Here is a 47,704-nt window from a genome sequence, read left to right as displayed (position 1 = left end):
GTCTCTTCTCTAGAAAGGAGGTGTTCCAGCCGCACCTTCCGGTACGGCTACCTTGTTACGACTTAGCCCTAGTTACCGATTTTGCCCTAGGCCGCTCCTTGCGGTGACGGACTTCAGGCACTCCCGGCTTCCATGGCTTGACGGGCGGTGTGTACAAGGCCCGGGAACGTATTCACCGGATCATGGCTGATATCCGATTACTAGCGATTCCAGCTTCACGGGGTCGAGTTGCAGACCCCGATCCGAACTGTGACCGGCTTTGTAGATCCGCGCCCCCTTGCGGGGTGGCTTCCCTCTGTACCGGCCATTGTAGCACGTGTGTGGCCCAGGACGTAAGGGCCGTGATGATTTGACGTCGTCCCCACCTTCCTCGCGGTTTGCACCGGCAGTCCCGTTAGAGTCCCCATCTTTACATGCTGGCAACTAACGGTAGGGGTTGCGCTCGTTATAGGACTTAACCTGACACCTCACGGCACGAGCTGACGACAACCATGCAGCACCTTGTAATATGTCCGAAGAAAAGGGTGTCTCCACCCCTGTCATACTACATTTAAGCCCTGGTAAGGTTCCTCGCGTATCATCGAATTAAACCACATGCTCCACCGCTTGTGCGGGCCCCCGTCAATTCCTTTGAGTTTCATTCTTGCGAACGTACTCCCCAGGTGGGATACTTATCACTTTCGCTTGGCCGCCGAGCCCAAGGGCCCGACAGCTAGTATCCATCGTTTACGGCGTGGACTACCGGGGTATCTAATCCCGTTCGCTACCCACGCTTTCGTCCATCAGCGTCAGTATATGGTTAGTCACCTGCCTTCGCAATCGGCGTTCTATGTGATATCTATGCATTTCACCGCTACACCACATGTTCCGGCAACTTCACCATAACTCAAGACCGCCAGTATCAAAGGCAATTCTACGGTTGAGCCGCAGACTTTCACCCCTGACTTAACGGCCCGCCTACGGACCCTTTAAACCCAATGATTCCGGATAACGCTCGGACCCTCCGTATTACCGCGGCTGCTGGCACGGAGTTAGCCGGTCCTTATTCTTACGGTACCGTCAGCCATCTTCACGAAGATGGGTTTCTTCCCGTACAAAAGCAGTTTACGACCCATAGGGCGGTCATCCTGCACGCGGCATGGCTGGATCAGAGTCCCCTCCATTGTCCAATATTCCTCACTGCTGCCTCCCGTAGGAGTCTGGTCCGTGTCTCAGTACCAGTGTGGGGGATCCCCCTCTCAGGGCCCCTAACCATCGCTGCCTTGGTGGGCCGTTACCCCACCAACAAACTAATGGTACGCATGGCCATCCCTGTCCGATAAATCTTTAATCACGTGGACATGTGTCCATATGATGCCATGGGGCATTAATCCAAATTTCTCTGGGCTATTCCCCTGACAGGGGCAGGTTCCATACGCGTTCCGCACCCGTGCGCCGGTCGTCGGCGGGTGCAAGCACCCCCGTTACCCCTCGACTTGCATGTGTTAGGCCTGCCGCTAGCGTTCATCCTGAGCCAGGATCAAACTCTTCATTGTCTATCGTTAAATATCTATCCAACTACCTTGGACAATGACCGAGTCCCCCGCATCAAAATGGTTCCTTGTGTTCTCTTTTACGCTGTCTATACAATATGTCAAATGAACTTCTTGAATCCGAAAAAGAAAAAAACAGCCCCGAAACGGGACCTATCTACCCTCTTACAGCGCCCAACCTTATCAGCTAAGCGGGTGCAAATATAAACAGGTTTAAATGATACCACAACACAAATTCAAAAAAAAAATCAAAAAAAATGCAATTATCTAAAAATCAATTTATTATAATTAAAAATGAAAGTTTAAATGTAAAAATTCAGTTATACATATGGGCAATTAATTGATTATAAAGGCTTATGCTATTTGAAAGCGTCAGCTATTGTAGGCATCAACTCAAGATAGTATCTTTGCTCCCCTATCCAAAATAAGGAGAACAAATGATTGAAATTACATTGCCAGATGGCGCAATAAAAAAAATTTCTGAAAATACTACCCCAATGGAAATTGCAAAAAGTATTAGTGAGGGGTTGGCCAGAAATGTTATTTCAGCAAAATTCAATGATACCATTGTTGAAACAAGCACACCTCTTAATGAAGATGGAACACTTATATTATATACATGGCAAAACGAAGAAGGGAAAAAAGCTTTTTGGCATTCCACTTCCCACGTTGTTGCCCAAGCACTAGAAGAGTTATACCCTAATATTAAACTCACCATAGGGCCAGCAATTGAAAATGGTTTTTATTATGATGTTGATTTTGGAGAGCATTCCATTTCTGAAAAAGATTTTCCAGAAATAGAAAAGAAAGCTTTGGAAATTGCTAGGGGCAAGCATGATTATAAAATGAGAAGCGTTTCTAAAAAAAACGCTCTCAATTTTTATAAAAATCAAAATAATGAATACAAGATTGAGCTCATTGAAAACTTGGAGGATGGCACTATCACTTTTTGTGACCATGACACATTTACCGATCTATGTAGGGGTGGTCATATTCCGAACACGGGAATCATTAAGGCAATAAAAATACTGAGTGTTGCAGGTGCATATTGGAGGGGTGATGAAAACAACAAACAACTAACAAGAGTTTACGGGATTTCTTTTCCCAAACAAAAAGATTTAACTGAATATCTAGAATTATTAGAAGAGGCGAAAAAAAGAGACCATAGAAAACTGGGAAAGGAATTGGAATTGTTCACTTTTTCCAAAAAGGTTGGACAAGGTCTTCCATTATGGTTACCAAATGGTGCTGCACTTAGAGAACGTTTAGAACAATTTTTAAAGAAAGCCCAGAAAAAAGCAGGTTACGAAATGGTCGTTACTCCACATATTGGACAAAAAGAGCTTTATGTAACTTCAGGACATTATGCAAAATATGGTGAAGATAGTTTTCAGCCCATACGTACACCAAAAGATGAGGAGGAGTTTCTTTTGAAGCCAATGAACTGCCCGCACCATTGTGAAATTTACAATAGTAGCCCTTTTAGTTATAAGGATTTGCCCAAACGGTATGCGGAATTTGGTACTGTCTATAGATATGAACAAAGTGGTGAATTGCATGGTCTTACAAGAGTTAGGGGTTTTACACAAGATGATGCGCATATTTTTTGTACACCAGACCAGATAAATGAAGAGTTTAAAAATGTTATAGACCTAACTCTTTATGTATTGGGCTCTTTAGGGTTTGAAAATTTCACCGCTCAAGTTTCGGTAAGAGATTTAAATAAGCCAGAAAAATATATAGGTTCTGTTGAAAATTGGGACAATGCTGAAAAAGCAATCATAGAAGCGGCCGAAGAAAAGGGGATGGATTATGTAATTGAAAGCGGCGAAGCAGCATTTTATGGTCCAAAGTTGGACTTTATGATCAAAGATGCCTTGGGAAGACAATGGCAATTGGGTACAATTCAAGTTGATTATACACTCCCTGAGCGTTTTGACCTCACTTATAAAGGTAGTGACAACGAACTGCACAGGCCCGTTATGATACACAGGGCACCTTTTGGAAGTATGGAACGTTTTGTGGCGTTGTTGCTTGAGCATACTGGAGGTAACTTCCCATTATGGCTTATTCCAATGCAAGCTATATTGTTGCCCGTCAGCGAGAAACATGAAAAATATGCAGAAAAAGTTTTAAGTTCTTTAGAAAATCACGAAATTCGCGCGCTCATTGATAATAGGAACGAGACTGTTGGTAAGAAAATCCGTGAAGCGGAACTAAAAAAAATTCCGTTCATGCTCATTGTCGGTGAGCAAGAAGAAGCATCTAAAACAGTGTCCGTAAGAAGACATGGAGGCGAAGATGTGGGAAGTTTAAGTATTGATAATTTTTCCGACTTGGTATCCACTGAAATAAATAGTACCTTAAAGTCGTTTTAACAAAATTTAGTTTAATTAAAAAGTATAAGTCATAGCAATACGAAGAAGATTTAGGCCCCAACCAAGACGAGAAAACAAAAATCCCCATAACATCAATGAAAAAATTCTTGCACCTGAGGTAAGATTGGTGGGAGATAATGTAGAGATAGGTGTTTATCCTATCAGAAAAGCTTTGGAAAAGGCACAGGAACTGGAATTGGATTTGGTTGAGATTTCACCAAAAGCAAATCCACCGGTCTGTAAAGTTATCGATTACAAAAAGTTTCTTTATGAGCAAAAGAAACGTGACAAGGCAATGAAGGCCAAAGCCACAAAAGTAATTGTAAAAGAAATACGGTTTGGTCCGCAAACTGATGACCATGATTATGAATTTAAGAAGCGGCATGCCGAAAAATTCCTAAAAGATGGCGCCAAGCTCAAGGCATATGTATTTTTTAAGGGACGGTCAATTGTTTATAAAGACCAGGGAGAAATACTTTTATTAAAATTGGCCCAAGAACTTGAAGAACTTGGAAAAGTTGAGCAGATGCCAAAATTGGAGGGTAAACGAATGACGATGTTCATTGCCCCTAAAACGAAGAAGTAATAAATCAATGAGTGGGATACCGAAATTTTTCGGTTTAATATATTAAAGAGGAGAAAATGCCTAAAATGAAAACAAAATCCAGTGCCAAAAAGCGTTTTAAGCTTACGGGAACTGGTAAAATAAAAAGAAAGCACGCTTTTAAAAGTCATATTCTGACTAAAAAATCAAAAAAGCGTAAGCTTAAGTTGACTCATTCTACTTTGGTACATGAAGCAGACGTCAACAATATTAAAGAACAATTACGTTTGAAATAATTGTTCATTACGGTAAATTATTATTAACCATGGAGTCGGGCTTTTAAAAGTGTCAAAAACGACCGCCTACTACAAAAAAAATTAAACATTATGCCAAGATCAGTAAATTCAGTTGCTTCTAGAGCTAGAAGAAAAAAAGTGATGAAGCAAGCAAAAGGTTATTTTGGAAGACGTAAAAATGTCTGGACAGTAGCCAAAAATGCGGTAGAAAAAGCAATGCTTTATGCCTACCGTGACAGAAGAAACAAAAAACGCAATTTCCGCGCACTTTGGATAACCCGTATCAATGCAGGGGCAAGAATGCACGGAATGTCTTATTCACAATTCATGGGGAAGATAAAATCCAATGGTATAGAACTGAACAGAAAAGTTCTTGCCGATTTGGCCATGAATCATCCTGATGCTTTCAAAGCAATAGTGAATAGCATAAAATAAGAATCAAAATTCTATCCCACTTGAAAAAACCGCCTAAATGAGCGGTTTTTTTCTTTTAGTGCATTAATATTAAGCTCCAAAGCTTGTTAATACAAGTTTTCTTCCATTGGCATTGTCTCGATGCTCACAAAGATAGATACCCTGCCAAGTACCAAGATTCAATTTGCCTCTTGTTATTGGAATTTGCACCGAACTACCCAACAATGACGCTTTTATATGTGCCGGCATGTCATCAGGACCCTCATACACATGAAAATAATATGGCGCATTTTCAGGTATCATTATATTCATATGGCTTTCAAAATCTGTACGTACGGTTGGGTCAGCATTCTCGTTAATCGTAATGCTTGCCGAAGTATGTTTTATGAATATATGCAATATTCCGGATTGAATATTCTTTATTTCATTTAAACTAGCTATAATAGTATCTGTTATTAAATGGAAACCCCTGGGATATGGCTTTAAATGTATTTCGGATTGGTAGCTCTTCATAGTTGTGAAATTAATATAAAGTTTACATCGTTAATAAATCAACCCATACCTTTGCAGCTTTAATTTAGAGAATGGATTTATCAAAGATAAGAATGGTCGTCACAGATATGGACGGTACGCTATTAAATTCAAAGCATGAAGTAAGTGACCGTTTCTTTGAGATTTTTAATGAACTCAAACAAAAAAACATACAGTTTGTTGCGGCAAGTGGAAGGCAATATCATAGTATGTTGGACAAGCTTTCAAGTATTAAAGACGATATTTATTTTATAGCGGAGAATGGAGCATATATCAGGAAAAACAATTCTGTGCTATTAACAACTCCTCTAGAAAAAAAAAGCGTACATAATATTCTACAAATACTTTCCAACGTTCCTGGCGCCTATCCCGTATTATGCAGTAAGGATACGGCATATGTTACTGGAAGTTCAAGTAAGTTTCTTAAAATGCTCCAAGAATATTATACTGCGTTCAAAGTAGTGGACAATCAAGCAATTGTAAAAGATGAGATTTTAAAAATTGCGATTTATCACTTTGAAAATTCAGAAGAATATATTTATCCAAAAGTGAAACATCTTGAAAAATCCTTAAAAGTAAAAGTGTCCGGTGCTAATTGGGTCGATGTGTCCCACATAAATGCGCATAAAGGTTTTGCTTTAGAAAAATTAATGGGGACTTACGGAATCACTTCTGATGAAATTATGGTATTTGGAGACTACAATAACGATTTGGAAATGCTAGAGCTCTCCAATTATAGTTTTGCGATGGCCAACGCACACCCCAATGTGAAAAGAGCTGCAAAATTTGAAACCTTGAGTAATGAAGAATTTGGTGTTGAAAAAATCATGGAAAAATTAATTGTTTGATACAAATGAAATTTCAATAGTTTACACAATTAATTTACTCTGGATTTTTCTAAAAAATAATCAAAAGACCTCCATGTGTAAACCAGCTTTTTGATTTTACTCTCCTATTCTGGACAACAATTATTTATTCTTTCTTTTGAGATTATATTTTTATTTAATCGACCTAACATAAATTCTTACATACAAAAAAGAATATTTCACAACATAATTTATTGTACAATGTTGCAAAAAGCTAATATTGATGTACCAAAACATTAAACTAAAGTATTATGTACAGCGAAATTTATTTAGTGGATGATGAAGATTTAGTGAACACCATTAATACTATTCATTTTAGGAAATTGGGACTTGAGCACAAAATAAAGAGTTTTACCAATCCTGAATTGGCCTTGGATGATCTTAGATTCAAAAAAGATAAAAGTCAAAGAATCTTGATATTATTGGATATCAATATGCCAGAAATGACAGGGTTTGAGTTTTTGGAGTTTATGGACCTTGAAAATTTCCCAACTACTTACGAAGTCTTAATGGTAACCTCATCTATAAATTCTGCGGACAAGAAAAAATCCGAAGAATATTCAAGATATGTGAAAAATTTCATTTCCAAACCTTTACGTATAGAACATTTGGAATCGTTTTTACAGAGATCCATTTCAGTTAAAGCGGGATAATTAGCTGGACTCTCCATGTTTTTTTTAAGATTGCTTTACCGCATCTGAGAAATGTAAGAATCTTATATCAAGTTTTCTGTTTCTTTTTCCGAGCAGCTGGAAAAAGAACGTTATTCAATATTAAACGGTAACCGGGTGAGTTTGGATGTAATTCCAATTCAGTTTTGGGGTCACCTACCCTATGTTGATAATCTTCTGGGTCGTGACCACCATAAAAGGTGAAAAAGCCTTTTCCCTTAATTCCATGAATATAACGGGCTTCACCATTAATTTTATTCTCACCCAAAACCATTACGGTAGGTTTAACTTCATTTCGCGTAAATGATGTTGTCTGTCCCATAAAACCTTTTACCAAGGTCGTATGATTCTGGGTCAACATTGTTGGGACAGGGTCCCATTTTGCAGAAAATTCCATCAACGAGAAATAATCTGACTCCTTTGGTACGTTTCTTCTCTTATTGGTCATGTCAATGGAAGAAAATTCATAGCGCAATGGGTTTCGTTCCAATATGAAATTGGTAAAAGCAAAGGTTTTGCTGTAATCCAATTTACCTTGATAGTTGGCGTCTGACGGGTCGCCATCAAACATAGGCTCACATATATCCACATTTTCTGCTGCCAATGCAATATCAAAACTGTCCGTTGCAGAACACATGGCAAACATAAACCCTCCCCCAATTACGTAATTTCTGATATTTAGGGCTACTGCCCTTTTTTCTTCAGAAACTTTAGAGAATCCAAGTTTTTGAGCCAAATTTTCAGCTTGGGCCTTACTTTCAATGTACCAGGGTGCTGCACGATAAGCGCTATAGAATTTTCCGTATTGTCCCGTAAAATCTTCGTGATGCAAATGCAACCAATCATAAAGGACCAATTTGTTATCCAGGACCTCTTCATCATAAATGGTTACATATGGAATTTCAGCATAAGTCAACACCATTGTGACCGCATCATCCCAAGGTTGGTTTCCTTTGGGTGAATACACAGCTATTTTTGGTGCTTTTTCCAAAATAACTGCATCTTGGTTTTGGGATGGGCTACTGATCTCATCCAAAATACTTTCTGCTTGCCCATCAGAGAGTATCTCAAAAGATACTCCGCGGATTTGACATTCCTTTCTTATGGATTCGCCATCCGGTAGCAAGAAAGAGCCTCCACGATAGTTCAGCAACCATTGTACTTTCTGTTGTTTGGTAAGAACCCAATAGGTAATCCCGTAAGCTTTTAGGTGATTTTCTTGGCCCTCTGCGTCCATTGGAATAAGTATGACAGAGGCTGATGCTTTAAATAGAAAGAGAAATAAAAATATTATGGTGAAATTTTTCGCTCTTGCTCGAAGTAGCATCCATTGTAAGGTTTTAAAAAGGTACGTCATTATCATCTGGGTCTTCATCACTGTTCATTGCGCTACCAAATGCCTCATCCGTACTTGGGAGATTTGGTGTAGCAAAAGGATTTTCCTCATCTGCATTCATCTTTGATTGAAACTCAAATGGGGAATCAAAATCCTCCAAGTTATCAAATTTACCCAGTGCACCAATAAACTTTAACCTAATATTATCCAATCCCCCGTTACGGTGTTTCGCTACGATGAATTCCGCCTGACCCTGTGTGGGTGTGCGCTCTTCATCATCCCACTCATCAATTTTATAGTATTCAGGCCTATAGATAAAAGATACAATATCGGCATCTTGTTCTATTGCTCCAGATTCCCTTAAGTCAGAGAGAATAGGTCGTTTACTCCCCCCTCTTGTCTCTACGGCCCTTGATAATTGGGAAAGTGCAATCACGGGAACACTGAGCTCTTTGGCCAATGCCTTTAGGTTTCTGGAAATTGTAGATATCTCTTGTTCACGATTGCCCCCTTTTTGACTTCCACCTGCGGTCATTAATTGCAAATAATCAATGACAATCAATTTTATTTTGTGCTGTGATGCCAATCGCCTAGCCTTTGCCCTTAAATCAAAAATTGAGAGCGAAGGTGTGTCGTCAATAAACAGTGGAGCTTTCTCTAGTGCTTTCACTTTAACGTTCAGCTGTTCCCACTCGTGTTTTTCCAATCTTCCGGTACGTAATTTTTCTGATGAAAGGCCAGTTTCTGAAGAAATTAAACGGGTTATCAACTGTACCGAAGACATTTCCAGAGAAAAGAATGCGACAGGAATCTCTGAGTTAACGGCTATATTACGGGCCATGGACAGTGTAAGCGCAGTTTTTCCCATACCCGGTCTGGCAGCGACTATGACCAAATCACTGGGCTGCCAGCCAGATGTCAACTTATCCAATTTGTCAAAGCCTGATGGTATACCGCTCAAACCTTCCTTGTTGGAAATCTCCTCGATTTTCTTTTTAGCTTGTATTACCAAATTTTGTGCTGTCTCCGCAGAACGTTTTAAATTCCCCTGGGTAACCTCATAAAGTTTTGCTTCAGCGGTATCCAATAAATCGAAAACATCCGTAGAATCGCTATAAGAATCCTCTATAATTTCATTGGATATTTTAATAAGGCTTCGCTGGATATATTTTTGAAGAATGATTCTTGCATGAAACTCGATATGGGCCGAAGAAGCTACTTTTTGAGTAAGTTTTATCAAGTAAAAATCACCTCCAACAACTTCTAATTTTCCTTCCTTCTTTAACTGCGATGAAACGGTTAATAAATCCACCGGTTCGGAAGATTCGAACAATTTGAAGATTGCTTCGTAGATAAAGCGGTGTGCATCTTTATAAAAAACATCTGGATGTAAGATATCTATTACCTCGTCTACACCCTTTTTATCTATCATCATCGCACCAAGTACAACCTCTTCTAAATCAACTGCTTGCGGTGGTATTTTACCTCTTTCCAAATTAATGAGGGTAGACTTGTCAACTTTATGACCGATGATTGGGCTTGGTTTGTCCATAGGTGCGAAAGTAGGTAATTAACCTTTACTTAACTTTAAATTTATATGCTACGATGTCAACAGATACTCAACAAAATTAGTGTTGATAACTAAAAATATCTGTTAATAACATAAGAATATTTGAGGAAAAAAGCTAATAAAAAAAAGCTCGCTGCAAAAAATGGTGGTTAGTCGTTGAAGACGCCCATCTCAGCATATTTTTCCATCCTAGTTTTTACCAGTTCTTTTGGTGATAACTTTTGCAGTTCTTCAAAATGGGTGGAAATTTTATTCTTGACGGTTTCGAAAGTTTTATCCCTATTGGTATGTGCTCCGCCCAATGGCTCACGGACAATTTCGTCCACAAGCTTTTGTTTTTTCATATCTGTTGCGGTAAGTTTTAAGGCTTCTGCTGCTTGTTCCTTATACTCCCAACTTCTCCATAAAATAGAAGAGCAGGACTCTGGAGAAATTACGGAATACCAAGTATTTTCCAACATTAACACCTTATCTCCCACTCCAATCCCCAATGCACCTCCAGATGCACCTTCTCCAATAATCACAACAATAATAGGGACTTTAAGACGGGTCATTTCCAAAATATTTCGGGCAATTGCTTCTCCTTGCCCCCTTTCCTCAGCTTCAATACCAGGATAAGCTCCTGGGGTATCTATAAAGCAAACCACTGGAATCCCAAACTTTTCAGCGGATTTCATCAACCGCAATGCTTTTCTGTATCCCTCTGGGTTTGCCATGCCAAAATTTCGATATTGACGGGTCTTTGTATTATATCCTTTCTGCTGGCCTACAAACATGTAGCTCTGGTCGCCTATCTTGCCCAAACCACCAATCATTGCTTTATCGTCCTTTACATTTCTATCACCGTGAAGTTCTAAAAATGTGTCGCCGCAAATAGCGTTAATATAGTCCATGGTATACGGTCTGTTGGGGTGCCTTGATAGTTGCACCCGCTGCCATGCCGTTAAATTTTTGTAGATATCCTTGCGGGTTTCTCCTAGTTTCTTTTCGATTTGTTGACATGTTTCGGTAACATCAACATCACTTTCTTCTCCAATGACCATACATTTTTGTAATTGGTCTTCAAGTTCTTTAATGGGAAGTTCAAAATCTAGATACTCCATGAAAAGTCTGTTTGAGGTAATTATAATGTGGACAAATATAAAACTTTAAAGGACACTCCTAAAAACTTGATTTATTAATTTGGCAGTAAAAACTATCGCTTGGCCTTAAGCAACATATAGATGGCAAATGCACCAAAAATAAGATTTGGTACCAACACGGCCAATAGCGGAGAAAAACCTGATTGTTCTGCTAAAGTCCCAAAAACTTTATCAAAAAATATGTATATAAATGCCACACCTATTCCAAATGCCAAATTTAGGCCCATACCCCCTCTCCTTTTAACCGAAGATACGGCCACTGCAATTATTGTAAGTACAAAAGCTGCAATGGGCAAAGCCCATCTTTTATACTTGACCAAAATGTAGGCATTGATATTGGAAGCTCCTTTTCGTTTTTGGTCTTCTATAAATTCGTTCAATTCAAATAAATTCTTGGTCTCTGCCACATAAGATACAGGGGTAAGGTCTTCAATTTTAAAGGTGAAGAGTGTATCCAACCTTCTTTTGGTCTGTATGATTTCAGTACCGTTCCTCAACTTTCTTTTGGCATAATTGGTCAATCTATATATACTGTCCTTATCAATCCATCTAATATTTGATGCCGATATTTTATAATCGAGTTGTTTTATGGAATCGAAGTGCTCGTAGGTAAAATTATATCCTATTTTTCTATTGGGGTCAAAACTACTTACATAGATATAATCATCTTCGTTCAATTGATTAAAAATATTACTGGTGACCCTATCTTGGCGTCCCTTTTTAAAATATTTATATTCAAACTCGTTATATCCTATGCTCGCATGTGGCACTATGAACATACCCATCATAAAAATTAAGATTGCCACCAGTGTTGCTCCTATAAAATAAGGTCGTAAAAAACGAGTATAGGATACACCGGAACTTAGTATTGCTACAATCTCTGTATTACTGGCCAGTTTGGACGTAAAAAAAATAATGGATAAAAACAAAAATATAGGAAGGAGCAAATTACCAATGACCAACGTAAAGTTGCTATAAAAAACAATTACTTCGCTCAAAGGAGCTTCATTATCAATAATTTTTCCAATTTTCTCGGCCAGATTCGCCATGATTCCTATCGGAACGAAAAGCATCAACATTCCTAAAAAGGTTACTAGGTAACGTTTTAAAATATATCTGTCGAGTATGGTAAGCATTACAATCTTTTGTCCATTTGTTTTACCATTTTGATTTTCCATTCCTGAAAATCCCCTGCTAAAATACGTTCTCTGGCACTACGCACCAACCAAAGGTAAAACCCAAGGTTATGTATTGTTGCAATTTGTTTGCCCAAGTATTCATTCGCGGCAAACAGGTGTCTCAGGTATGCTTTGGAATATTCAGTGTCCACAAAGGTGATTCCCATTTCATCAATAGGCGAAAAATCGTCTTCCCATTTTTTATTTTTAATGTTGATGGTGCCATGGGCGGTAAACAACATTCCATTACGGGCATTGCGGGTAGGCATCACACAATCGAACATATCAACCCCCAAAGCGATGTTTTCCAAAATATTTATGGGTGTTCCTACGCCCATGAGATACCTTGGCTTATCCTCTGGAAGAATACCACATACTATTTCTGCCATCTCGTACATTTCCTCTGCAGGTTCCCCTACAGACAACCCTCCAATTGCGTTGCCTTCTGCACCAACAGAAGCAATATACTCTGCCGATTGCGCTCTTAGGTCTTTATAAGTAGATCCTTGGACAATAGGAAAAAAGCTTTGTGAATAACCATATTTATAGGGAAGTTTTTCCAAATGTGTTATACACCTATCCAACCATCTATGGGTCATGTGCATTGACCTTTTTGCATAATTATACTCGCATGGATAAGGTGTACATTCATCAAAAGCCATTATAATATCAGCTCCAATAGTGCGTTGTATTTCCATCACATTTTCAGGAGTAAAAAAATGACTGGACCCATCAATATGGGATTTGAAATTTACACCTTCTTCATTAATTTTTCTATTGGCAGACAATGAGTATACTTGATACCCTCCACTATCTGTCAAGATATTTCTATCCCAACCCATAAATTTATGAAGTCCTCCTGCCTTTTCCAGGATTTTAGCACCTGGACGTAGATATAGATGATAAGTGTTGCCCAATATAATATCTGGGTCGATATCATCTTTCAATTCACGCTGATGGACTCCCTTTACGGAAGCTACCGTACCCACCGGCATAAAAATAGGAGTCTTAATAGTACCGTGGTCCGTAGACAGTTCTCCGGCTCTCGCCTTGCTTTTTGTATCCGTTTGTTTTAGGGTAAACTTCAATGGTTATTATTAAAACCGCAAATATAGCCAACTCATTTCCACAAAGCCTTAACAAAAAAATAAAGTTTGTTTACAAAAAGTGTTTCATAAATTAATCCGTTCATACTTGTTTAGCCCAACCAATGCGGTTATTTTTGAAACAACAAAATCATTAAAATGCCAGATACGCAAGAATTACAGAATTTAGTGACCCAAGTCCGAAGAGACATTTTAAGAATGGTGCATAATGTAAATTCAGGACACCCCGGAGGATCTTTAGGATGTACAGAATTTTTTGTCGCACTATACAATGAAATCATGGAATTGAAAGATGGTTTTGATATGGATGGAAATGGAGAAGACCTTTTCTTTCTCTCCAACGGCCATATCTCACCTGTATTTTATAGTGTTTTGGCAAGAAAAGGATATTTTCCTGTTGAGGAATTGAATACCTTCAGATTGATTAACTCGCGCTTACAGGGACATCCTACAACCCACGAAGGTTTGCCCGGCGTTCGGATTGCTTCTGGATCTTTGGGTCAAGGCATGTCTGTTGCAATAGGTGCCGCTTTGGCCAAAAAGTTAAATGGAGATGACCACCTCGTGTTCAGCCTGCATGGTGATGGAGAATTACAGGAAGGGCAAAATTGGGAAGCCATTATGTACGCAGGTGGCAACAAGGTAGATAATTTGATTGCAACCGTGGATAGAAACGGCCAGCAAATCGATGGTGCTACCGAAGAAGTACTTCCTTTAGGAGATGTCTCTGAAAAGTTCAGGGTCTTTGGATGGGATGTTCTGGAAATAAAAGATGGAAATGATCTAGAACAGGTCATTGCTGGATTAAAAGAAGCCAAGAGCAGAACAGGAAAGGGAAAACCTATTTGTATAGTCATGACAACCGTAATGGGGAATGGGGTTGATTTTATGATGCATACCCATGCTTGGCACGGTAAGGCCCCCAATGACGAACAATTGGAAAACGCATTGGGTCAAAACCCGGAGACGTTAGGTGACTACTAGCTAAATCTCTGTAAAGAAGAGGAAATCTTTGAATTAGATTCCCGCCTTTGCGGGGATGACAAAATAAAATGGAATGACAAAATATACAGATCAAGGAAAACAAGATACAAGAAGCGGTTTTGGAGCTGGAATGACAGAATTGGGCAGAACAAATCCCAATGTGGTTTCACTTTGTGCAGATTTAGTGGGATCGTTAAAAATTCAAACTTTTATTGATGAGAATCCAGAACGTTTCTTTCAGATAGGAATTGCCGAAGCTAATATGATGGGTATAGCTGCGGGTCTTACCATTGGAGGTAAAATTCCGTTTACAGGTACGTTTGCCAATTTCTCTACAGGAAGGGTATACGACCAAATTCGTCAATCCATAGCTTATTCCGATAAAAATGTAAAAATCTGTGCATCGCACGCAGGGATTACATTGGGAGAGGACGGCGCTACACATCAAATACTGGAAGATATCGGTTTAATGAAAATGCTACCTGGTATGACCGTTATCAATCCTTGCGATTTTAACCAGACCAAAGCAGCTACCTTGGCCATAGCAGAACACCATGGGCCAGTTTATCTTCGTTTTGGAAGACCCAAAGTCGCGAATTTCACACCAGTTGACCAAAAATTTGAAATAGGGAAGGCGTTATTGCTCAATGAAGGTACCGATGTAACAATAATTGCAACAGGGCATCTAGTTTGGCAATCCCTTATTGCTGCTGAAAATTTAGAAGAAAAAGGCATATCTGCGGAGGTAATCAATATTCACACCATTAAACCGTTGGATGATGAGGCAATTCTAGCTTCCGTCAAAAAGACAGGATGTGTCGTCACTGCCGAAGAACATAATTTTCTTGGCGGCCTTGGCGAAAGTGTTTCAAGAGTATTGGCAAGCCATCATCCTACACCTCAGGAGTTTGTGGCAACGCAAGATACTTTTGGGGAAAGTGGGACCCCGGACCAGCTCATGGATAAATACGGCCTCAACAATAAAGCCATTGAGTCTGCCGTTTTAAAAGTATTGAAAAGAAAGTGATCTTTCAGTATCAATTTTGATACATTTTCACTCAATTAAAACGAAACACTTATGAGAAAAACACTTCTAATTGCAGCGGTGTGCCTAATGGGCACAGCTGTATTTGCACAGAGCGGCACGGGGTTCGGTATTAAAGCCGGACTCAGTTACAACAAAAATGGAGACCTAATAGGGGATATTGGAGACGCTGGTCAAAATATCACTGAGGGTGCCGAAGGAAAAGCGGGCTATCATTTTGGCTTTTGGGGAAAATTGGATTTTCCAAAGATTTATCTTAGGCCAGAGCTGGTCTATACAAGGACTAAAAGTACCTATGATGTTGAAGGACAATCCAGTGATTATGACGTATCTAAATTAGATCTTCCCGTACTTTTAGGGTATAAAGTTATAGGGCCCCTACATATTTTCGCAGGTCCTGCTTTTCAATATACACTGAGCAATGATTTGGAAGGTGTAGAAATTGAGGACGTTGAAAATGATTTTACCGTGGGCCTCAATATAGGAGCAGGGGTCAATCTTGGAAAATTAGGATTGGATGTGCGCTACGAACGAGGTTTTTCGGAAAACGAGGCCGAATTCATTTCCAATAATTTCGCGGATATAGAAGATGGTCGTGTGGATTCTAGACCGTCACAAATAATCTTTGCGGTATCCTTAAAATTGTAGCATAAAAAATTGAACAAAAAGTCCGCTTTTAGTGGGCTTTTTTGTTATAATCAATTTGTATCTGGGTCCAGATAATCTGGCGTTCCATCGTTATCAGCATCAGGAAAAGTAACATTCCCTTCATCATCAATAACTATTTCATCCCTGGTAAGCGTTCCATCACCATCATCATCAGTATCTCTAAAATTGGGCAGGAAAAAACCTGCTGCCAATTCAGCTTCGCTATCAGCATTGTCATTATTGAAATTTCCATCTCCGTCTACATCCTCCAAAATAGTAGGTATCCCATCGTTATCATTATCCGTATCCTCAACAAACAAACCTACTTCAATTTTGAAAAGGAGTGGGGCATATTGCGGTATGCTACCTGATGGTCCAGTATTATTATAGTATGCAAGACCGGAGGGTATCACAATAAGACCTATTCCGCTGTCAGAAATATTTATGGTTCCATCCTCATTTTGAATTATTTGTTCGGGTGTGCCGGAAGTTATATTAGAAATTCCATTGGCATATCCCCTTATTGTAAATGGAAGTTCTTGCCATGTAAAGCTTGGGTTCTCGTCAAATAATGTACCGTCAAGCAAAGAACCTTGATACCTTAGCAAAGTTGAGTCACCGATTGTAGGGCTATTTCCACTTTCTCCGCTTCTTGCAATTAAATAATAGTATTTGTGTTCAACATTTTCCTCTTCATCTTCTAAACCTAGGTCAGATGAAGATAAGTTTATAGTTTTCATCTCAATATCCTCCCATAAAGATTTTTTATCCGCATTATCTCCAGCAATCGTATCGATCTGTATTTTAAAATCAAAATCTACTGGTGGTGTTGCAAATTCTTCATAATTATAAAAATGGGTTTTAAGGAACTCTTGTATCTCCTCATCATTTTCTGGAGCTACTTCTGTCAACAATCTTGGCGGTACTGACTCAATAGCTGGCCCATTATCATCATTGTTACATGATGCCAATATCAATATGAAGAAAAACAAACAAACGAAAACTCCGTACTTCATCAAGTTTATAATTTAGCTGCGCAAGATACAATTTTCCGCTATTTTTGCTTATTCCATTAACAAAGATTTGCAGAGTTTATGCGCATTGATAAATACCTTTGGTGTATTAGATACTATAAAACGAGAAACGTTGCCAGTACAGCTGTTAAAAAAGGGCAGGTAAAAATCAATGGTAGTATTGTAAAACCTTCCAGAGAGGTGTATCCCATGGATAAAATCAACCTAAGAAAAAATCAAATCGAGTACCAATTGACCGTATTGGATATTCCCGAAAGCCGAGTTGGAGCCAAATTAGTTGATATTTATAGGAAAGATACCACTCCTAAAGATGCTTTTGTACATAACGAACTTTTAAAATCTGCAAAAGACCATTACCGAAAAAAGGGGTTGGGCCGACCTACAAAAAAGGACAGAAGAGATATTGATGGTTATCTGGACGAGTCCGAATAATTGGTTTCTTATCTTTGTCCGTAATACTTAAATCATGGCGAACCAAATATTGACCCACAAACAAATACAACATACCATAAAGCGCATCGCGTATCAGATTTATGAAGCCAATGTAAACGAGAAAGAAATTATTATTGCGGGAATAGATGGTGGAGGTCTAAAATTGGCAAAAAAGATATCCAAAATACTTGAAGAAATTACCGAAGCCAGCATAGTACTCTGTAAAATGATGATGGATAAAAAAAATCCTCTAGAAAGTGGCGTCAATACTTCAATACAAGAAGCTGAATATAGAAATAAGTCCATAGTCTTGGTAGACGATGTACTCAATTCTGGAACTACCTTAATTTATGGTGTTCATCATTTTCTCAAGACTCCCTTAAAACAACTACGAACAGCTGTTCTGGTCAATAGAAACCATAAAAAATATCCTATTAAGGCAGATTATAAGGGTGTATCGCTATCAACGTCCCTAAATGAGCATATAAGGGTCGAGTTCAAGTCCAAGCAGGATGGTGTGTATTTAGAATAGTAATTCCTTTATTTCCTCTATCAGCTGATCAATGTCCTTGTGGCCGCAATCAATGGTGTGTAATGCCTGAAAATAAAACTGTCTTCTCTCGAATAAATGCTTTCCTATAAATTCGGGCAAATCCTCATTCTTTATATTTTTTACCAAAGGTCTTTGTTGCTTTTCCTTTTCGATTCGCTTTATCAATGCTGAAACAGGAAGCTGTAGATAAATTGAATGTGTGGATTTTTCTAGAATCGTTTTCATGTTATTTCCGTAACAAGGAGTTCCACCGCCAGTAGAAAGTATAAAGGATTTTTTTTTGGATAAAATCTTTGTAAGTATTTCGGACTCTTTTTTTCTGAAATAAATTTCTCCCTTTTCTGAAAAAATAGCTGTTATTGACATATTGAGTTCGGCTTCGATATAATCATCCAAATCAATGAATTCCACATGTAGGTCCTTGGCCAACATCTTGCCAATTGACGACTTTCCACTTGCCATATAGCCTATCAAAACTACTTTCATTTACGGTAATTAATTATGATTTCAAAAAAACACAAATTTATCATTAAATCATCTTGCAAAATAAATTATTGATATTATATTTGCAGCCGCTTAGAGCAAGTCTCATTAGCCCAATTTAGACCTGATAGCTCAGTTGGTAGAGCATCTCCCTTTTAAGGAGAGGGTCCTGGGTTCGAGCCCCAGTCAGGTCACTTTTAAAGCCTCATTGAATTAAAAAAATCCCATAGATTTTTAATCTATGGGATTTTTTATTTTTCCTTAATATCAAATTAAACATTCGTCCTGTTATAATATTTGGTGACCTATCAATAAATCCGTGACTACTAATTATGTACAGATTAATCAGCTTAAGATAAAAACTTACAAAAGCACTAAATAAGAGAAAATGGCAAAATGCTAGCTATAATATAGCGCAATAGTTTTAAGCTTTTTTATAAATGAATTGGACATCAACCCATATGGATATACTTCAAAAATTTTAAAGAGTGGTCTGTCCATGTCCAACGAACATATTGGAAACAAACTTATGGAAAATCTGGATAGGGGGTCTTTTATCGCGTTCTCGTTTAGCATAATCACTTAAAATAATCTGGAAAATTCCAGTTTCATTAAATATATATAATTGTAAAGAATTGTCTGGGTATAAATCGGATTTTAAGATATGAGCAAATAAAAAAACTGTTCGGAACATCCTCTTAAGTATGATGGAAGTATTTTCATAAATTTAATGCAAACAGAAACAAAATCCACGATGAAGACATTAACCATAATTCTATTGTTAATTACCAATCCGATTTTTGGAGTAACCAATAAATCACCCATACCAGAGGAGACGCTTCTTTTTGAAATTATCTATAAAGGCGATAGGATAGGTACTCTTAAAGCTGAAAGGTTCCAGATAAAGAACAAGATGGTCTATACATCCAGCACTCGAATCAATACCACTATTCTTTTGATAAAGAAAATCAATGTACGCTATAAATACAGGGTAACTTATAATGCTGGAAGGCTAAGATCTTCCAAGGTTAATATCAAGATCAACAAAAGGAAGCCAAAACAGGTATTGGTAAACCAAAAAGGTGATGATTACGTTGTGAAGTTTAGTGACGGAAAAAGAAACAAGGTTACGGATTTGATAGATATCTCCTCGATCAAGCTCTATTTTGATGAACCTGACAATGTTGACAAGATTTTTTCCGAGCAATTGGGGAACTTTAACGAAATCGTTAAAATCCGAGAGGGGCTTTATAAGATGGTCAATGAAAAGGGAAATGAAAATTTTTACCATTATACCAACGGCAAACTAGATAAAATAGAGGTAGATGGAGGAATGGTGAGCTTTGAGATGAGAGCTAAAGAATGATTGTAAAGATGTGAATAATTCTTTGCTAAATACTCATAAGAATAGCAGTCTTTCAAAATTGATAAGGCCGATTATCTTAGAACTAAATTGGCAATAGGCGCTAGTAATCGAATAATAATAATTATAATAATATTTAGTTTCTTAAAGAATATTTATAGATAGTTTAGAAGTTTGCCTTACTCCATATTCCCAAAACATAGATATTTGATTTCCAAGTAATCTTCTACACCGTATTTAGAGCCTTCGCGGCCCATTCCAGAATGTTTGATTCCTCCAAATGGTGCAACTTCCGTAGAAATGAGCCCTTCGTTTATACCAACCATACCATACTCCAGCGCTTCTGCAACCTTCCAACATCTAGATATATTCTGGGAATAAAAATAAGACGCCAATCCATATTTGGTATCATTGGCCATGCGTAATGCCTCCTCATCTGTTGAAAACTTGAAAATTGCTGCAACTGGCCCAAAAATTTCTTCGTGAGTCAAATCCATTTTGGTATTAGCTTCCCCAATTACTGTAGGCTCATAAAAAAATTGGTCGATTTTGTTTCCGCCACAAAGTATTTCACCACCTTTATTTTTTGCGTCCACAATAAAATCCTCAGTTTTTTCCAATGCTTTTTTATGGATAAGCGGCCCTATTTCAACCTTCTCTACCCAACCGTTCCCTATTTTCAATTTTAATACCTCTGCCACAAATTTTTCAACGAACTCGTCATACACGTTTTCGTGCACCAGGAATCTATTGACACAAACACAGGTTTGTCCTGCATTTCTGTATTTTGATACCATGGCTCCTTGAACGGCAGCGTCCAGATCTGCATCTTCAAAAACAATAAAAGGAGCGTTTCCACCAAGTTCCAAACTCATTTTTTTAAGTGTTTTGGCACTTTGTGACATAAGTAGCTGTCCCACCTTTGTAGATCCCGTAAAAGATATTTTCTTTACAAGATTGCTCTCACAAAGTATCTTTCCCATGGTGGGCGCATCTTTACCTACCACCACATTGAAAACGCCATTAGGGAAACCTGCATCTTTAGACAGTTTAGCTATGGCCAAAGCCGTCAATGGGGTTTCTTCACTTGGTCTCACAACTACCGTGCATCCTGTTGCCAAGGCTGGAGCTACTTTTCTTGTGATCATGGCCAACGGAAAATTCCAAGGAGTCATTGCTCCCACCACCCCTATTGGCTGTTTGATGGTTACAATTCGCTTTGAATTGGAAGTAGACGGAATAACATCGCCATAAGTACGTTTTCCCTCTTCTGCAAACCATTTGATGAAGGAAGCGCCATAAGAAACTTCACCCCTGCTCTCCGTTAACGGTTTTCCACATTCATAGGTCATTATCTTAGCCAAATCCTCTTGGTTTTCGCATATCAGATCATACCATTTTTCCAATATCTTTGAACGTTCCGATGCCGTTTTACCGCTCCATTGTTTAAAGGCCTTATCAGCAGCTGTAATGGCTTGTTCCACAATTGAAGCATCGTCGTCACGTATTTCGGCAATTACTTCTCCGTTAGCTGGATTATACACCTTAAAAGTTTCTGATGTATTGGTCGACCATTTGCCATCCACGTATGAAGTATTAAAAAGTAATTCTTTGTTCATCATTTGCTGCTCCATTAATTTATTTTGAGAATCCTTATATCATATGACCTAAAATTAGATAGATAACACATGTGATTGCCCCCGCTATTAAAGTATATGGCAATTGTGTCATTACGTGCGCCATATTATTACAACCGGTAGCCGATGCGGACAATACAGTGGCATCACCATAAAAACAAGCATGTGAACCAAAAGCTCCAGCACTGATGACGGCCCCTATGGCCAACCAAATATCTACACCCATGCCTTGTGCCAATGGAACTATAATCGGCAGTGAAATAGCATACACGCCCCAAAATGAACCGGTCGCAAAAGTCACCAATGCTAAAGATACGAATGCTATCAATGGTAAAAATTCTTTATTGATAAGTGGTGAGACCGATTCTATTATAAATTTTGTAAGACCCAGTTGGTCATTTACATCTTTTAACACAAAAGACATAACCACGATAGCAAGTGCATAAAACATTGTCTTAAATCCAGTAAAAATGCCTTGCATTGCCTGTGTAAATGACATAATCTTTTGAAATGCATAGAAAATAACAGTAAAAACTATAGCTGAGATAACACCCTTTAGAGCATCTATATCAAAAAAAACCGTTGCCGAAATCAATACAATAATGGGAAAGACGAAGAAGGATAGTTTTGGGGCTTTATCAGAAATACCTTCGGGCATTTTTAAATTGATGGAATCCGAATTTGGCGGAATCAAGATACCTTGTTCCGCCCTTTTTTCTGCTCGCTTCATGGCTCCCAAGGCAGGAATTAGGTTCAATGCCACCAAAGGCACCAAAATAGCTGCCACCCAACCGTAGGTTATATAAGGAATGGCCTGAAAATAGCCTGCAAGTCCTTGTCCCTTCTCCACTACTCCTTCACTTTCCAAAAGACCGGAAATATAAATTGCCCAAGTTGATAAAGGTATCAATACACAAATTGGTGCTGCAGTAGAATCTACTACATAGGCCAGCATCTCCCTGGGAACTTTAAAACGATCGGTAACTTTCTTCATGGATGCTCCAACAGTAAGTGCATTTAGATAGTCGTCTATAAAAATACAAAGCCCCAATAGCCATGTAGCCAAAAGAGCTCCTTTTCTATTTTTTACATATTTCAGTAAATAACTTGAGAACGCAGTTGTTCCCCCTGACTGTGCCAAAAGGTGAATCAGTGAACCGAACAGACCGCAAACCAATATAACCCAGCCTATGGTAGCATCCTGCATTACCTGAAGCAAGGAGTTTGTAAAATCCGTAAAAAAACTAGAGATGGAAATAATGAGAAATCCAACTAAAGAACCGCCGACCAAAGCCTCGAACGTCTTTCTGGTCAGCAAGGCCAGAACAATTACCGTAAGTGTTGGAAGTAAACTCAGAAGACCCAAATGCTCCATGTTTATTCCTCTTTTAATTGTCTTTTATCTTCAATTTCCTTTAAAAAAGGATGAATCACTTTAAAAACATCTTCTTCTACTTGATAGAAAGAGGTATGCTGTCCATATTCAAAGCTTTTTTTAGACCCATTGGTTATAAAGACAATACCACTTCTACGTTCTTTATCAAAATACATATCGCTCAATAGACCATAAGCAATGCCCGGATGGCCCACCATTTTCCAATTTGGAAAAATAATATCGGAGCCTTCGGTATTGCTCAAAATGTGTATGCCTAGTCCATAGGATAAAAAGAAGTTTTCCCACGTGTTGCCATTGTCGGCATTGTACATCCAGTGACTTTCCAACATTAGGGACACTGTCTCTTTTTTCAATATTTGAGTTTTGTTGTAGTAACCATCATTCATTAGCATGAGGGAGAATGTTGCCAAATCATTTGCAGAGCTTCTTAAACTTCCTTGAGGACCAAAAAGCAATCCGTTTTGCCCGAGTTCATATCCTTCATACGCACGCGATTCGGGAACAATGCCTTTGTAATTGTCTGCCTGTGCAACCCATGCATCGTCGTTGTAGCGATATAAAACAGCAAGGGAATCTATCTTATCAATCTTGGAAGCATTAAAATCAGCTTTCATTCCCAATGGTTTGAAAATATGTTCTCGGCAGTAGTCATCAAAACGCTGTTCGCTGATTTTTTCGATTACGGAAACAATAATGCCCCAGGTGCAATTGGTATAGGAAAAATATTCCCCAGGCTCATGCGCTGCAAAAATGTCATCGGTAAAATATTCACCGCTTATTGAAAATAGTTCTTTAATATTCAGTTCTTTGACTATCATGTTTTTAGAAAACCTTCCATAGCCTTCCCCATCCCTAATACTACTTTGATGGCTCAAAAGCTGCATTAAGGTTATCGGTATGTCCGGATATTTGGGATTTACCAATTTCCAACCTAAATATTCGCTAACATCGACATCCAAGTCTATCTTTCCAGCTTCCCATAATTGCAGCAATGCTGATGTCGTTATCGATTTAGATATTGATGCTACTCTATATATAGTGTTTTCCGTTATTGGGATATTTCGCCCTTCATCTGCTAGACCATGGGTGTACTGCCATGATATTTTTCCTTCATCGATAAGTGCAACGGACATTCCCATTAATTCGTTTCTTACAAAAACTGAGTCCAGTTCTTTTTGTAGCCCTTGCGTATTGAGCGCAATGAATTCTGGAACAGGTTTTTTCCCATCATTCCCACATGACGAAAAAAGCAAAACAAAAAATAAAGCGAATAGTAAATGTCTTGTGAGCATATAATGGGTTTATTTCCGGTTATCAATCGTAGGTTCGTTCATGGTAATACAATGAATTCCACCACCACCAAAATTAACGGCCAATGCATTGATCATAACGATTGTACGATTTGGGAATACTTGTTGTAAAATGTTTTTTGCTTCTTTATCTCTTTCTTCAATCTCTTTGTCCATTCCATCGGAATAGTATTTTTGTCCGATGACCACCTCATCTGTAATTAAAAAATTAAGATAGCTCGCTGCTGCAATAACAGTAACCTCATCTCCTACAGGAAAAACTGACCCATCTTCATATTCAAGTTCACTGATAAAATCATAGACCAAATCCCCTGGTCCCATTTTACCCAAAACAAGTTTGGGCAGTGGCATACGGATAATATTAAAGGGATTGCCATTTTGGTCGGTCGCTTTAGTAAGGATATTGTAATTTTCTTCCATCCGTTTGTGATTTTCTGCTGCTACAGGATCTTCCAAATCTTTGGCTTTTACACTTGCCAAAAGAATGGTAGAGTCATTTACAAACCTGGCGAACTCATCAATATGGCCATTGGTAGTTACCGCTGTATAGGCAAATTCGCCATTTTCCAACGCTACGACTCCTCTAAACGTATGATCATCTTCCTTGAGTCCTTCCTTTAACCAGATTACCTTTTCAATACCGAGAACACGCTGAAATTCGGCTTCCATTTCTTTTAAGTCCATATTTGGGTTTCTGCCCCTTTCTACCGCTTCCGTAACCATGAGCACACCTTCACCATTTACTTCCCTATTACCACCCTCACTAATTAAATTTGTTTGAATCAGAGGGAGATTTTTTATATGTGCCACAGCTTCATCAAACTTTTCCATACGGATGGTATAATCGTCCATATTATCACTGTCCGTGTAGCCCCATGCATTGAATCCAAAATCAACGATGGCCTTTTTGCCATTTGTCAGCACTACAAAGTTTGGTCCCATATCCCTTACCCATAGTTCTTCAGAGGGTATTTTAAGAAGTTCAACCCATCCCTTGTCCAAATATTCTTTAGGAATGCTTTTTTGAGCCATTTTAAGCAAGGAATCTGTAGCGGCAGAAACAATTATTCTCTCTTTTTGAACCAAAGCATCAATAATCTTCAAGGTCACATTTACATTGGATTGGCCTTTTAAATGGTCCACAGGAGACCAGAGCAACCATACGGCCTCCTGTTCATCGTATTCTGCCGGTTGACGCAGTACCTCGATGACTTCATCTTTTTGATTCAGTGCAGTTTTGCTTTTTTCTTTACAACCAACAATAATTAATAGTAGTAATACAGTGGAGCACCGAAGAAAGCCATTACTTCCAACGCTTTTTATTTTTAAACCATTACGCTTGCCATATATAGTCACTTTTTTCATAAGTGGCCTTCTTTACTCAGGTCGTTCATGGTTTCCAGGATGCTTTTTTTCATAATATCAACTGTTTCATCAATAGCGTCCTTATCATAGGTGAGCGGTGGTGAAAGCACATTGATAGGACCTATGGGCCTTATAATCAATCCTCTTTTTTTAGCTGAATGGTAAATTCTCTTTCCTATATTGATTTCTGCGGGAAATGATTCCTTGGTTCTTTTATCCTTTACATATTCCAAGGCCAGCATAAAATGGCTACCGCGCACCTCTCCAACTACAGGAAGGTCTTCCAATGTCTTTAGTTGCTTTTTAAAATAAGGTCCAACAGTTCTCACGTGTCCGCAAAAGTCCTCTCTTTCCATAATTTCAATATTCTTTAATCCGGTAGCGCATGCCAAAGCGTGCCCAGAATAAGTAAATCCATGCGAGAAATAAGGATTTTCTGGTTTTGGTCTGCTGATTACTTTATGTATAGTTTCAGAAATTACCGTAGCTCCCAAGGGAATGTAACCTGATGACAATCCTTTTGCCAAAACGATAATATCTGGTTGCACATCAAATTTTTCTTTCGAAGCTACCAAATGGCCCAATCTGCCGAATGCGGTAACAACTTCGTCGGCAATAACCAATATATTGTACTTTTTACAAAGTTCATAAGCTTTTATTAGGTATCCATCAGGTGGAACTATGACGCCACCGGCACCCATAATGGGCTCTGCAATAAAACAGGCGATAGTTTCTGGACCAAGTTCTAAAATTTTATGCTCCATTTCTTCTATAAGAGAATCACAAAACTCTTGGATGGTCATTTCATCAGGTCTCCGATATGGGTACGGTGCAGAAAGGTAAGTTATCATATCCTTTGGCAAATCAAACCCTATGTGAGTAGATGATATACCCGTAAGGGCATGTGCCAAATAAGTACTGCCATGATAGCCCAGATTCCTGGAAAGAATCTTTTTCTTCTTTGGCATCCCCAACATATTAAAATAATAATGGACAATTTTTATGGCAGAATCATTTGCCATGGAGCCACCAGTTCCAAAGAAGACATGATTAAGGCTCCCTGGACATAATGATGCCAATTTTGCCGCTAGATTTGCAGCTGAAGGAGACGTTGCATCTTCAAAAGTATTGAAATATGCCAAATTTTTAGCTTGCTCCCCTATATGCGCGGCCATCTCTACATTACCATGCCCAATGTTAACACACCACAACCCTGCTATACCGTCAAGGTATTTCCTGTCCTTGTCATCATATATAAAATGTCTGTCTCCTTTCGTATATACTACCGAACCGTCTTCATGAAATCTTTCATAATTGGCATAGGGATGTATAACATGGTCTTTATCATTTTGCCAAGCTCTTTCTAAATCTGAGGATATATTGTTTTTAGTGAAAATCATTATCAAGAATACCGTTTATTAATTTATCACATTTAATAATTACACACTGCAATAAAGCAAATAAAATGCAATAATTATGGTTAAATGTGTAAAAAATGATATTTAATTACTATTATTTGCAAAATATGCATATTATTGAACTTTTATTATAATTTTTACATTAATCAACGTTTTAGAAATGAGCGAGAACCTTTTTCAACTTGATGCTTTTGACCAAAGCCTTATACAACTTCTGAAAAAAGATGGCAGAATGTCTTTTACTGATGTTGCCTCAGCACTTAACGTTTCTGTTTCTACGGTTAGGAACAGATACAATAAATTGGTCGATGAGGGCATGTTACATATTCTGGGCTGGGTAGATCCTACAAAAACAGGTTTTAACTCATATAATAGGGTTACAATTGAAGTCAGCCCCTCCAGTATGATAGAGTATGTGGCACAAGAACTCATGAAAGTTAAAGAAATATCTTTTTTGGCACTTACCTCTGGACCTTCGGATATTGAAATCAATCTAATTTGTAGGGACAATCGGCATTTACTGGAAGTTATGAAAAAGAAGATTTTCAATATTAAAGGAGTCCGCAATACCAATTCAACCATTTATTATAATGTCTACAAATGGGCCGAACATGATTTGGAACTACCTACAAAAAATATACTCCTACAAGAAGATATGGACTAAAAAAAACAAGATGATTAAAGTTAACGGCGATAGATTATGGAAAAGATTGATGGAGATGTCCAAAATTGGAGGCACTGCCAAGGGTGGGGTATGTCGCGTGGCCTTGACCGATGAAGATAAGCAAGGAAGGGATTTATTTATAAAATGGGCCAAGGAAACAGGCTGTAATATTGACATTGATAAAATTGGAAATATATATGCAACTCGACCTGGCAAGGATAATAGCAAACCCTCCATAATGATAGGTAGCCATTTAGATTCCCAACCAACAGGAGGGAAATTTGATGGGGTACTTGGCGTACTTGCAGGATTGGAAATCATGGATACCCTTAATGACCTGAACATTGTTACAGAGATCCCAGTAGAAATTGTTTCATGGACAAATGAGGAGGGTGCCAGATTCTCACCTGCCATGATTGCTTCGGGTGTTTTTTCAGGGGATTTTAGCTTGGACTATGCTTATGAAAGAACGGATAAAGAAGGGAAAACACTTGGAGAAGAATTGGAACGCATCGGGTATAAAGGGAGCATGGAAGTAGGGAACAGACCCTACAAAGCCACTTTTGAGCTGCACATTGAACAAGGTCCTATTTTAGAAGCTAAAAATAAATCTGTAGGAATCGTTACTGGTGTACAAGGCATACGTTGGTACGATTTAGTCCTCAATGGCAAAGAGACCCATGCTGGACCATCTCCCATGGAATACCGGAAGGACCCCGTAAAAGCATTGACAGAGATACTTCCGCAAATTTATAGACTCGCCGAAATATATAGCCCCGATGCAAAAGTGACCGTAGGTTATATTGATGCTATTCCCGGCGTACGCAATACCGTACCCGGTTCCTTAACAATGGCTATCGATTTGAGGCATCCAGATGAAACGGTACTTTCTATGTTGGACAAGGATTTAGAGCATATCATCACAAGTCACGATGGAAAACTTGGAGTTACTTCTACCCTAAAGGAAATATGGTATTCTCCCCCGGTAAAATTCTCCAAAGAATGCATAGATGCGGTTAAGAATGCAGCTCATGATTTAAAGATACCGACTATGGAAATAGTAAGTGGTGCAGGACATGACGCTGTTTATGTTTCTAAAGTAGCTCCCACAAGCATGATTTTCATCCCCTGTAAAGAAGGACTTAGTCATAATGAAATGGAAAGTGCAAAAAAAGTAGATGTGATTAATGGAACAAATGTTTTGTTGAATGCAGTTTTACAAATGGCCGGTATCGAAGTTTTGAACAACGAAGAAATTTTGAACAAGTCGAAATGAAGGTAAAAACAAGTCATATCGCTTTAACTGAAAAAACCACTACGTTTTTGACTTCAACAAAAAAAATGTTGGTCAATAACCAGTGGATTGAAAGTGAGGCAAAAAAAACTTTTGACACATTGAATCCCGCAAATGGAAACGTGTTGACCAAAATTCCCATAGCGGACGAAAACGATGTGGACAATGCCGTTGTAATTGCCAGAAATGCTTTTGATCTTATTTGGAAGGATGGGATAAAACCAGCAGAGCGTTCAGATTTACTCTGGAAACTAGCCACCCTTATAGAAAGGGATATAAAAATTTTCATGGAATTGGAGACATTGGACAATGGCAAACCTCTGGAAAAAGCTAAATATGATGTTCTAGGTGCCATCAACCATTTGAAATATTATGCTGGATGGGCCACCAAAATAGAAGGGACAACAATTCCTACACACTCCAATAAATTAGTTTACACCAAAAAAGAACCTTTAGGGGTAGTCGGCCTTATAGTTCCTTGGAATTTCCCGTTAATGATTGCGATATGGAAACTTGCTCCAGCCTTGGCCTGTGGAAATTGCTGTATTCTTAAACCCGCGGAACAAACACCACTTACCGCACTTTATTTGGGAAAATTGATTTTAGAGGCTGGTTTTCCACCAGGAGTGGTCAACATTATCACGGGTCCTGGAATCCCCACAGGGCAAGCAATGTCACAGCACATGGATATAGATAAAATCAGCTTTACAGGGTCTACTCTAGTTGGTAAGAAAATCATGGAAGCATCAGCCAAAAGCAATTTAAAAAAGGTGAGCTTAGAACTTGGTGGTAAATCTCCAAATGTAATTTTCGAGGATGCTGATTTAGATATGGTTTTGGACAGTTTACAATGGAGCAGTTTTTATAATACTGGACAAGAATGTACGCTCGGTTCAAGGATTTATGTACAAGAATCCATTTTTGAAAAAGTCCTAAAATCCTTTAAAGAAAAAGCTGGCAAAATGACCATAAGCAATGGATTCAACAATCCAGACTTAGGACCTATGATAAGTGAAAAGCAATTGAATACCGTATTGGACTATATAGAATTAGGTGAGACAGAAGGGGCCAAATTGGTGTATGGTGGAAATCGCCTTGATGGGGATTTGGCAAAAGGGTATTTTTTAGAACCTACCATTTTCATTACCAAAAACGAAGATTTAACCATTGCGAGAGAAGAAATTTTTGGTCCCGTTGTGGTGGTTTCCAAATTCAAGGATTTTGACGAAGTCATTAAAAAGGCCAATACCTCTAAATATGGTTTGGCTGCAGCGGTATGGACCAAAGATCTATCAAAGGCCCATCGTTTTGCAAATGCTATCGATGCAGGTACAGTTTGGATAAACGGCTACGACCTTTTTGACGCTGCAGTACCTTTTGGAGGCTTTAAACAAAGTGGAAACGGAAAAGAAATGGGTAAAAGTGCCATAGATCTTTATACTAAGGAAAAAGCAGTATGGACTGTATTATAAATAAAAAAAACTGATTTAGAAAAAAATGAGTGCCGAGATGCTTTCAACAGAATTGCTGTCCCCTGTTTGGACACACCTATCCACTTTTCAAGCAGTTAGGGGCGAGGGTGTATATCTATATGATGAAGAAGGCAAAGAGTGCATGGACTTTACATCTGGTATAGGTGTGGTAAACACGGGCCATTGTCATCCAAATGTGGTAAAGGCCATTCAGGAACAGTCTAAAAAACTTCTTTTTGGCCAGATGAACTGTGTAATCCCAACTACTAGCATTGAATTGGCTGAAAAACTGAATGAAATAACTCCAAAGCATATTAATCGCTTCTTTTTTTCAAACAGCGGTGCAGAAGCTACTGAAAGTGCTGTAAAATTGGCCAAAGCGGCCACAGGAAGGCAGAACGTTATCGTATTTCAGGGAAGTTTCCATGGCAGAACGCATTTGACCATGGCCATGACCACTTCCAAAACAGCTTACCGATATAAATACCAACCCCTACCTTCCGGGATTTTTGTTTCCCCCTTTCCCTATGCCTACTATTACGGTTGGGACGAAGACATTACTATAGATTTTTGCATCAAACAGCTTGATCTGCTCTTACATGGGCAAACTTCGCCAGATGAAACTGCCGCAATAATTATTGAGCCGGTACTAGGTGAAGGCGGCTATGTTGCTGCTCCGCACAGGTTTCTTCATCATCTGCGTGAGATTTGCGATGCTCACGGCATATTACTTATAATCGATGAGGTACAGAGTGGATTTGGCAGAACAGGAAGGTTTTTCTGTTTTGAACATGCAAATGTAAAGCCAGACATCATCGTCATGGCAAAAGGTTTGGGAAGCGGACTTCCAATTTCAGCAATTGCTTCATCAAAAGAAATCATGGAAAAGTGGTCCCCAGGTACCCATGGTGGAACCTATGGAGGGGGCAGCGCAATTACGGGTGCTGCTGCGCTGGCAACCATCAAAACCATTATGGAAGAAAAGTTGCTTGACAATGCGGTAATGCAAGGCATGGAATTGATTACAGGACTAAAAAAAATACAGCAAAAATTTAGTTGTATAGGCGATGTACGAGGTATTGGTCTTATGGTTGCGGTTGAATTTGAAAAAAAAGATGGTTCACCGGATGCTGAGATAGTCTCAAAAATAGTACGTCGTTGTGTTGACAATGGCCTGCTCCTTTTAAGCTGTGGCAGTTATAAAAATGTGATTCGGTGGATTCCCCCATTAGTAGTTACTAAAGTTCAGATACAGGATGCACAGAACATCTTTGAAAAGATTCTTAATGAGATAAAAATAAATTAATAACTAAAATCAGAACACTATGAAGAAAACCAATGTAACTCAGTTTTAAATGCAAATAATTTCAATCAAAATCTAAAAAAACATGAGTTTAAAATTACTGAAACAAGACCCAAATCAGTTTAAATATTAATACTAATAATACAAAATAATTATGAAAATAAAACTACTAAGTTTTATACTATCCTTTTTCATGGCAAGTATGTTTGCCATGGTCTACGGACAAGTAATTACTGGGACGGTTACAGACCAAAACGGTCTGCCATTACCAGGTGTCAATGTTCTTGTCAAGGGAACAAACACAGGAACACAAACAGACTTTGATGGTAATTACACGATAGAGGCCTCCTCTTCAAATACGTTGATATTCTCTTATTTAGGACAAAAAACCGTTGAAAGAACTGTAGGATCTAATACCAATATAAACATACAAATGGAAGAGGATGCATCGCAACTGGAAGAAGTAGTGGTGGTAGGATATGGTAGCCAGAAGAAAAGCGATTTAACAGGTTCCGTTGCCAGTGTAAGTGGTGATGAAATTGCACGTTTGCCTGTAGCCAGTGTAGATAATGCGCTAAAAGGTAGGGCAGCCGGTGCGTTTATAAGCTCGCCTTCGGGTACACCTGGCGCGGGTATTTCCATTCAAATTCGCGGTAATACTTCGTTATCGGCAAGTAGCGAGCCCCTTTACGTGATTGATGGTATACCTATGATATCCGAGGATTTATCAGATTTGTTTTCTGGTGGTCAAAGAACTAATTCAATGGCTGATATAAATCCTACGGACATTGCTTCCATTGAAATTTTAAAGGATGCTTCTGCAACTGCAATCTATGGTTCCAGAGGTGCCAATGGTGTAGTCTTGATTACAACCAAAAGAGGTAGTACAGGTGCACCACGTGTAGAATTCAATTCATATTATGGATTCCAAACAGTTACCAATACTATAGATATGCTTAGCTCACAAGAATACCTAGAGCTTATGAACGATGCCGCAGCACAGGACAACATCGACCTTGGAACAGATTATCCTGAAAATTATGTTTCAGATTTATGGGGGTTCGATCCAAACGATCCTGAGCTGAGAAACACGAAATGGTACGATGAGATTTTTAGAACCGCTGCAATCCAAAGTCATGATGTATCGGTATCGGGTGGTAACGAAAGAACCCAATATTATACTTCCTTGGCTTATTTTAATCAAGAAGGAACACAGTTAGGTACTGGTTTTGAACGTATTAGCGGCAGAATAAACTTGGATACTCAAGTGAAGGATTGGTTAAAAATCGGAACTAATGTAGCTGTGACCAGAACTATTCAAGATCGTACTATCAATGATAATTCATTGTACGGTGTCGTTATCAATACATTGGCAGGTGACCCCTTAATGCCCGTTAGGGAAGATGACGGCACCTACGCCAGTCCATTTGATTATTTTGGTTGGTGGATGTTGGACAATCCTGTACTCGTTGCTAATGAGTATAGTAGATTTACACGTACGACCAGAGGTTTGGGAACTATTTTTGCAGAACTTCAACTTACAAAAAGTTTAAAGTTTCGCACCTCAACTTCTATTGATTATACTAGTTTAACAGATGAATCCTTTACACCTACCATATCGTTTGAATCAATAGATCAAAACGCCAATGGTCTGGGACGCTACTCCAGTACCGAAGATTTTACTTGGATAACGGAAAATTATTTTACCTATACACCGGATTTGGGGGACAATCATTCTTTAAATGCTATACTGGGAGCTTCCTATCAAGCATCAGATCGTAATTTTACAAGGATAGATGCGCAAGGTTTTCCAAGTGATCAATTTACCAAACTCGAAACCGCAGCACAGGTGACCGATGCGTATTCAAGAGGTACAGAGTGGGGACTTGCTTCTTATTATTTTAGAGCAAACTATGGCTTGGCCAATAAATACCTGCTTACTTTAACTGGAAGGGCAGATGGATCATCCAGATTTGGTGACCAAAACCGTTTTGGTTTCTTTCCTTCTGGGTCCGTAGCATGGCGTGTAAGCCAAGAAGATTTTCTAAAGAATTCCAAAACAATTTCTGATTTAAAATTTAGGGCCAGTTACGGGATTACAGGTAACCAAGACGGTATTACCAACAGTGCTGGTGATATTTTAAATTTTCCTGCAAGGGGATTGTTCGGAATCGACGATTACAGACAAAGAGCTACTCTGATACCTACGCAATTGAGCAATCAAAACTTAAGCTGGGAAAGTACTGCACAGTTCAATGTTGGTGTCGACTTAGGTTTGTTCAATAATAGATTGTCGCTTACTGCAGATTATTTTATAAAGAAAACAGACGATTTACTTTTGGATAGAATCATACCGGGCATATCAGGTTTCTCAAGCGTCATCGACAATATTGGAGAAGTAGAAAACCGTGGATTTGAATTGACGGTAAATGGAGCAATATTCACGGGAGATTTCAAATGGGACTCTTCTTTTAATATTTCTTTCATAGATAATGAGATTAAAAAATTGGCCGTGGACAGACAAATAATTTCCGATTCCCATATTTTGGCCGAAGGAAATCCAATTGGAACTTTCTTTTTGATCGATCATAATGGTGTAGATCCACAAACTGGGAATATGTTATGGATAGATCTTAATGAAGATGGTAACATAAATGCGGATGACCGTCAAATTGTAGGTAATGCACAACCCGATTTCTTTGGTGGCTGGAACAATACCTTTAGCTACAAAGGTTTTGATTTTAGTTTTCTGTTCCAATTTAATATTGGAAATGAGATTTTCAATAATAGCAGAGCGATTTATGAAAATCTAGGTTGGAGCAGAATCGGTACCGGGTTTCCGCTTCCTGACGGAAATAATTATGCCGGAGCAAGAAATCGATGGAGACAACCAGGGGACATTACAGATATTCCAAGAGCATCACTGGAGAGCGGCAACTGGCAACAATATTCAACACGTTGGTTGGAGGACGGCTCATTTGTTCGACTGAAAAACTTGAACATAGGCTATCGTCTTCCACAGGAAGTTGTATCCAAACTTGGGCTTCAAAAATTTCGGGTATTTGTTCAAGGACAAAATTTGTTGACATTCACAGACTACACGGGGCTAGACCCGGAAGTTAGCAGGAGTGCAAGAGATCCAAGACTCGCAGGTTCTGATTTTGGTACATTACCACAGGCCAGGACCATCACTTTAGGTTTTAACATAGGACTTTAATCTTAAAATATTATGAAAAAAACAATAAGTTTATTTTTAGCTATAATACTGATGGTTTCATGTGATGTTCTGGAACCGGAACCACAACAATCATTGGATTCTGATGGTGTATTGGTCGATGCAGCTTCAGTGGAAGGAACATTGTTGGGAGCGTACTCATTAATGCAGGATGCAGATTACTATGGTGCAGAATATATTCTCAATTTTGATTTGATTGCGGATAACGCTATTATGGAAGGATTTTTTGATTCACAATTAGAATTTGATAATCAAGCAGTTCCAACAACAAATTTATGGATAGGAAATTTTTGGCCGGATGCTTATATTATAATCAATAGCGCAAATTTGATTATTACCACTGTAAATGATATTGACGATGCAAATTTAGATGTCGATGCAGTACTTTCAGAAGCTTACGCCATAAGGGCCCTTGCGTATTTTGATCTTTTACGGGTATTTGGCGAACATTACGATACTACTTCCATATACGGGCTTCCTCTATTATTGGAACCTATTCCGAATAATGATTTCAACGAAATCCCTGATTTGGCAAGAAGTACTGTTGCGGAAACATATGGTCAGATTTTGAGCGATTTGGATAATGCCATAAATATAGGTGCCGGGGGTACCGATTCTGGCAGAATGAACTACTACGCAGCCCTTAGTCTTAGGGCAAGAGTCAAGTTGTATCAGAAAGATTATGATGGTGCATTCACAGATGCAAATGAAGTTATTACGGATGGCCCCTACGAGTTGGTAGAGAATGTAAGTGATGTTTATGCCACTACCGATGCGACAACAGAATCTATTTTTGAAGTTGAGTTCAATGATCAGGATGAAAGCTCTCTTTTTACATTTACTTTGTTTAGAAACGAATATAATGTGGACCCGGACTTGCTTGAAAGCTTTGAGGAGAATGACCAAAGAGCCAATATTTTTGCTTTCAGTTCTGTCAACGAAAGTAATAAATACCCAGATCCCATTAATTCTGACAATGCAAAGGTATTTCGTTTACCAGAACTCTATCTTATACGCTCCGAGGCTGCTGTATTTGATTCCAATGACCCAAATGCGGGTACCGAAGATTTAAATGTAGTAAGAAATAGGGCGGGATTACCCGATACTGGACCATTTGCAGATACAGACGAATATGTGGATGCGCTACAATATGAAAGACGTGCCGAATTGAACTTTGAAGGTCATCGTTTCTTTGACTTGGTACGACTTGGGCAAGCAGAGGAAGTTCTTGGTATTGAAAGCTTTAGAAGAGTGCTGCCCATTCCAAGGGATGAACTTCAGGTTTCTGACAATTTAGCACAGAATCCAGGATACGATAGTGAATAATTATGTTCTGGATATTTATTCAGAAAACGTATTTATTGATTTATTTGAGTTAGTTTTATTAAAATCAGGAGACACATAGAGTTTGGTCTCCTGATTTTTTTTCATTTTAAAAGTAATGATCAAAGATGACCTGATTTAAATCATAACTAGTAAGCCTATTGGGCATTTTGAAAACTAGAGTTTCTATATATTGTCATGTTTAACTTGTTTCAACCCCAATACAGTATTTTAAAAATCGCTTACGGAGATGGCATCCTGAAACGAGTTTAGAGTTACATATACAATATTAACTTTAGAATCCTCTATTTTTTTTTTTGAGTTAAAATAACAAAATACACAACGGAGCTAGCAAGAATAAATTATTTTGATATGTGGTTCTTAGCTATTTTTCCAGAAATAGAAAATGCCAGGCTCTAGAAACCTGACACTTTCCGACTTCAAAATCAACCTAAACTATTCTTCTACAAAAGTGTAGCTTGTACGCACTACCTCCGTAAGCCGAAAATACCCAAAGGGATAATTTTCCGGATTGGTTTCATTGATGCAATTTCCCCTAACAGCTACTGGAGTGGCCTCAAAAAGACCTACTCCGCCCAATTGTTCTATCAGAATATTAATGTAATTGTAATAATCCTTAGAGATACCGAACATTTCTATAGCAACAATATCGCCAGGTGCAAAAGGTAATATATTGTTATCCTCATCTTCCTCAATTTCGTACCACCAATCAATTGCGTTGCCATTCACGAATTCATCTTCGGCCACCTCAAGATCGGGCAGTAAATCGCCTTCCCTTTGAAATCGAAACAAATAATTATTACCCATTTCAATGGGGTCGGTAAATGCTATATGAACCTCTAGCACATCATCCTCAAAACCATCTTCAGTATCTTGAAACACTTCGGTAATATCAGCAACCGAAGTCATAGTTTCTGTCGCGGAATAAACATCCCCATCATGGATGATTTGTAATGAATAGGATTGTCCCAATACCGGTTCAAAAGTTGTTGTCCTGTACTCTCCATTATTTTGATCTACAAAATTGTAAGTTTCATCATTCGCGTTATTGATAACGACGACTGTTGCCCCGGTAACCGGATTACTCGCAGTATTAAAAAAAGGAGTCGAAGACCTTAATTTTATGGTTTGTACGTTACCGGACGTTCCTTTTTCCCAATTTATTGATGCCTCGACCACCAAACGGGTGGGGCCATTCTGTACCTCTACATCAACTACATCTTCACAAGATACGAGCTGTGCAATTATAAAAAGTAACAATAGTTGTATATACGTTTTCATATTTTAAAATTTAAAATTATAGGTTATAGAGGGCACAATCCCAAAAATGGCAGTTCTAGTGGCTTCATTAGCCCCAGTTTCTACATTTTGACCAAAGGAAATGGAAGCTGCGTTTCTTCTGTTGTATACATTGTAAATACCAAGTACCCATTCTCCTTTCAATCTATTGTTGGGTTTTCTGTTGGGCTTGTAATTGATAGAAAGGTCCAACCGATGGTAGGTTGGCAAACGGTCTGAATTTCGTGGAGCATAACTTGCAATGGAAAGTCCTTCATATTCATACTGCCCATTGGGATAAGTGACCGGCCTCCCCGTCTGAAAGACCAGATTGGTGCCAAAACTCCATTTATCGTTCAGGCGATAAGCACCGGATATGGAAATGTCATGTGTTCTATCAAAAAAAGTATTGTACCAATCTCCATTATTTATACCGGGCCCGCCTGCATTGCCACCAGGGGTTCGCTGTTCAGATTTAGATAGTGTGTAAGCTATCCACCCGGTAAAATCACCTTCATTTTTTCGGAGTAAAACTTCCAATCCATAAGCTCTCATTTCACCGTTCAGGATTTCTGTTTCTATGGTATTTTGCCCTATTAAATCGGATCCATCGATGTAATCAATCCGATTATCCACATTCTTATAATACGTTTCAACTTCCAATGAATAAGTTTTATCCAGAAAATTTCGAAAATATCCAATAGCATATTGATTAGAAAGCTGTGGTTCTATAAACTCTCCACTTGGTGTCCAAACATCCAACGGAGTTACAGAAGACGTGTTCGATAAAAGATGTATGTACTGGGCAATTCTGGAGAAACCCGCCTTTAATGAAGAATTCTCGTTTAATGAATACGCCAATGACACTCTAGGCTCCAAATTGCCAAAACGTTTAATGGTCTCGTCATCATCAAAGCTTATCTCCCCTATTTCGGTACCACGTTGATAGATTCCCAATGTTGCGTTATAGACTACAGGTTGGCTATTGGCATATTCGGTCAATGCCTGCCCCCCTAAACGTGTAAAAGCACTGTAGCGAAGTCCATATTGTGCGGTCAATTTGGGACTTAATTTATGTTCTGCATTGATATACAAACCACTTTCAATAGCCTTTTTACGGTCCAATTTAAGTGGATTTACTGGAGAGCTCTCTGCGGTAGGTTGTACCTGTCCAGGATCAAAATCGTAATAAATGGCACTTGTTCCAAATTCTAGTTTAAAGGCATCGCTCAAATAGTACTTAAAGTCATATTTAAGATTGTAATTGGTGATAGAGGATTTCCACTCAAATTCGTCCTGGTCAAATCCAAGATCATAATCGTAGCGACTGGCAATAACAGAAAGGTTAGAGAACAAGCGATTATTAAAAATATGGTTCCAACGAAGGTTTCCGGAAGTGTTTCCGTAACTGCTGTCAAAACTATTACCAAGCTTAAAGGCATCTCTTCCAAAATAACCCGAAAGGAATAGTTTATTGTTTGGATTGATGTTGTAATTCGTTTTTAGATTGAGATCATAGAAAGTGACCCTATTGTCCTCCCCTCCTGCCGCCAATAATAGATCGGCATATGAACGTCTACCTGCGACCAAAAAAGAACCCTTTTGTCCAAAAACAGGCCCTTCCAAAGTTAATCGGCTCGAAATTATGCCAATACCACCAGTGGCGGCAAAATTTTTGTTATTACCGTCTTTTTGCCGAATGTCAAGTACTGAGGATACTCGACCCCCAAAACGAGCTGGAATACCACCCTTGTACAACTTCACATCTTTAATTGCATCTGCATTGAATACTGAAAAGAAGCCAAACATGTGCGAAGTGTTGTAAATAATAGCTTCGTCAAGCAATACCAAGTTTTGGTCCTGTGCCCCACCTCGTACATGAAAACCACCGGTACCCTCACCATTATTGGTAACACCGGGTAGCATTTGTAGAGACTTCAATATATCTACCTCTCCCAAAACTACGGGCATTTGCTTTATGGTGGCGATGTTCATTTTAACTATGCTCATTTCGGGCTTTCGGAGAATAGCACGTTCCGGCTCATCCGCAGTAACCACTACTTCATCCAGTTCTGTGGATAATTCTGAAATTTCAATGTCATATTTGAGGTCTGCATCGAGTGTTATTTCAATGTTGCGGTCATTATATCCCATATACGATATATTGAGGATATACTTTCCTTTTGGAGCAGTAATGGAATAAAACCCATATTCATTTGTAACTCCTCCAATACTTGTACCTGTCAAGAATACAGAAGCTCCAAAAAGGGTTTCGCCATTGCTTTTATCGGTTATGGTACCGCTAATAGTTTTGTCCGTCTGTCCCATGGCGACTATACAGCCTAGGAAATAAAGCCACAGCGACCACACGGTACATTTGGTCACAAGACTGATTTGATGATTTCTGTTCATTTTTGATTGTTTACGGTTGTATAAATTTTCACAGCTATAGACAGCTTAAAAAATTTAGGGTTGCACCAAATCCAAAATTTTATTCATTTTCAATTTTTTTTCCTTGATGTGCAACCTTTTACATTTGCATTTGTCTTTAACCCTGATAAGGCATCAACCTATAACCTTTGGAAACCGAAATTCGTTTTACACATAAGGACTTGGTAGAACAGTGCAAAACTGGTAAAACCAACTCGCAATACGAGCTATACGCGCTGTATGTGGATGCTATGTATAATGTGGGACTTCGGTTTTTGGGGAATAAGGAAGATGCAGAAGATATTGTACAGGACAGTTTTGTGGACGCTTTCAAAAACTTAGGTGGTTTTAAATATGAGAGCAGTTTTGGGGCATGGTTAAAACGTATCGTCATAAATAAAAGCATCAATCACCTAAAGGCCAAGCGTATTCCCGTAGTGCCTTTAGAAACCCAGGAGTATCATTTGACCGAGGAAACTATAGTTGAAACTGAAGCAATTGATATTGGAAATGTAAAACTGGGTATTGCAAAATTACCTGAAGGATACAAACAGATTATCAACCTATACCTAATTGAAGGGTATGATCATGCGGAGATTGCAGAAATATTGGGTATTGCGACTAGCACCTCCAAATCACAATATCACAGAGCAAAGAAAAAATTATTGGAAATCATAAGCGAATTGTAATGGACAATTTTGAAAAACATATTAGAGATAATGCTTCACAATTTGATGAATATAAAGCAGACCGCGCCAAACTATGGGTTACTATCTCAAAAGAACTTGAAAATGAGAAGCCAAAAATAATTCCTCTTTGGAAATCACCAATACTGCAAATCGCGGCGAGTATAGCTTTATTACTGGGAATTACCGGTATTATTGGTTTATCCATATTTAGCGGCAATACAGTTGAAAATCAATATATGCCAAAAGAACTGGTCGACATAGATATGCACTACCAAAATTTGGTTTCCTATCAAGTACAATTGGTGCAAAATCATCCTAAACTTTCCGAAGAAGATAAATCAGAGTTTCTGTCCTTTATGGAAGAACTCGATTTGGAATATGAAACCCTTCGCTTAGAAATGCGAAAGAACCTTGACAATGAGCAGGTGCTTGAGGCCATTGTGGCCAACTATAAAAAGCGGATCGAGCTTATTGAAAATTTATTGAAGCAGATAAACGATTCAAAATTACCAGATGATGATTATGGATACACGTTATAAGATAGTTCTATGGATAGCAGTAGTACTTCTGTTTTTTAAAATGGGCACTGCGCAAGAGAAAATATCCAAGACCATAGAAAAGACCTTACCCTTGACCAATGCAGGGGAACTGAGGTTAGAGAACAAATATGGCGATATCAATGTAAATGGCTGGAACAGGAATGAGGTTTCCATTAGTATTAAAATCACAGTAAACCATAGAAAAAAAGAGAATGCAAAGGATTTGTTAGGTCGTATCAATACTAAAATAAAATCCAGTTCTGGGTTTGCGAGTATTGTCTCCGAAATTTCCAATAAGAATACAGGATGGCTTGCCGATCTTTTCAATAAAGCCAATCCTATTGACTTTGACCGTAGCCGTGTACAAATTGATTATCAGGTTTATTTGCCAAGCAAAGCAAAGCTTAAGGTCACAAACCGATTTGGTGATGTGGTCATTGAAGATTGGAGCGGTCCCTTAAATTTACTTTTGGAACATGGCGACCTGTGGGTAAGCGATAATTTGGGCAAAGCAGATATTACCATGAAATATGGCAAATTGCGTGCCCGTAATATAAACTATGCCAGTATATATCTAAAGAACGGCGAATTGGACATGATAGATTCCAAAAGCCTTAGATTGAATACTGATGGCAGCAACATGAGACTTAATGCCGTTTCTTCATTGGAAATCTATTCAAATAAAGATGATATCTTCTTGGAGGAAGTAGGTACAGTTTATGGCAGTCTAAAATTCAGCAAGTTAGAAGCGCAACGGTTGATCAGGAATGTGGATTTGAATCTAAAAATCACTGATTTCCGAATTGCTGAAATCCTTGAATCCGCTGCAGAAATTGTCCTTGAGCAAGAATCATCCGATATAAATTTGAACGTAGCAGGTTTTTCCCACCGGTTCAGTGCTACATTGGAACAAGGGGTAGTACGCTTACCAAAATCCTTCGAAAATGTTAACTCAAATATGTTGGACAAAAGTAGCAAGCTTCGGGAGATCGAAGCTACTTACGGTAATGGTAAAAAAGGTTCCATCACAATTACGGGTGTAAAAGGAATAGTAACGCTACGTGAATAATTTTTATTTATGTGCAACCTTTACAAATTTTAGTTGTCCTTATAACATCAATCAAAATATCCAATAAATAATGAACAATCAAAAAATCATTTTTGCCCTGCTTTTATTGTTTACCGTGTTTATGGCCCGAGCTCAAAATGACGACGGTGAGTACATTACGTTCAATGATAGAAGAAATGTGGTTCATGGCGTTTACATTGGTTTGACCATGGGCTACGGTGAAATTGACGGCCAAGATACTTATGTAGGCAGTTTTAAGATTGCCTATGTGGCCAACCAACAATTTGAGGTGGGTCTACTGTTAAAAGGCCTTTATTCGGAACAAGACATTTTCAACCCGCGCAGCAATACCAGAGATGATCTTCTTGCAAGCTATGCGGGTTTTCACCTTGAACCTATTTTATTCGGAAAATCCAGGGTAAGTCTTTCTTTTCCCTTATTAATTGGTGGTGGCGCCGTAGGATATATTGAGCGAAATATTGGCAGAAATAGTGATGATTTTGATTTGGAAAATGATGATATCGATCCAATTTTTGTTTTGGAGCCCGGAGTAAATGCACTTTTCAATATTTCACGCTTTGTACAGCTAGAGGCTGGAATAAAATACCGTTTTTCGAGTAAAATCGAATTAGCAGATAGCCCTATTGATAGAATAAACGGTTTTACCGGGGAAATTGGAATTAAACTGGGCATATTCAATATGGGCAGAAATCGTTATAAAAAAACCTTATAAAAAAAACCTTGGATAAATGAAACAAATAGATAGAAAGCGTCATATTAATACTTTGCGGGTATTTACAAAAAGTGATAAGGTATATATGCTGGAGGGATCAAAAGCCACTCATGCTGAACGTTTTAGGTGGATCTCTATCACCAACTTCAAATAATTGATACAAATAACCACAGCGGGATGTGTTTTAAAAACTATTGTGAAAGTATCTAATCGAAAAGTCTCAACATCAATCAAAATGAAATCAAAAATTATATTCAACATTTTTTTAGTGGCAATTTTGACATTGCTCATATCTTGTGAAAATGAATCAATAAGGGCATCAAATTCAGTTACAACCACTGCATATTCGTTCAGTAATTATAGTGCTCTTGAGATACATGGAGATTTTGACGCTTTTGTAACATTTTCCGATACTGAAGAGGCTATCAACATCGAGGCTAATTCAAACCTACAAGATAAAATAGTTGTATCTAAATCAGGTAATGTGTTAAAAATACGTCTGCAAGACAACCTGACAATTAGTGGCAACGTAACTTTAAAAATATATATCAGCACCAACAACATTTCAAGATTTGAAATATTCGGTGATTCCTCAGTGACGTTAGAAAATGCTCTGATTGCCGAGAATGCCGAATTCAACCTATTTGGTGACAGTCAATTTCTTGGGGAAATAGCCCTGGACAGATTATCTTTGAATGCAAGAGGTGACTCAAGCGTAAATCTATTTGGAACTGTTACTTCATTAGATGCGACCCTTAGTGGCGACAGCTTTTTAGAAGATTATGACCTTATTGTAGATGATCTTGATATTAAACTCAATGGAGACAGTGAGGCATATCTATCCGTAACAAATACTATAGACATGAATGCCTCAGGAGACAGTGAATTGAATTATAAAGGCAATGCGGAGATAGTTCGTTTGCAACTAAGCGGAGACGCCAGAATAAGTAAGCGTGATTAACTAAGTGTCACTTTATAGAGTTTTGTGTTTTAACAATACTTCCATAATCTTTTTTGCTGTTTCTTGAATGGCAGGCACTGCGACAGAATTCCCAAATTGTTTATAGGCCTGCACATCTGAAACAACTATTTTAAACTTGTCCGAAAAACCTTGAAGACGTGCCCATTCCCTTGGCGTCATTTTTCGTATTCCTTCTCTGTTGACCTCGCCTTTAATTTTTGTAATAGGCTCAAAAGTTGTAAGTCTATCATCATAGACCAAATTACGCTCCCGTCCCATTCCACCCACCACGATAGCATTCGCAATGGAATCATCAGAAATTATCATGTAGCCAAAACCATTTCCTTTGCTCTCATGTCTTTTTTTATGATTTCTCAGTGTTTGTAAATATTGGGTTGATAGGTAATACTTAACAGAAACCTCTTTCTCTTCTTTAATATCCTCAAAAGCTGTTTGCAATCCCAAGGGTTTGGGATATTCGAACTTATCAATATTCAAATCATTTCTAAAACCAACGATGAATATTCGTTCTCTATTTTGAGGCACCCCAAAGTGCTTTGCATTCATTATTTGGGGGTCAGGCACATAATAATCAAGGTCTTCTCGCAAGGTTCTAATAATTGTGGCCAAGGTCTTACCCTTGTCATGCATCCTTAATCCCTTTACATTTTCCAAAAAGAAGGCTTTTGGTCTTTTTTCTTTCAATATTCTTGCAACATCAAAAAATAAAGTTCCTCTGGTATCTTCAAAACCTCCCTTTCTACCAGCAATAGAAAAGGCTTGACACGGAAATCCCGCACAAAGAACATCATGGTCCGGAATATCTTTTTCGTCTATTTCCTTGATATCCCCATGAGGATTTTCTCCAAAATTTTCTTTATAGGTCTGTTGGGCGTATTTGTCCCATTCCGAAGAAAAAACACATTCACCACCTAAATTTTGAAGTGCCATTCTAAACCCGCCTATTCCTGCAAAAAGGTCAATAAACTTGAAGTTAGGATTTTTCACAACAGGGAAAGGAACCTTTAAAAGTGTGTCTTTGGTATTGATTCCCTTACTGATTGCTGATTGCATAAGAGTTCATTTTTTCTTCCAGTTCCAAAATATAGCCACTGGAAAGAAGTATAAAATTAGAAATCTTTTTAATTTTTTTGTTGGTTCCGGACAAATTTATGGGCAACGCAATTTGCATATCACATGCAACATAATCATGCCTTTTTTCATTCTTCTTTTTTTTGAATTTCAATGCTCTTTTAGTTTGTGTATAAATTGCAATACAAAATTCCAACCCTTTGTATACGATCAATAAATCTATACCCTCGAATATATCTTTTCTTGTGGAATATTTTACAGAATCAAATCTTCGACTTTCCTGACATAATTTAAAAAAATGAAAATCCCTTATCAAAGAAGGGTAAGACCTGAGCATTCTGTTTTTGACCCCATCAACGCTGTATTTCTTGCTGGCAATAATCAAAAAATCCAAATTTTCTTCAATGTTGTTGATTTTAATATAGGTCCGTAATAATTCTTCTTCATTGGGTATTGTATCATTCTGGAATACAAAATAAAAGAAAGCTATGGAGAAATAGGGAATATTTGAGTTCTCAACTTTTTTGTCAATTGCTTTATGACCTCCGGAATACTCGATTCCTTCAAGCTTTTTCTCAATTTCCGCTGAAGTAATCTTGGAGGTTTTGAGCATGTATACTTGCTCTTCGAAAAACTTTATATCCTTAATCAAACTACGGTGACTGTAATTTTAATTTTTTCTGGCTCTTCTCCTCCCTCTTTTCCCATATCTCGATTGTCATTATTGAAATTATAACAATTATGAATTCCGAAAATAATCTATTTTATTTTAAAGGTTGGTTATCTATTCCCATATGCTTAAAAGGTAGATTAGATTGTATCATCCAAATAATTAGCATGAAATTATAAAATAGTTAAAATCGGTCATTAAAATCACCCTATTTCCAGTGTTATTCACAGTTCTAAAAACTCAAATATGGAGTATCTACTTTGATGACATGTAAATTATATGCTTTTTAAATCCAATCATTATGGTTTAACGGTATTTTGATTATTTTTGCTGCCCATTTACATTTGGCCCACGTGGTGGAATTGGTAGACACGCTACCTTGAGGGGGTAGTGTTCGTAAGGACGTGCTGGTTCGACTCCAGTCGTGGGCACAAAAACCGCATCGATTTTGCGGTTTTTTTGTATATACCGCTCTTTAGCTTTAAAAAATTCACAGATTTCTTAGAAATGTGTGCAATTTCTTAAAACCACTCCAAATTTTATCATAACATATTAGGTTGGCATCAATTAAATTGTAAATTTGTTTAACGTTTACAATCAAAAGATGAACAATGTAAAAAAATCTTTCAGTATCCGTGATATGGAAAACCTGTCTGGAATTAAGGCACATACTATTAGGATATGGGAAAAAAGGTATAATCTTTTTCAGCCGGAAAGGACAAGTACCAACATTAGATCATACAGTTTGAGTAGCCTACAAAAGCTATTGAACATTACATTGCTATACAACAATGGCTACAAAATTTCTAAAATTGCCAAGCTAGATGAGCCGCATATACCCGTAATAGTCAGGGAAATTGTCTCCAACAATAGTGAAAAAAGCCATGCGATAAATGCGTTTAAACTAGCGATGATCAATTTTGACCAGACGCTATTTTTGAATACGTATAATAGCCTTTTATCAGAACGTTCCTTTAGGGATATTTTTAATGACGTTTTCATTCCACTATTGAACGAACTGGGTCTTCTATGGCAAACCGATACCATAAGTCCTTCTCACGAGCATTTCATCACCCATTTGATCAAACAAAAAATATATATCAACACAGAAAAGTTGCAGATGGTAGAACCTACCCAAAAGGATAAGGTTTTTGCACTTTTCTTGCCAGAAAATGAAATCCATGAAATTGGATTACTTTATCTAAATTATGAAATTACATTACGAGGATATAAATCCATTTACCTTGGTCAAACTATGCCAATAGATAGTTTGGTCGATTTACTCAAATATTATAATAACATTCATTTTGTTTCCTATTTTACCGTTTCACCAACAAAAGATGAATTGACATCGTATTTTGATAAATTTTCCAAAACATTGAATTCCTCCGGTAATTCAAAACTCTACGTTTTAGGTCATCAAATACAATATATTGAAAAAGAAGAATTGCCAAATAGTATTAAAACATTTAATTCCATCGAACATTTAATTAGTTCGTTCTCATAAGTATTCTATTTAGAATGAAAAAAGTTGTGATCATTGGTTCGGGATTTTCATCCCTTTCTGCTTCTTGCTATATGGCTAAGGCTGGGTTTGATGTAGAGCTATTTGAAAAAAACGATACTGTTGGTGGGAGGGCAAGACAACTGGTAAAAGATGGGTTCACTTTTGATATAGGTCCTAGTTGGTATTGGATGC

42 protein-coding genes, 2 tRNA genes and 1 rRNA gene (1 of these 45 running past the window's edge) are annotated in these 47,704 nt (G+C 38.2%); 27 read left to right on the top strand and 18 right to left on the bottom strand.

Going from position 1 to position 47,704, the window contains the following annotated elements:
- Positions 1–13: 13 nt before the first annotated feature.
- Positions 14–1,535: ribosomal RNA gene (locus HME9304_RS12765) — 16S ribosomal RNA — on the bottom strand.
- 434 nt (positions 1,536–1,969) lie between these two features.
- On the opposite strand from HME9304_RS12765, the gene thrS reads away from it, so the two are divergent.
- From thrS to rplT, 4 genes are all read left to right on the top strand, one after another.
- Positions 1,970–3,910 (top strand): threonine--tRNA ligase, encoded by a 1,941-nt coding sequence (thrS, locus tag HME9304_RS12760; protein WP_112378956.1) that lies wholly within the window; start codon positions 1,970–1,972, stop codon positions 3,908–3,910.
- A 31-nt stretch (positions 3,911–3,941) separates the two neighbouring features.
- Positions 3,942–4,496 carry a translation initiation factor IF-3 gene (gene infC, locus HME9304_RS12755; protein ID WP_112378955.1) on the top strand — a complete coding sequence of 185 codons (555 nt, stop codon included), beginning with the start codon at positions 3,942–3,944 and terminating at the stop codon, positions 4,494–4,496.
- Between the two features lie 56 nt (positions 4,497–4,552).
- Positions 4,553–4,750 (top strand): 50S ribosomal protein L35, encoded by a 198-nt coding sequence (gene rpmI, locus HME9304_RS12750; protein WP_112378954.1) that lies wholly within the window; start codon positions 4,553–4,555, stop codon positions 4,748–4,750.
- Between the two features lie 90 nt (positions 4,751–4,840).
- Entirely contained in the window at positions 4,841–5,185 is a 345-nt protein-coding gene (rplT, locus tag HME9304_RS12745) for a 50S ribosomal protein L20 (protein ID WP_112378953.1), read from the top strand.
- A 69-nt stretch (positions 5,186–5,254) separates the two neighbouring features.
- Here rplT and HME9304_RS12740 read toward each other — a convergent pair whose 3' ends face one another.
- Positions 5,255–5,677, bottom strand: coding sequence for a secondary thiamine-phosphate synthase enzyme YjbQ (locus HME9304_RS12740; RefSeq protein ID WP_112378952.1), 423 nt, complete (start codon positions 5,675–5,677; stop codon positions 5,255–5,257).
- Between the two features lie 71 nt (positions 5,678–5,748).
- Between HME9304_RS12740 and HME9304_RS12735 the strand changes: the two genes are divergently transcribed.
- Both HME9304_RS12735 and HME9304_RS12730 read left to right on the top strand, forming a co-directional pair.
- Complete coding sequence (locus HME9304_RS12735) at positions 5,749–6,543, top strand: HAD family hydrolase (RefSeq protein ID WP_112378951.1); 795 nt, start codon at positions 5,749–5,751, stop codon at positions 6,541–6,543.
- A gap of 269 nt (positions 6,544–6,812) precedes the next feature.
- Positions 6,813–7,214, top strand: coding sequence for a response regulator (locus tag HME9304_RS12730; protein WP_112378950.1), 402 nt, complete (start codon positions 6,813–6,815; stop codon positions 7,212–7,214).
- 67 nt (positions 7,215–7,281) lie between these two features.
- On the opposite strand, the gene HME9304_RS12725 is transcribed toward HME9304_RS12730, so the two are convergent.
- The 5 genes from HME9304_RS12725 to tgt all read right to left on the bottom strand — a co-directional run bounded on the left by HME9304_RS12725 (position 7,282) and on the right by tgt (position 13,546).
- A complete protein-coding gene (locus HME9304_RS12725; protein ID WP_112379821.1) occupies positions 7,282–8,559 on the bottom strand; it encodes an asparagine synthetase B in 1,278 nt (425 codons plus the stop codon).
- 13 nt (positions 8,560–8,572) lie between these two features.
- Positions 8,573–10,120 carry a replicative DNA helicase gene (gene dnaB, locus HME9304_RS12720; protein ID WP_112378949.1) on the bottom strand — a complete coding sequence of 516 codons (1,548 nt, stop codon included), beginning with the start codon at positions 10,118–10,120 and terminating at the stop codon, positions 8,573–8,575.
- A gap of 167 nt (positions 10,121–10,287) precedes the next feature.
- The gene (locus HME9304_RS12715) at positions 10,288–11,241 is read right to left on the bottom strand and encodes an acetyl-CoA carboxylase carboxyltransferase subunit alpha (protein ID WP_112378948.1); all 954 of its coding nucleotides are present in this window, start codon (positions 11,239–11,241) and stop codon (positions 10,288–10,290) included.
- Positions 11,242–11,333: 92 nt separating this feature from the next.
- The gene (locus HME9304_RS12710; protein ID WP_112379820.1) at positions 11,334–12,416 is read right to left on the bottom strand and encodes an LptF/LptG family permease; all 1,083 of its coding nucleotides are present in this window, start codon (positions 12,414–12,416) and stop codon (positions 11,334–11,336) included.
- A complete protein-coding gene (tgt, locus tag HME9304_RS12705) occupies positions 12,416–13,546 on the bottom strand; it encodes a tRNA guanosine(34) transglycosylase Tgt (RefSeq protein ID WP_112378947.1) in 1,131 nt (376 codons plus the stop codon). Before tgt ends, HME9304_RS12710 begins: the two co-directional genes overlap by 1 nt.
- Positions 13,547–13,702: 156 nt before the next feature.
- Here tgt and HME9304_RS12700 point away from each other — a divergent pair, with 156 nt between their 5' ends.
- From HME9304_RS12700 to HME9304_RS12690, 3 genes are all read left to right on the top strand, one after another.
- Complete coding sequence (locus tag HME9304_RS12700; RefSeq protein ID WP_112378946.1) at positions 13,703–14,548, top strand: transketolase; 846 nt, start codon at positions 13,703–13,705, stop codon at positions 14,546–14,548.
- 73 nt (positions 14,549–14,621) lie between these two features.
- Entirely contained in the window at positions 14,622–15,575 is a 954-nt protein-coding gene (locus HME9304_RS12695) for a transketolase family protein (protein WP_112378945.1), read from the top strand.
- A 51-nt stretch (positions 15,576–15,626) separates the two neighbouring features.
- The gene (locus HME9304_RS12690) at positions 15,627–16,241 is read left to right on the top strand and encodes an outer membrane beta-barrel protein (protein WP_112378944.1); all 615 of its coding nucleotides are present in this window, start codon (positions 15,627–15,629) and stop codon (positions 16,239–16,241) included.
- Positions 16,242–16,291: 50 nt separating this feature from the next.
- Here the strand turns inward: HME9304_RS12690 and HME9304_RS12685 are convergent, their stop codons facing one another.
- On the bottom strand, positions 16,292–17,257 hold the full coding sequence (locus HME9304_RS12685) for an FKBP-type peptidyl-prolyl cis-trans isomerase (protein WP_112378943.1): 966 nt from the start codon (positions 17,255–17,257) through the stop codon (positions 16,292–16,294).
- A 78-nt stretch (positions 17,258–17,335) separates the two neighbouring features.
- On the opposite strand from HME9304_RS12685, the gene HME9304_RS12680 reads away from it, so the two are divergent.
- Together HME9304_RS12680 and HME9304_RS12675 are read left to right on the top strand one after the other, a co-directional pair.
- Positions 17,336–17,707 (top strand): RNA-binding S4 domain-containing protein, encoded by a 372-nt coding sequence (locus tag HME9304_RS12680; protein ID WP_112378942.1) that lies wholly within the window; start codon positions 17,336–17,338, stop codon positions 17,705–17,707.
- A gap of 34 nt (positions 17,708–17,741) precedes the next feature.
- Positions 17,742–18,239: a phosphoribosyltransferase family protein gene (locus HME9304_RS12675; protein ID WP_112378941.1), complete on the top strand. Its 498-nt coding sequence runs from the start codon at positions 17,742–17,744 to the stop codon at positions 18,237–18,239.
- Here HME9304_RS12675 and HME9304_RS12670 read toward each other — a convergent pair.
- Positions 18,231–18,746, bottom strand: a complete 516-nt coding sequence (locus HME9304_RS12670) for a shikimate kinase (protein WP_112378940.1) — start codon at positions 18,744–18,746, stop codon at positions 18,231–18,233. The two genes, HME9304_RS12675 and HME9304_RS12670, sit on opposite strands and share 9 nt — an antisense overlap.
- A 118-nt stretch (positions 18,747–18,864) precedes the next feature.
- Between HME9304_RS12670 and HME9304_RS12665 the strand changes: the two genes are divergently transcribed.
- Together HME9304_RS12665 and HME9304_RS12655 are read left to right on the top strand one after the other, a co-directional pair.
- A tRNA-Lys gene (locus HME9304_RS12665) sits at positions 18,865–18,937 on the top strand.
- 560 nt (positions 18,938–19,497) lie between these two features.
- Positions 19,498–20,109 (top strand): DUF6134 family protein, encoded by a 612-nt coding sequence (locus HME9304_RS12655; RefSeq protein ID WP_123877478.1) that lies wholly within the window; start codon positions 19,498–19,500, stop codon positions 20,107–20,109.
- A 176-nt stretch (positions 20,110–20,285) separates the two neighbouring features.
- Here HME9304_RS12655 and HME9304_RS12650 read toward each other — a convergent pair whose 3' ends face one another.
- The 5 genes from HME9304_RS12650 to HME9304_RS12630 are packed head-to-tail and all read right to left on the bottom strand — an operon-like array spanning position 20,286 to position 27,214.
- Positions 20,286–21,740 carry an NAD-dependent succinate-semialdehyde dehydrogenase gene (locus HME9304_RS12650; protein ID WP_206170474.1) on the bottom strand — a complete coding sequence of 485 codons (1,455 nt, stop codon included), beginning with the start codon at positions 21,738–21,740 and terminating at the stop codon, positions 20,286–20,288.
- 19 nt (positions 21,741–21,759) lie between these two features.
- Positions 21,760–23,118, bottom strand: a complete 1,359-nt coding sequence (locus HME9304_RS12645) for a Na+/H+ antiporter NhaC family protein (protein WP_112378937.1) — start codon at positions 23,116–23,118, stop codon at positions 21,760–21,762.
- A gap of 2 nt (positions 23,119–23,120) precedes the next feature.
- Positions 23,121–24,431, bottom strand: coding sequence for a serine hydrolase domain-containing protein (locus tag HME9304_RS12640; RefSeq protein WP_112378936.1), 1,311 nt, complete (start codon positions 24,429–24,431; stop codon positions 23,121–23,123).
- Between the two features lie 9 nt (positions 24,432–24,440).
- A complete protein-coding gene (locus HME9304_RS12635; protein ID WP_112378935.1) occupies positions 24,441–25,814 on the bottom strand; it encodes an agmatine deiminase family protein in 1,374 nt (457 codons plus the stop codon).
- The gene (locus tag HME9304_RS12630) at positions 25,811–27,214 is read right to left on the bottom strand and encodes an aminotransferase (RefSeq protein ID WP_112378934.1); all 1,404 of its coding nucleotides are present in this window, start codon (positions 27,212–27,214) and stop codon (positions 25,811–25,813) included. The genes HME9304_RS12635 and HME9304_RS12630 overlap by 4 nt, the downstream gene beginning before the upstream one ends.
- A 178-nt stretch (positions 27,215–27,392) precedes the next feature.
- On the opposite strand from HME9304_RS12630, the gene HME9304_RS12625 reads away from it, so the two are divergent.
- The 6 genes from HME9304_RS12625 to HME9304_RS12600 all read left to right on the top strand — a co-directional run bounded on the left by HME9304_RS12625 (position 27,393) and on the right by HME9304_RS12600 (position 36,526).
- The gene (locus HME9304_RS12625; protein ID WP_112378933.1) at positions 27,393–27,896 is read left to right on the top strand and encodes an Lrp/AsnC family transcriptional regulator; all 504 of its coding nucleotides are present in this window, start codon (positions 27,393–27,395) and stop codon (positions 27,894–27,896) included.
- A 10-nt stretch (positions 27,897–27,906) separates the two neighbouring features.
- Entirely contained in the window at positions 27,907–29,172 is a 1,266-nt protein-coding gene (locus tag HME9304_RS12620) for a Zn-dependent hydrolase (protein WP_112379818.1), read from the top strand.
- Entirely contained in the window at positions 29,169–30,662 is a 1,494-nt protein-coding gene (locus HME9304_RS12615; RefSeq protein WP_112378932.1) for an aldehyde dehydrogenase family protein, read from the top strand. Before HME9304_RS12620 ends, HME9304_RS12615 begins: the two co-directional genes overlap by 4 nt.
- 25 nt (positions 30,663–30,687) lie before the next feature.
- Positions 30,688–31,968: an aspartate aminotransferase family protein gene (locus HME9304_RS12610; RefSeq protein WP_112378931.1), complete on the top strand. Its 1,281-nt coding sequence runs from the start codon at positions 30,688–30,690 to the stop codon at positions 31,966–31,968.
- A 151-nt stretch (positions 31,969–32,119) separates the two neighbouring features.
- Entirely contained in the window at positions 32,120–35,182 is a 3,063-nt protein-coding gene (locus tag HME9304_RS12605) for a SusC/RagA family TonB-linked outer membrane protein (protein WP_112378930.1), read from the top strand.
- 12 nt (positions 35,183–35,194) lie between these two features.
- Positions 35,195–36,526, top strand: a complete 1,332-nt coding sequence (locus tag HME9304_RS12600) for a RagB/SusD family nutrient uptake outer membrane protein (RefSeq protein ID WP_112378929.1) — start codon at positions 35,195–35,197, stop codon at positions 36,524–36,526.
- A 453-nt stretch (positions 36,527–36,979) separates the two neighbouring features.
- On the opposite strand, the gene HME9304_RS12595 is transcribed toward HME9304_RS12600, so the two are convergent.
- A complete protein-coding gene (locus HME9304_RS12595; RefSeq protein WP_112378928.1) occupies positions 36,980–37,825 on the bottom strand; it encodes a DUF4249 family protein in 846 nt (281 codons plus the stop codon).
- Between the two features lie 3 nt (positions 37,826–37,828).
- Positions 37,829–40,234, bottom strand: coding sequence for a TonB-dependent receptor (locus HME9304_RS12590; RefSeq protein WP_112378927.1), 2,406 nt, complete (start codon positions 40,232–40,234; stop codon positions 37,829–37,831).
- Between the two features lie 167 nt (positions 40,235–40,401).
- Here HME9304_RS12590 and HME9304_RS12585 point away from each other — a divergent pair, with 167 nt between their 5' ends.
- The 5 genes from HME9304_RS12585 to HME9304_RS12565 all read left to right on the top strand — a co-directional run bounded on the left by HME9304_RS12585 (position 40,402) and on the right by HME9304_RS12565 (position 44,243).
- Positions 40,402–40,941 carry an RNA polymerase sigma factor gene (locus HME9304_RS12585; protein ID WP_239023271.1) on the top strand — a complete coding sequence of 180 codons (540 nt, stop codon included), beginning with the start codon at positions 40,402–40,404 and terminating at the stop codon, positions 40,939–40,941.
- The gene (locus HME9304_RS12580; RefSeq protein ID WP_112378926.1) at positions 40,941–41,480 is read left to right on the top strand and encodes a hypothetical protein; all 540 of its coding nucleotides are present in this window, start codon (positions 40,941–40,943) and stop codon (positions 41,478–41,480) included. Before HME9304_RS12585 ends, HME9304_RS12580 begins: the two co-directional genes overlap by 1 nt.
- On the top strand, positions 41,455–42,549 hold the full coding sequence (locus HME9304_RS12575) for a hypothetical protein (protein WP_112378925.1): 1,095 nt from the start codon (positions 41,455–41,457) through the stop codon (positions 42,547–42,549). The genes HME9304_RS12580 and HME9304_RS12575 overlap by 26 nt, the downstream gene beginning before the upstream one ends.
- 70 nt (positions 42,550–42,619) lie before the next feature.
- Entirely contained in the window at positions 42,620–43,282 is a 663-nt protein-coding gene (locus HME9304_RS12570) for a hypothetical protein (protein WP_112378924.1), read from the top strand.
- 268 nt (positions 43,283–43,550) lie between these two features.
- Positions 43,551–44,243, top strand: coding sequence for a head GIN domain-containing protein (locus HME9304_RS12565; protein ID WP_164674841.1), 693 nt, complete (start codon positions 43,551–43,553; stop codon positions 44,241–44,243).
- A gap of 12 nt (positions 44,244–44,255) precedes the next feature.
- On the opposite strand, the gene HME9304_RS12560 is transcribed toward HME9304_RS12565, so the two are convergent.
- Both HME9304_RS12560 and HME9304_RS12555 read right to left on the bottom strand, forming a co-directional pair.
- On the bottom strand, positions 44,256–45,317 hold the full coding sequence (locus HME9304_RS12560) for a DNA cytosine methyltransferase (RefSeq protein WP_112378922.1): 1,062 nt from the start codon (positions 45,315–45,317) through the stop codon (positions 44,256–44,258).
- Positions 45,298–45,948 (bottom strand): hypothetical protein, encoded by a 651-nt coding sequence (locus HME9304_RS12555; protein WP_112378921.1) that lies wholly within the window; start codon positions 45,946–45,948, stop codon positions 45,298–45,300. Before HME9304_RS12555 ends, HME9304_RS12560 begins: the two co-directional genes overlap by 20 nt.
- A gap of 404 nt (positions 45,949–46,352) precedes the next feature.
- Here HME9304_RS12555 and HME9304_RS12550 point away from each other — a divergent pair.
- The 3 genes from HME9304_RS12550 to HME9304_RS12540 all read left to right on the top strand — a co-directional run.
- Positions 46,353–46,436, top strand: a tRNA-Leu gene (locus tag HME9304_RS12550).
- Positions 46,437–46,609: 173 nt separating this feature from the next.
- Positions 46,610–47,512: a MerR family transcriptional regulator gene (locus HME9304_RS12545; protein WP_112378920.1), complete on the top strand. Its 903-nt coding sequence runs from the start codon at positions 46,610–46,612 to the stop codon at positions 47,510–47,512.
- A 14-nt stretch (positions 47,513–47,526) separates the two neighbouring features.
- Positions 47,527–47,704: the start of a phytoene desaturase family protein gene (locus HME9304_RS12540; RefSeq protein ID WP_112378919.1), read on the top strand. 1,277 nt of this gene lie beyond the right edge of the window; the window shows 178 of its 1,455 coding nt (coding positions 1–178); its start codon is at positions 47,527–47,529; the stop codon falls past the right edge of the window.

The sequence above is a fragment of the Flagellimonas maritima genome, from assembly GCF_003269425.1.
In the GTDB taxonomy this organism is placed as follows: Bacteria; Bacteroidota; Bacteroidia; order Flavobacteriales; family Flavobacteriaceae; genus Flagellimonas; species Flagellimonas maritima.
The sequence above is the reverse complement of the archived record's forward strand: the minus strand, read 5'-3'. Positions and strand labels throughout refer to the sequence as shown.

Excerpts from the sequence above, each read along its gene's own strand:
- HME9304_RS12560 (WP_112378922.1), bottom strand. The coding sequence starts at position 45,317 with ATGCAATCAGCAATCAGTAAGGGAATCAATACCAAAGACACACTTTTA.
- HME9304_RS12580 (WP_112378926.1), top strand. The coding sequence starts at position 40,941 with ATGGACAATTTTGAAAAACATATTAGAGATAATGCTTCACAATTTGAT.
- HME9304_RS12700 (WP_112378946.1), top strand. The coding sequence starts at position 13,703 with ATGCCAGATACGCAAGAATTACAGAATTTAGTGACCCAAGTCCGAAGA.
- HME9304_RS12570 (WP_112378924.1), top strand. The coding sequence starts at position 42,620 with ATGAACAATCAAAAAATCATTTTTGCCCTGCTTTTATTGTTTACCGTG.
- thrS (WP_112378956.1), top strand. The coding sequence starts at position 1,970 with ATGATTGAAATTACATTGCCAGATGGCGCAATAAAAAAAATTTCTGAA.
- rpmI (WP_112378954.1), top strand. The coding sequence starts at position 4,553 with ATGCCTAAAATGAAAACAAAATCCAGTGCCAAAAAGCGTTTTAAGCTT.
- HME9304_RS12635 (WP_112378935.1), bottom strand. The coding sequence starts at position 25,814 with ATGAAAAAAGTGACTATATATGGCAAGCGTAATGGTTTAAAAATAAAA.
- rplT (WP_112378953.1), top strand. The coding sequence starts at position 4,841 with ATGCCAAGATCAGTAAATTCAGTTGCTTCTAGAGCTAGAAGAAAAAAA.
- HME9304_RS12545 (WP_112378920.1), top strand. The coding sequence starts at position 46,610 with ATGAACAATGTAAAAAAATCTTTCAGTATCCGTGATATGGAAAACCTG.
- HME9304_RS12690 (WP_112378944.1), top strand. The coding sequence starts at position 15,627 with ATGAGAAAAACACTTCTAATTGCAGCGGTGTGCCTAATGGGCACAGCT.
- HME9304_RS12670 (WP_112378940.1), bottom strand. The coding sequence starts at position 18,746 with ATGAAAGTAGTTTTGATAGGCTATATGGCAAGTGGAAAGTCGTCAATT.
- HME9304_RS12590 (WP_112378927.1), bottom strand. The coding sequence starts at position 40,234 with ATGAACAGAAATCATCAAATCAGTCTTGTGACCAAATGTACCGTGTGG.
- HME9304_RS12605 (WP_112378930.1), top strand. The coding sequence starts at position 32,120 with ATGAAAATAAAACTACTAAGTTTTATACTATCCTTTTTCATGGCAAGT.
- HME9304_RS12710 (WP_112379820.1), bottom strand. The coding sequence starts at position 12,416 with ATGCTTACCATACTCGACAGATATATTTTAAAACGTTACCTAGTAACC.
- HME9304_RS12730 (WP_112378950.1), top strand. The coding sequence starts at position 6,813 with ATGTACAGCGAAATTTATTTAGTGGATGATGAAGATTTAGTGAACACC.
- HME9304_RS12675 (WP_112378941.1), top strand. The coding sequence starts at position 17,742 with ATGGCGAACCAAATATTGACCCACAAACAAATACAACATACCATAAAG.
- HME9304_RS12625 (WP_112378933.1), top strand. The coding sequence starts at position 27,393 with ATGAGCGAGAACCTTTTTCAACTTGATGCTTTTGACCAAAGCCTTATA.
- HME9304_RS12685 (WP_112378943.1), bottom strand. The coding sequence starts at position 17,257 with ATGAAGTACGGAGTTTTCGTTTGTTTGTTTTTCTTCATATTGATATTG.
- HME9304_RS12610 (WP_112378931.1), top strand. The coding sequence starts at position 30,688 with ATGAGTGCCGAGATGCTTTCAACAGAATTGCTGTCCCCTGTTTGGACA.
- HME9304_RS12740 (WP_112378952.1), bottom strand. The coding sequence starts at position 5,677 with ATGAAGAGCTACCAATCCGAAATACATTTAAAGCCATATCCCAGGGGT.
- HME9304_RS12695 (WP_112378945.1), top strand. The coding sequence starts at position 14,622 with ATGACAAAATATACAGATCAAGGAAAACAAGATACAAGAAGCGGTTTT.
- HME9304_RS12600 (WP_112378929.1), top strand. The coding sequence starts at position 35,195 with ATGAAAAAAACAATAAGTTTATTTTTAGCTATAATACTGATGGTTTCA.
- HME9304_RS12630 (WP_112378934.1), bottom strand. The coding sequence starts at position 27,214 with ATGATTTTCACTAAAAACAATATATCCTCAGATTTAGAAAGAGCTTGG.
- HME9304_RS12555 (WP_112378921.1), bottom strand. The coding sequence starts at position 45,948 with ATGCTCAAAACCTCCAAGATTACTTCAGCGGAAATTGAGAAAAAGCTT.
- HME9304_RS12655 (WP_123877478.1), top strand. The coding sequence starts at position 19,498 with ATGAAGACATTAACCATAATTCTATTGTTAATTACCAATCCGATTTTT.
- dnaB (WP_112378949.1), bottom strand. The coding sequence starts at position 10,120 with ATGGACAAACCAAGCCCAATCATCGGTCATAAAGTTGACAAGTCTACC.
- HME9304_RS12680 (WP_112378942.1), top strand. The coding sequence starts at position 17,336 with ATGCGCATTGATAAATACCTTTGGTGTATTAGATACTATAAAACGAGA.
- HME9304_RS12650 (WP_206170474.1), bottom strand. The coding sequence starts at position 21,740 with ATGGAGCAGCAAATGATGAACAAAGAATTACTTTTTAATACTTCATAC.
- HME9304_RS12725 (WP_112379821.1), bottom strand. The coding sequence starts at position 8,559 with ATGCTACTTCGAGCAAGAGCGAAAAATTTCACCATAATATTTTTATTT.
- HME9304_RS12640 (WP_112378936.1), bottom strand. The coding sequence starts at position 24,431 with ATGCTCACAAGACATTTACTATTCGCTTTATTTTTTGTTTTGCTTTTT.
- HME9304_RS12645 (WP_112378937.1), bottom strand. The coding sequence starts at position 23,118 with ATGGAGCATTTGGGTCTTCTGAGTTTACTTCCAACACTTACGGTAATT.
- HME9304_RS12735 (WP_112378951.1), top strand. The coding sequence starts at position 5,749 with ATGGATTTATCAAAGATAAGAATGGTCGTCACAGATATGGACGGTACG.
- HME9304_RS12595 (WP_112378928.1), bottom strand. The coding sequence starts at position 37,825 with ATGAAAACGTATATACAACTATTGTTACTTTTTATAATTGCACAGCTC.
- HME9304_RS12575 (WP_112378925.1), top strand. The coding sequence starts at position 41,455 with ATGATGATTATGGATACACGTTATAAGATAGTTCTATGGATAGCAGTA.
- HME9304_RS12615 (WP_112378932.1), top strand. The coding sequence starts at position 29,169 with ATGAAGGTAAAAACAAGTCATATCGCTTTAACTGAAAAAACCACTACG.
- HME9304_RS12620 (WP_112379818.1), top strand. The coding sequence starts at position 27,907 with ATGATTAAAGTTAACGGCGATAGATTATGGAAAAGATTGATGGAGATG.
- HME9304_RS12715 (WP_112378948.1), bottom strand. The coding sequence starts at position 11,241 with ATGGAGTATCTAGATTTTGAACTTCCCATTAAAGAACTTGAAGACCAA.